This is a genomic window from Caulobacter sp. DMC95 (assembly GCF_056313785.1).
This window is the reverse complement of sequence record NZ_JBQUZP010000002.1, coordinates 616,735-670,891: the sequence shown is the minus strand read 5'-3', so window position 1 is coordinate 670,891 and position 54,157 is coordinate 616,735. Positions and strand designations below refer to the sequence as shown.

Genomic DNA, 54,157 nt, shown 5'->3' with positions numbered 1-54,157 from the left:
TCGTTTTTAAGCTTCGCTAGAATTCGCCGCGTACCAGGCCACCCCGTCGCCCTCCAATTCGCGACGGACCCGGCCTCGGCCGATCAGGCAGTTGAGGTGCGCCAGGGCCTCGCCGGTCGCCATCCCCAGAAGGTCCGGCCCGATCGGACGGGCGAACAGCGCGCCGAAGGTGTCGACCACGCGCTTGCGCTCGGAGAGCTTCTTCTCCAGCCGCGCCAGGCCTCGCTCGTGACCCGAGATCAGGGCGTCAATGCGGGTGTGCAGGCCCTCGAACGGATCATTATGCGCCGGCAACACGATCACATCGTCGGGCACGGTCGCCTTGACCTTGGCCAGCGAGCGCAGCCAGTCCGACAGCGGGTCGGCGTCCGGTTCGGTCGGGAACACCGAGACGTTCGACGAGATGCGCGGCAGCACCTGGTCGCCCGAGATCAGGAGCTTGAGTTCTGGACACCACAGGCAGGCGTGGTCGGGCGAATGGCCCTGGCCGGTGACCACGCGCCAGATCCGGCCGCCGATGTCGAAATCCTCACCGTCGGTCAGGCGGCGATAGCTGTCAGGCAGGGCGTAGATCGCCTTGCCGAAGCCGCCGAAACGGGCCTTGTAGTTCTCGATCGCGTCCTCGTCCCAACCGGCGGCGCGGAAGAATCGCACGCCGTCCTCCGGCGCCTCGCGGCCGGTGTCGGCCACCAGCATGCGGCACTGGAAGTATTCCAGCCGCGTCATCCATAACCGGCAGTCGAACTTGCGCGTCATCCAGCCGGCGAGGCCGATGTGGTCGGGGTGCAGGTGAGTGACGATCACCCGGGTGATCGGCTTGCCGCCCAGCGCCTCGGCGAAGGCCGCGCGCCAGGCCTGGCTGGTCTCGCGGGTCTGGATGCCGGTATCGACCACCGCCCAGCCCTCGCCGTCCGCAATGGCCCAGACGTTGATGAACTGCAGCGAGCCGCCCAGCGGCATGCGGAGCCACAACACGCCCGGCGCGACCTCGACCGCCTGGCCCGAGCCCTGCTCCGGCGCCGTCTCGAACGGATAGACGAGTCGCCCCGCCCTCTTCGGCTCCGACGCCGCTTCCGTCGTCTCGTCCTCGAACCCGTCGCGCATTTCACTCTCCCCACGCGCCAGTGGACCGACGCTTGTTCCGGATCTTACCCATTTTTTGCCCGTAAGGGCGGTCACGATCACGCCTAGGTCGGACGGTATCTTGACCCCCGATGCAAGCACGCGCTTATGTCCGCGCGAGGAATCCACCCAGGAGATGTATCCCATGAGGCCTTTCGCGATCGGCCTGACGGCCGCCCTCGCGGTCGCCGTACTCGTTCCGTCCGCCGTTATTTCGGCGCAGAAGGAACAGAAGGGCAAGCCCGCCATCGACGCCAAGGCGCGTGAAGCAGGCATGAAGGAAGCGCCGGCGATCATGCAGGCCAGCGGCGCCAGCTGCACCGTTTCTGACGCTCGCTACATCGGCGAGGACAAGAAGGCGGGCGCCAAGTACTTCGAAGTCGCGTGTAACGAAGGCATGGGCTTCGCGCTCGTCGCCAAGAAGGACACCGCGCCGCAAGTCTACAGCTGCCTTGAGTCGAGCCAACCGGGCCCGGACGGCAAGGTCGGCGGTCTGGCCTGTATCCTGCCCGGCAACGCCAACCCCGGCGCGGGCCTCGACGCCTACGTCAAGAAGGGCGGCGCCAACTGCGAGATCGAGAACACCCGCGCCATCGGTTCGGGCGCCAAGAACTCGTACTTCGAAGTCGCCTGTAAGGGCGGCGCGGGCTACATCGTCCAGACCACCGCGCCGATGAACATCGGTGGCGAAGTCGCGGTCAACAGCTGCCTGCTGTACGAAGAAGGCGGCAATGTCAGCTGCAAGCTGACCAACCGCCAGACCCAGCTCCAGGTCGTCGACACGCTCAACACGGCCGCTGCGGCTGCGGGCACCAAGTGCGCGATCAAGGACAAGCGCTACGTCCTCAGCACCAAGGCCGACAACTACTTCGAAGTCGCCTGCGACGACGGCAAGGGCTACATCTACCAGCAGACCTCGGCCACCGGCGCTTTCAACCGCGCGATCCCTTGCGCCCAAGCCGGCTTCGTCGGCGGCGGCTGCACCATGACCGACGCGGTGGCCGCTCAGACCGAGCAGGCCGGCTTCTACAGCAAGCTCGCCGGCAAGGCTGGTTTCACTTGCGACGTCGAGAAGTACGGCATGCTGCCGACCAACGACCCGAAGAAGGAAATCGTCGAGCTGAAGTGCAAGGGCAGCGACGTCGGCGGCATCGCCGTGTTCACCGCCACCGACGGCAAGGTCTTTGACTGCCTGACCGCCGAGATGAACGGCTACCGCTGCTCCTTCACCAAGAAGGACACGCAGTACGCCCGCCTGACCAAGGATCTGGTCGGCTTCAATAAGGCCTCTTGCCAGGTCTCGGACGCCCGCATCATCGGCTCGACCGACAGCGAGGGCTTCGTCGAAGTCGCCTGCTCGGACGGCCTGCCGGGCTGGGTGCTGGGCTATCCGATCGGCGTCGCCAAGCCGGCGGCCAAGGAGTTCCTCTCCTGCGCCCAGGCCAAGGGCATCGGCGGCGGCTGCAAGCTGCCGACCAACAAGCCGAAGGCCTGATCCCGGTCACAGCCTGACAAAAAAGAGCCCGCCCGGAGCGATCCGGGCGGGCTTTTTCTTTGGGCGGAAAGGGACGAAGCCGCTCTACATCGCCGCTTCGATCAGGCGCGGCCCGCGGGTGGCCATGGCGCGGGCGAACGCGTCGTCAAAGGCCTCGGCGGTCGCGACCCGCTCGGCGGCCATGCCCATGCCTTCGGCCAGCTTGACCCAGTCGATGCGCGGATCGCCCAGGTCCAGCAGCTTCGAGGCGGCGGGACCCGGATTGCCGGCGCCGGTGCGACCCAGTTCAATGCCGAGAATGCGGTAGGCGTGGTTGGCGAAAACGACGACCGTTACGTCCAGCTTCTCGCGCACCACCGTCCAGAGCCCCTGAACCGTGTACATACCCGCGCCGTCGCCGGTCAGGGCCAGGACCTTGCGGTCCGGACAGGCCACCGCTGCGCCGATCGCCAGCGGAATCCCTTGGCCGATGGCGCCGCCTGTCAGCGACAGCCAGTCATGCGCGCGCGCCGCCTTGGTCTGGGTGAAAATCGGCAGGCCCGCCGTCACGGCGTCATCGGAGATGATGGTGTCCGAGGGCATATGCCGCGCGATCGCGGCGCCGATCGCCCAGGCGTCCAGGCGTCCGGCCGGCGCGTCCGGGGCGGCGTAGGTCTCGACCGGACCCGCAGCCGGCGCGCCCAGCGCATCGGCCAGGGCGTTGAGCGCCGCCGCCGCGTCGACCTCGCGACCGCAAAGCGCCTCGATCGTACAGCCCTCCGGAACCAGCACGCTCGGGCGGTCGGGATAGGCGAAGAAGGCCACTGGAGTCTGGGTGGCGACCAGCACCATCAGATCGACGCCATCGAGGTCCTTTAGCGCCAGCTCGCCGAAATAGGGCAGCTTGTCGGGACGGAACCGACCCTCGCCGCGCGCCTGGCGGGCGGTGAAGGTGTCGGTCAGCACGCGCACGCCGTGGGCGGCCAATCGCCCGGCGGCGGTCAGCGCCTCCTGGCCGCAGGCGCCCGAGCCGAGCAACAGCACGGGCCTTGTCGCGCCGCCCAGGGCCTTGGCGACGGCCTCAACCGCCGCCGCATCGGGCGCGGCGAAGGCGGGCGGCGTCACGACCGGTCCCTTCGTGGTCGCTTCGTTCCAAGCGGCGTCGGCCGGCAGGACGAGACAGGCGTTGCCGCCAGGGGTCCCGTAGCTGGCGATGATAGCCTCGGCGGCCAAGGGTCCGACACTGTCGGCGGTCTCGGCCGACTTGACCCAGAGCGAGTTCGGCGCGGCCAGGGCGGCGATGTCGCTGTTCAGCGGCGCGTCGAAGTCGCGGTGATAGGTGGCGTGGTCGCCGATGACATTGACCACCGGCGTGAAGGCCCGGCGAGCGTTGTGCAGATTGGCCGCGCCGTTGGCGTAGCCGGGCCCCAGGTGCAGCAGGGTGCAGGCGGGCTTGCCGGCCATGCGGCCATAGCCGTCGGCCGCGCCGGTGGCCACGCCCTCGAACAGGCAGAGCACGCTGCGCATGCGCGGCTCGCGATCCAGGGCCGAGACGAACTGCATCTCGCTGGTGCCGGGATTGGCGAAACAGGCGGTCACGCCGTTGTCGGCCAGGGTGATGATCAGGGCGTCCGCGCCGTTCATGGTCTTCTCCGTACCTATGCCCCTTCCTTCCGACATTTCGCCGGCCGCGCCAACCCGGGGGCGCATCAAGCCGATTGCGCGAGGCGGTCGGGGCAGCGCAGTCTGCAAAAAAAGCGGGGGAAGAGACCATGCAAGGAATGAGCGCGGCAGCGCGGTGGACTCTGATCGCCTCGGTGATCGCAGGGGTCAGCTATGTGGCCAGCTGGGGACTGGCCCTGCCGCCGGGCGTCGAGACGGCCTGGAAAGGCGCGGGCGTAGCCCTTCTGGCGATCCACGCTGCGCTCCGGGCCCGATCGCTGGACGGCTGGCTGCTGGCCGCCGTCATGGCGCTGGGGACCGGCGGCGACGTGCTGCTGGAGACTCACGGCCTGACGGTCGGCGCGATCTCGTTCCTGCTGGGACATGTGGTGGCCAGCAGCCTTTATCTTCGCCACCGCAAGGCCGGGAAGCTGGCGCCGCTGGCGCTGATCCCGGTTGTCGTCGCGGTGTCGTTCCTGCTGCCCGCTGACCGCGCCGCAGCGCCGGGGATCGCCCTCTACAGCCTGTTCCTGGCGGTGATGGCCGCCACGGCGTTGATGAGCAGGTTCCCCTTCAAGACCGTCGGCCTGGGCGCGCTGATGTTCGTGGTCTCGGACCTGCTGATCTTCGGCCGCCTGGGCCCGCTGCCCGACAACCTGGCCACGGGCCTGGGCGTCTGGGGACTGTACTATTTCGGGCAGTTGCTGATCTGCCTGGGCGTGGCGGGGGCGTTGGTCGCAGAGCGCGCCGAGGCGGCGTGACTCCTGACGTCGTTTGCGCAGATCAGAACGCTCGACACCGCAAACACAGATCTACCGTCATCCCGGAAGCCTCGCAGAGGCTATCCGGGACCCAGGGGCCAAGCGCAGTGCGGTGACCCCTGGGTCCCGGCTCTCCGCTTCGCTGCGGCCGGGATGACGAGAGAAAATGTCTCGGCGGAGGCGTAGCCCCTCTAGAACACCATCACCCCTTCGTCCGGCGCCTCAGCGAACAACCGCGCTAGCTCCCTCGGACGCCGATCCCGCGCCAGGGCCTGGTTGATATAGCCCTTGTCGGTCAGCTCGCCGCTGGCCGCGTCGGGCGCGCCGTCCAGGATCAGGGCGCGGGCGATCCGGCCGCCGCCGCCCTTGGCCGCTGCGTTCATCCGCGCCAGGCCCTCGACGATGGCCGCGCGCACCGCCTCGGCGTCGCCGAGGCGTTCGGCCGCCTTGGCGTCGACAAAGAGCATAAGGCCCACCCCCTCCTGGCCCTCGCCGCAGACCACCGCATCGGAGACCACGCCGCCGATCGCCGACACCGCCGCCACCCGCAGGGCGCCGGCCGCGACGAAGGTGCCGCTGGCCAGCTTGAAGTTCTCCACGAGGCGCCCGTCGAACACGAGCCCCGCCGCCGGATCCTCCGGATCGGCCAGCCGCGCCGCGTCGCCCAGGCGGTAGAAGCCCTCCTCGTCAAAGGCCTGGGCCGTGGCCTCGGGCTGGTCGAGATAGCCCGGCGAGACCTGCGGCCCCTTCACGCGGATCTCGAACTTGCCGCCGTCGCCGGCTGGGAGGAGCTTCACCGCCGTCCCAGGCGTGGGCAGGCCCACCATGCCCGAGCGGGCGTTCAGCCAGTGGATGTTGCAGGCCGTCGGGCCGGTCTCGGTCGCCCCATAGCCGGCCGCGAAGGTGATCCGCTCGCCAACCGTGCGGACCGCCACGGCCTGGACGCGATCGAGAATCGACTGGGCCATCGAGGCCCCGCCGTATTGCAGCACCCGCACCTTTTCAAAGAACTTCGCCGCCAGGGTCTCGTCACGCTCCAGCTCGCCGACGAACATCGCCCAGCCGGCCGGGACCATGTTGTGATAGGTCGTGGCCACCTCGGACAGGTTGCGCACCGTCTCGCCAAAGCGCCCGGGCACGGGTTGGCCGGCGTCGATATAGAGCGTCCCGCCCCGGTGCAGCACCATGTGCAGGATGGCGTTGGCGCCCAGGCTGTGGCTCCACGGCGCGGAATTGACCAGCACCGGCGGCTCGGGATCGGCGTAGCAGGCCTCGATCTGGGCGGCGTTCAGGGCGATGTTGGCATGGGTGCAGACCACCGCCTTGGGGCGTCCGGTCGAGCCGGAGGTCAAGAGCAGCTTGGCCACGTCGTCCGGCTGGGCTGTCGGCGCCAGCGGCGGGCTCTTCAGTAAGGCTTCGAAGGCGACGTCGCCGGGCCGCGCGTTGCGGCTGACCACCACCGGCAGTCCCGCTAGGAACGGCGCGGCCAGGGCGTCGCCGAACGCCTCGGCGTCATCAGCGTAGACGGCGGCGGGCTTCAGTCGTTCGACGGCGTGCTGCAGCCTCGTGAGGTCCGCGCCCTTCAGGCCATACTGCGGCGACACCGGTGCGGCCGGCGCGCCCAGGCTCATGGCGGCGTAGGCGATCAGGGCGTGGTCGATCCCGTTGCGCGCCAGGATCAGCAGGGGCTGGCCTCGGTGAAGTCCCAGACCTTGCAGTCCGCCCGTCAGGGCTTCGACCTGCGTCTTGGCGTCCGCGTAGGTCACCTTGCGCCAGCCCTCGCCATCGCGCTCGGCCAGCCAGACCCGGTCCGGCGCTTCCTCAGCCCAGCAGGCCAGCGGCGCGGTCGTCGTTCGCACGGCGTCCGAATAGGGCATGGGGTTGCGCAGGATCAGCGTCTCACCCTGTCGCTCGACCTCCAACGCGCGGTGCGCGTAGCGAGCGTCGCGGAAGGGAGCTGTGTTCAGGGTCGATCCGTCCATGACCTGTTATGTCGCGGGACATAGCGCTGTTCAATCGGCGCGGCGCCATCGCGCCCCTCTCGACATTTTTTTGTGTCCGCTGTCGAATCCGCGTGACCCGGCGCGTCTCTGGGGTCGAGGCGCTGCGATGGTCGCGCGCCGATGGGAGAAGACCATGCAATACGCCCTGCTGCTGTACGAGAACGAAACGGTCTACGCCGAAGAGGGCGCCATGAGCCTGGAGGCGATCATCGCAGCTCACGGGGCGCTGGCGGCGGAGCTGGCCGAACAGGGCGTGCTGCGCGGCGGCCAGGGCCTCAAATCGTCGGACACCGCCACCACCCTGCGCAAGGCGCGCGGCGTCGACACCCTGCACGACGGCCCCTACGCCGAGGCGCGCGAACAGCTGGGCGGCTTCTACGTGATCGACGTCCCGGACCTCGACGCCGCCCTGGCCATCGCCAAGCGCATCCCCTTCGCCGGCGACGGCGCGGTCGAGGTGCGCCCGATCATCGACGAAGATTGAGCCTTCTGGATCAATCCGCGCGGCGGGACGGCGGCCGGATCGTCGCCGCGCTCGCCGCCGCCTTCCGCGACCTCGATCTGGCCGAAGAGGCCTATGCCGAGGCCTGTGCGCGGGCGGCGGCGGTGTGGCCTGACGCGCCACCGCTGGACGCGTCGGCCTGGCTCTACGCCACCGCCCGCCGCTGCGCCTTGGATATGATCCGCAGGCGGAACGTTCGACGCCGACACGTCGCCGAGCCGCCGGAACCTTCGCCGTCGGCCGAGGAGATCCTGACCGCCGACGAGCGCGTGATCCCCGATGAGCGGCTTCGACTGATTTTCGTCTGCTGCCACCCGGCGGTCGCGCCCGAGGCCCGCGCGGCCCTGACGCTGCGCCTGGTCTGTGGCCTTTCGGTCGCCGAGATCGCCCGCGCCTTTCTCGTCGCCGAACCGGCCATGTTCCAGCGCCTGACCCGCGCCAAGAAGAAGATCGCGGAGGCCGGCGTGTCGTTCGAGGTCCCGGGGCACGAGGCCTGGCCTGGGCGGATGGCGGCGGTGCTCTCGACCCTGGAGGTGGCCTACGCCCGCGCTCACGAGGACGCCGCCGGCTCCGGGCCTCATGCCGGCTACGCGCGCGAGATGCTGGATCTTACCGCCGTGCTTGCGGACCTGACGCCCAACGAGCCCGAGGCGCTGGCCTTCGCCGCCTTGGTGCGCTTCGCCGAGGCGCGGCGGCCGGCGCGACTGGACGCCGATGGCGCGATGGTTCCCCTCGCCGAGCAGGACCCGACGCGATGGAACCGCGCGCTGATCGCCGAGGCCGACGCCCTGTTGCGTCAAGCCGCGCGGCTGAACCGTCCGGGACCTCGCCAGCTACGCGCGGCGCTGCACGGGGCTTGGGCGTTGCGACGATCTCTAGCGGAACCGCCGCCCTGGGCGACCCTGCTGGCGCTGTATGACCTGCTGCTGGACGCAGGAAATGACCCGTTCGTCCGCCTCAACCGCGCGGTCGTGCTGGCGGAGGTCGCAGGTCCGGCGGCGGCCTTGGCGGAGGTCGAGTCGCTGAACGCCGAGCGGCTCGACGGCTTCCAGCCCTATCATGCGGTGCAGGCGGATCTTCTGGCGCGGCTGGGTCGCGTCGAGGCGGCGTCGGAGGCCTATGACCGGGCGATCGCGATGGCGCCGGGCGAGGCGGAGCGGCGGTGGTTGGTTCGGAGGCGGACGGACATGCTCCGCACGCACAAAACATCCGACCTCCCCGGCGAACGCCGGGGTCCAGATGGAGAGCGCTGAGCCTGCTCACGCTGGCGGAGCGCCCCTTCCCGTCAGCCCCAAAGCCATACGATCTGGGCCCCGGCGTTCGCCGGGGCGGTCGGAGGTTATTGCGCCAGCGTCTCGAGGAACCGCACCGGCTCCCCCTTGCCTTCGGCGATAATCTCATCGTCGCGCATCACCACGGTTCCGCGCACGATCGTCGCCACCGGCCAGGCCTTGGCCTCGAAGCCGTCGAACGGCGTCCAGCCCGAGCGGGTAGCCATCCAGTCGTGAGTAATGATGCGGCGAGCCTTCATGTCGACGATGGTGAAGTCGGCGTCGAAGCCCTCGGCGATGCGGCCCTTGTCGGCCAAGCCGAAGATGCGGTTGACGCCGTGGCTGGTCAAATCAACGAAGCGCTCCAGGGTCAGCCGCCCGTCGACCACGTGGGTCAGCATGATCGGCACCAAGGTCTGGACGCCCGGCATGCCCGAGGGCGAGGCCGGATAGGGACGCGCCTTCTCCTCGCGGGTGTGCGGCGCATGGTCGGAACCCAGCACGTCGGCGATGCCGGCGTCGATCCCGCGCCAGACGCCCGCCACATGGTACGCGTCACGGATCGGCGGGTTCATCTGGGCGAAGCCCTTCAGCCGCTCATAGGCCTCCGGCGCCACCAGGGTCAGGTGCTGCGGCGTGACTTCGACCGAGGCGACATCCTTGTTCTCGGCCAGGAAGTCGATCTCTTCCTTGGTCGTCACGTGCAGCACGTGGATGCGCTTGCCCAGCTTCTTGGCGATCCGCACAAGACGGTGGGTCGACTGCAGGGCGGCCTGGGCGTCGCGCACTTCCGGGTGGCTGGTCCAGTCGCCGGGACGGGCGAGGCTGCGGCGCTCGGCCAGGCGGTACTCGTCCTCGGAGTGGAAGGCCGCGCGGCGGTTGACGTGGCGCAGCACGTTCTCGACGCCCTCGTCGTCCTGCACCAGCAGCGAGCCGGTCGAGGCGCCCATGAACACCTTGATCCCGCAGCAGCCCGGGAGGCGCTCCAGCTCGCCTAGGAAGGTCGCGTTCTCGTGGGTGCCGCCCACATAGAAGGCGTGGTCGGTGTGCATCCGGTTCTTGGCCCTGGCCAGCTTATCGGCCAGGGCGTCGGGGTCGGTGGTCGTCGGCTCGGTGTTGGGCATCTCGAACACGGCCGTGACGCCGCCCAGGGCCGCGCCGCGTGAGCCGCTCTCGAGGTCTTCCTTCCACTCCAGGCCCGGCTCGCGGAAGTGGACCTGGCTGTCGATGACGCCCGGCAAGACCGTCAGGCCGGTGGCGTCGAACACCTCGCCGGCGCTGGCCTGCGAGAGGTCGCCGATCGCGACGATCTTGCCGCCGCGCACGCCGATGTCGGTGAAGCCCCGCCCGGCGTGGTTCACCACCTCGCCGCCACGCACGATCAGGTCAAAGGTCTGGGTCATGGGACGGCTCCGGAAGGTTTCCGGCGATCTAGGACGATCGACCGGATCAGGCAACCATTTGGTCCCGCCCTCAGGGCTTTGACGGCGCCGGCTTGCTCAGATCGAAGGCCACGCGGAACAGCCGGTTCGGGCGCGAAAGCTCATAGGTAAACTGGCTGTCGGTGAGCCCCAGCGCCCAGACATTGGTGTTGGACACTGTCCGGTTCAGCCGCGTGAACAGGGCCTTGGACTCGTCATCGACCGGGAAGCGCTGCAGTTCAGCCGACCCTGGGTCCAGCGTGTCGCCGCCATAGCGTGACAGCTCGTCCTCGACGCCGTCGGCGTGGCGGTGATCGTGCTTGAGACGCAGTCGCCCGTCATCGAGCCGGGTGATGATCCAGGTGCGCGAGCGGTCCTCGCCCACCCGGAACGGAATGCGGATTTGCCGGGCGTCGCAGTGCGCCACGGTCATTACCAGCTCGGCCTTGCGGAACGACTCGTCAGCCGCGTCGCCTTCCACGACCTGGCCCGCGAAGGTCTTGCCGCACAGCGTGCTCAGGCGGTCGAAGAACTGCTCGCCTGGCGTTCCGGCGAAGGCCGCAGCCGGCGCCAGCATGATCACCGCGCAAAGCGCAAGAACGGACTTCATCAGGCTTTCCTCGGCCGCGCCGCGCGTCGTTTCGTCGTGACCGCCGGAGCAAGCTCTTCGGGCGAGTCGGCGGGCGCGTTCTCAACCCAGTCGGTCGCCGCCTCGGCGTCGAGGCCAGATTCGGGCACGGGGGCCACGGCCTCGGCCTCGGCCTCTTCGGCTGCGGCAGGCGCCGACGGGACATCGCCGCCCACCTTGGCCAGCAGTTCCTTGGCCGCCTTGAACACCGTGGCCACCGGCAGGTCGCTCATGTGGCGGATGGCCTGGGAGAGCTCGGGATCGATGGCCAGAAACTGGTCGAACGAGCGCGGGCCGCGCACCGCCACAGCGTGCTCGCCCCAGGGCGCATAGCGGCGCTCGTCAGAGGGACCAAACAGCCCGATGGTCGGCGTACCGGCGGCGGCGGCGATGTGCATCAGACCGGAGTCGTTGCCGATGAACAGGCTTGCGCGCTTGAGGCAGGCATAGGCGGTGAGCAAATCAACCTTGCCGGTCAGGTCGATGGTGCGGCCGCGGGCGGAGGCCATGCGCAGCTCCTCGACCATGCGGGTGTCTTCCGGACCGCCCAGGATCAGCAGCCGCCCGCCGGCCATCGGGCCGTCCTTGTCCAGCAGCTGAGCGGCGGTCTGGGTGAAGCGCTCGATCGGCCAGACCTTGCCGATCCAGTTGGCGGCTGGGCCCACGGCCAGGATCGGCCCGGTCTCGCCGCCCTCATGCAGGCCCAGTAGCTCGTCCGCCAGCGCCTGCACCTCGGGCGTAATGTAGAGGTAGGGGGGCGGCGGATCGCCTTCGAGCTTCAGCGTGCGAGCCGCGTCGACCACCTTGTGGACGACCTCGCCGGGGATCTTCTTCCAGATGGCGCGCTTGTCGCGACGCAGGAACAGAGCCGTGGCCGAGCCGCGCAGATCGACGATCAGCCCCCACTTCTTGTGGCGAACCTGGCGCCAGAGCTTGAACCAGTGGCCTTTGCCCTTGGCCTTCTCCATGACGATCACGCGGTCGAGGCCGGGGACATGGGCGAAGAGCGGCGCGGCCAGGGGGCCGGCGACGATCGTGAAGCGCGCGTTGGGGATCTGGTCGGCCAGCATCTTGATCAGGCCGGACGACAGCACCGCGTCACCGATACGCGTCGCCGTGATGAAAAGGATCGGGAAGGCCCTCTGTGTCATCGGTCCACCTATAGGCCGGTCGGTGAGTCGGCGCACCCCACGTTAACACTTGAGTTACCTCAAGGACTGGCGTCGCCCGCGACACGGCGCCACATGTGCCCTCATGACCGCACCTCGCCTCGCCCGCCTCGCCTCTCGCGCCATCATCGCCGTGTCCGGTCCGGACTGGCGAAGCTTTCTGCAGGGTCTCCTGACCCAGGATGTCGAGACCCTGGCCGTCGGCGAGCTGCGCTTCGCCGGCCTGCTGACCCCGCAGGGCAAGCTGCTCTACGACCTGTTTGTGGCCGGAACCGAGGACGGCGTCCTGCTGGACGTTGCGGCGACGCACCGCGACGCCATCCTGACGCGCCTGACGATGTATCGCCTCCGGGCCAAGGTGGAGCTGGCGGCCAGCGACCGCCCGGTGATCGCGGTGTTTGGCGGCGAAGCGGCGGGCGAGGGCCTCTACGCCGATCCCCGCCTGCCCGCCCTGGGCGCGCGCGTCTACGACAACCGCGCGACCAATGCCGACGAGGACGCTTACGAAGCCTACCGTCTGGCCCTTGGTGTTCCCGGACCGGCCGACTGGGGGAGCGAGACGACCTACCCCATCGACGCCAATTTCGACCTGCTGGCGGGCATCGACTTCAAGAAGGGCTGCTTTGTCGGCCAGGAGACCACTAGCCGCATGAAGCGGCGCGGCACGATCAAGAACCGCATGCTGCCGGTCACCTTCGAGGGCCCGCCGCTCCCCTTCGGCGCCGAGGTCCTGGCCGGCGAACTGCGCGCCGGCGAGGTGCTGAGCGGTCGGGACGGCCGAGCCATGGCCCTGTTGCGGCTGGACCGGATCGAGGGCGCCGCGCTCAGCGTCGACGGGCGGCCGATCCACGTCGAGCGACCTGATTGGATCCCCTGAGACCTCCAGTTGCGGGCGTCCCCATTTCGGGGCAGAGATCGCCAAACGACGGTCGCCAGCTCCTGCGGCCGCGAGGTGTTGGGGGAAAGTCATTATGAATCGTCGCAAAGTTCTTGGCGCAGGCGCGCTGCTGGTCGCCGCCGCCCTGGCGGGTCCCGTCCTGGCCGCCGACACCGCTCGCTTCACCGTCAAGGTGCGCGGCAAGGGTCCCGACGTCATCCTGATCCCGGGCCTGTCGTCGTCGCCGGAAATCTGGGAATCGACCGCCCAGGCGCTGGAGGGCCGCTATCGCGTGCACCTCGTCCATGTCGCCGGCTTCGCGGGCGCGCCGACGGCGGGCAACGCCGAGGGCAAGGTCGCCGCAGGCGTGGCCGAAGGTCTGGCGGGCTATATCCAGGCCCAGGGCCTGAAGTCGCCGGCGGTGATGGGCCACTCGATGGGCGGCACGATCGGCATGATGCTGGCCGCGCGCAGCCCCGGCCTGGTGGGCAAGCTGATGGTCGTCGACATGTTCCCGAACCTGGCGGTGGCCTATTTCGGACCCGGCCAGTCGCCGGAATCGGTCGCCCAGCGCGCCGCCGGCTTCCGCGCCCAGATCGCCAATTCCCCCGCCGACGCCTTCAAGGCCATGCAGGAGCAGGTGATCGGCGGCATGGTTCGCACCGAGTCCGCTCGGCCCGCCATCGTCAAGCACTCGCTGGATAGCGACCGGCAGGTTTCCGGCCGCGCGATGGAAGAGCTGCTGACCACCGACCTGACGCCAGAGCTCGCCAAGATCACCGCGCCCACCACGGTGGTCTTTGCCTGGAACAGCAGCGTTCCGGTCCCGGCCGCGACCTTCGGCGGCTGGTACCAGGCCGCCTATGCGCCGCTGAAGGGCGCCAAGGTGATGCGGATCGACGACAGCGCCCACTTCATCATGATCGATCAGCCGGCCAAGTTCATGGCCGAGGTCGAGACCTTCCTGGCCAGCTGATCTGGCGTCGACCTTATCGGCAGCGACCGTAGCGGTCCGGGGACGCTCCCGGGCCGCCGCGCCAGCCAGGCGGGTTCTCCCAGTTCGTGCCGGGACCACCGCGCGGACCAGGCGGATTGCGGTCGTTGTCGAACCAGCACTTGCCGGCCTGGTTCCACCAGCCAAAGCGCGGGTGATAGTAGCCGTAGGCGCGGTTGTAGTAGTAGCCGTCGCGATAGCGGAACTCGACCCGCTGGCCGTTCCAGCGATAGTAGCGCCGGTCGGGCGAGGCTCCAGGTCCGCCCCGCCAGCCCGGCGGATTCTCCCAGTTGGTTCCTGGCCCGCCGCGCGGCCCCGGCGGGTTATGGTCGCGGTCCCTGTGCTGGGCCAAGGCCGGTGTGGCGGCCACGGCGGTCGTGGCCAGAGCAAACATGGCAAAGGTCTTCAGGCGCTTCATCGGCGCACCTTTCGTGTGTCTGGGTCCCTCGCGAGGCTGAACGCGCAAGATCCGGAAATCCGTCGCGCGACACCTGATGTTCCCGAAAAGTTCTAGGCAGGACGCGAAGTTTCTGCCAGCTTCGCCGCATGAACGACATCACCCGCTGCACCTGGAAAGGCATGAACGGAGACCCGTTCTACGAGGCCTATCACGACCACGAGTGGGGCGTGCCCGAGTGGGACAGCCGTGCGCTGTGGGAGAAGCTCGTGCTGGACGGTTTCCAGGCGGGCCTGTCCTGGATCACCATCCTGCGCAAGCGCGAAGCCTTCCGCGCCGCCTTCGCCAATTTCGACCCCGAGAAGGTCGCCCGCTTCGATGAGGCCGATCGCGCCCGGCTGATGGCGGACGCCGGCATCATCCGCTCGAACGGCAAGATCGACGCCACCATCGCCGGCGCGCGCCTCTATCTCGACATGCGCGAGCGGGGCGAGGACTTCGGCCAGTTCCTGTGGGACATGGTCGGCGGCGCGCCGATCCAGAACCAGTGGGAAGCGGGTCAGGTCCCGGCCCAGACGCCGCTAGCCGTCGAGATGTCCAAGGCGCTGAAGGCCAAGGGCTTCAAGTTCTGCGGCCCAGTAATCGTCTACGCCTTCATGCAGGCCACGGGGCTGGTCAACGACCACCTGGTGACCTGCTTCCGACATGAAGAGTGCAAGGCGCTAAGCCATCGCCCCTAGGCGGCCGCAGGAGCAGGTTCGCCCTCGGCATAGACCGCCGACAGGCGCCGGTAGGCCTTGGAGCCGAAGGCCAGCAGAGTGACGACCACCCCGACGACACCCGCAACCGTGAACACCAGCGCCATACCCCGGTCCGGGCCCCGGCCGAACCAGTCGCCGATGGCGGCCGCGCCGGCGCCGTTGGTCATGAACGGAATGACGATGAACTGGGTCAGCGGTCCGATCAGGAACGCCGTCAGGGGTGAGGCGGCCTGCTCCATCGACTGGGCGAAGCCGAAGACCCGGCCCTGGCGCTCAAACGGCACGACCTTTTGCAGGGTCGTCTGCTCGGCGGCCTCGGCGTAGGGCCCCAGCAGCATCCAGACGAAGCACCCCATCGCCAGCATCACGATCGACGACTTCAGCGGAAAGACGCAGCAGACCGCCCACGAAATCAGGTTGACCAGCAGCAGGGTACGCAGCGGATTGGATCCCAGGCCCGTCCTGTGGATCGCCAAACCGCTGATAATAAAGGCCACCGACAGGAAGCCGAACAGCAGGCCCCAGGCCTGCACCGACACCATCGACAGGCCATAGGCGTCCAGCAGGGCCATGAAGATCCCGCCCAGGAAGTTGTTGAAGGTCGCAAACAGGATCAGGGCGAAAAGACCCGGCACGGCGGCCACCACCTTGATCGTACCGGCCAGATCGATCGTCCTGGGTTCGACCGGCGCCCCATGCTCGGGCTCGACGCGCGGCTCATGGACCGGAACGGTGACCAGGTGGACCAACGCGGCGAGCGTGAAAGCCAGGGCGAAGATAAGGGCGGCGAGCATGCCGCCCCACGCCACCAGGAAGCCGCTGATCACCGAGGTGGTCAGGAAGCCGACACCGCTGACCATGCCGACTAGGCCATTGGCCTTGTCGCGGCGCTCCTCGGGGATCAGCAGCGTCACCAGGGTGGGCAGGGCGATGGTGCGGATATTGCCGGCGATCACGCCCAGCATCGACAGTCCGATCAGCGCCCACAGCCAGGGCTGGCCGACATCAGCGATCGCCCCCTTCGGCGCCATCAGCAGGACGCCAAGCGCCAGGGCGTAAAGCGACAGGGACGCAACGCTCGAGCCCGCCATCGCGACCTTCTTGCGGTGGTGGTCGACAAGGCTGCCGAACCAGATGCCGCAGGCCGCCGTCAGCACCAGATAGACGCCGGCGATCATGCCGGTGGCGAAGACCGACTTGGTCTCCAGATAGACGTAGAAGGTCAGGGCGAACCAGATCGTGAAGTTGGTGATGTTCGCGACCAGATTGTTGACCAGCAGGTGATGGAACGGGGTCACGAGGCAGGTCTCCACGGCGAGGTCAGGACCCTGCCAGCCGCTGGCGCCGGAGGCAACGCGCGCTCTGTCCAAGCGCACCGAACAACAGCGTTGGCGACACCGCGTGGGGAAACTAAGCTCCGCCGCGCAGGGGCAGTGGGGCGTCGCATGGCAAGCAAGATCATTCTGGGCGTGGCGGCGGCGATCGCCTTCGGGATCAGCGGCGCGCAGGCGCAAGTCATCCAGGGCATTCCGGTCGTGGAGGCGATGAACGCCTATGTCGAACCGACCGGCATGGTCGAGGTCGAGGCCGGACGTCGGATTCACCTTCACTGCCTGGGATCGGGCTCACCGACCGTGGTCTTCACCGCCGGCCTTGGCGGATGGTCGGGCAGCTGGGCGCTGGTCCAGCCCGAAGTCGCCAAGACGACCCGCACCTGCGCCTGGGACCGGGCGGGCTTTGGCCTCAGCGACGGCGACGTCAAGAACGCCCAGACCTCAGACCAGACCACACGGGATCTGGCCAAGGTACTGGCGGCGGCGGGCGAGCGCGGCCCCTATGTTCTGGTCGGCCATTCGGCCGGCGCCTTCGAAACTTTGACCTTCGTCGACCGCCATCGCGATCAGGCGGCGGGCGTGGTCTTTGTCGATCCGACCCGGCCGCGCGACATGGCCCGCCAGACCAAGGCGGGCCCCAAGGCCGCCGCCGCCGACCGCGCCTATTTCGCTTCCGAGGCCAAGCGCCTGCGCGACTGCGCGGCGGGAATCGAGGCCGGGACCGTGAAGACCGGCGCACCGGCGGCGCCGTGCTTCCAGTACTATCCAGAGATCCCCGCCACCGCCCAGGCGGTGCTGGCCCGCCGCGACGCCGAGCCCGCCCGCCTACGCGCCCAGGCCTCGCTCTACGAAGAATACGAACCGAACGGCGAGCGGGTGGCGCGTGACGGACGCGACTGGGGCGACTTGCCGCTGATCGTGATCACCGCTGGCGCGGCCGTCCAGGGCGGCCTCTGGGGCCCAGACGCCAACGGCGAGCACGCGGCCCTCTTCGCCGACTGGGTCGACAGCCACGAAACCCTGGCCAAGCTGTCTCGCCGAGGCGAGCGTCGTATCGCGGCGGGCTCCGGGCACCTGGTTCAACTGCAGCAGCCGCAGACGGTGATCGATGCGGTGCTGGACGTCGTCAAGGCGGCGCGGACCCGGTGAGCGCCACGATCAGTCAGCGTCCTTCTGGCTCACCCGCACCCAGTCCACTTCCAGCGTCGCAGGCAGAGCGGCCTCGTCGATCCCCTTGGCGTTGACGCTCTCGGGCCAGCGGCCGCCGAAGGCCAGGTTGAGGATCAGATGGAACGGCTGGTCGAACGGCGCGGCGCTGACCGGCTGGTCGTCCCGCTTCCAGTCCTGCGGCGTGGCGCGGGCGTATTCCCGGCCGTCCAGGAACCAGACGATCGCCTCGGGCGACCACTCCACCGCATAGACGTGGAAGCCGTCGGGCGAGGCCGTAAGGGGCGTGCTGGCGCTGACCTGCTTGTGCGTCCCGGCCGCGTCGCCCGCAAAGTGAATCGTGCCGAACACCCGGTTCTCGCGTCCGCCCGCGCAGGCCTCCCCTACCGGCGGGCACGGCGCGCCGAGGTTCACCGTCTCCAGGATGTCGATCTCGCCGGAGCGCGGCCAACCGCCATAGGTCGACAACTCAGGCATCATCCAGATCGCCGGCCAGACGCCCTGACCGCCGGGAACCCGAGCGCGCGCCTCGAAGCGGCCGTAGCGCCAGCTGAACTTGCCCTGGGTGACGATCTTGCCCGACGCGTAGTCGCCAGTCTTCATCGGCCCCGTCGGTCCGGCCCACGGATTGGCCAGGCCTCGAGTCTTGCGCTTGATCGCCGTCAGGCGAAGCGTCCCGTCCTTGACCGACAGGGTCTCGGGACTGACGACATAGCATTGGCGCTCGTCATTGCCGCCGCCGCCGCAGTCGGCGGCCGGCGTCCATTTGGTGTCATCCAGCGCGGCGCCGTTGAACTCGTCGGACCAGACCAGCTTCCAGTCGTCCTGAGCCTGGACGGGTCCGCTGGCCAGCACGGCCGAGCAGAGGATGAGGGCGGCGAGGGGGCGTGACATGGGAGGACCCTAGCGGCATCGGCCGAGCTGCTCCAGTCGCGCCCTTGCCGATTCCCAATCGCGGCGAAGCGGCCTAAACAGCCGCCATGCCGACCGGACCCGACATGATGCTGGAGCTGGCCTGCGGACCAGGGCCGGTCTGCGGGGTGGACGAGGCCGGACGCGGGCCCTGGGCAGGGCCGGTCAGCGCCGGCGCGGTGATCCTGGACCCCGACCGCATCCCCAAGGGCCTCAACGACTCCAAGAAGCTCTCGGCCAAGGCCCGCGCGGCCCTGGAGGAGGAGATCAAGGACGTCGCCATCGCCTGGTGCGTGGGCCTGGCCTCGATCGAGGAGATCGCCCAGCTCAACATCCTGCACGCAGCGGGCCTCGCCATGCGGCGCGCGGTCGAAGGTCTGGCGGTGACGCCCGCCTTCGCCCTGGTCGACGGCAACTACAGGTTCGAGCTGCCTTGCCCGGTCAAGACCGTGGTCAAGGGCGACTCGCTGTCGTGCTCGATCGCGGCCGCCTCGATCCTGGCCAAGGAGGCCCGCGACCGGATCATGATCGAGATGGACGCGCTCTATCCCGGCTACGGCTTCGCCGGCCACAAGGGTTACCACGCGCCGATCCATGTCGAGGGCCTGCGACGCCTCGGCCCTTCCCCAATTCACCGTCTGGGCTGGGCGCCGGTGAAGGCGGCGCTGGCCGAGTTGGCCGTCAATGGCGAGCTAGATCTTTGATCGCTCACAGGTTTTGAGTCTGACCAGACTCAAAGGCGCCTGAAAGGCCTTGGTTAACAGCCCGCTAACCACGTCTTTCAACACCGGATTTACCAGAAAGACTCATGATTCCGCTCTCTTTCTTGAGGACGCGGGACCATGAAGTTCGGGCCGGAAACCATCATCCACGGCGATTGCATCGAGCAGATGAACGCCCTGCCCGAGAAGTCGGTCGACCTGATCTTCGCCGATCCGCCCTACAATCTGCAACTGGGCGGCGACCTGCTGCGGCCCGACAATTCCAAGGTCGACGCGGTCGACGACCACTGGGACCAGTTCGAGAGCTTCGCGGCCTATGACAAGTTCACGCGCGAGTGGCTGAAGGCCGCCCGCCGCGTCCTGAAGGACGACGGCGCGATCTGGGTGATCGGCAGCTATCACAACATCTTCCGCGTCGGCGTGGCCGTGCAGGACCTGGGCTTCTGGATCCTCAACGACATCGTCTGGCGCAAGTCCAACCCGATGCCCAACTTCAAGGGCACCCGCTTCGCCAACGCCCACGAGACCCTGATCTGGGCCTCGAAGAGCCAGAACGCCAAGCGCTACACCTTCAACTACGACGCCCTGAAGATGGCCAATGACGAGGTGCAGATGCGCTCGGACTGGACCATCCCGCTGTGCACCGGCGAGGAACGCATCAAGGGCGCCGACGGCCAAAAGGCGCACCCGACCCAGAAGCCCGAAGCCCTGCTGTACCGCGTCATCATGTCGACGACGAAGCCGGGCGACGTGATCCTGGACCCCTTTTTCGGCGTCGGCACCACCGGCGCGGCCGCCAAGCGCCTGGGCCGCAAGTTCATCGGCATCGAGCGGGAGGCCGAATACCTGGAACACGCTAAGGCCCGCATCGCCAAGGTGGTCCCGATCGCCCCCGAAGACCTGGAAGTCATGGGCTCCAAGCGCGCCGAGCCGCGCGTGCCTTTCGGCACGATCGTCGAGGCCGGTCTGCTGTCGCCGGGCGACACGCTCTACTGCTCCAAGGGCACCCACGTGGCCAAGGTGCGCCCCGACGGCTCGATCACCGTCGGCGACCTGTCAGGCTCGATCCACAAGATCGGCGCCCTGGTGCAGAGCGCCCCGGCGTGCAACGGTTGGACCTACTGGCACTTCAAGACCGACGCGGGCCTGGCCCCGATCGACGTGCTGCGAGCCCAGGTCCGCGCGGGGATGAACTGAGATTCGGCGGGTCCGCCCTCGCCCTTCGACAGGCTCAGGGTGAGGGCCAATCTCAACGCAGTGACTACTAGAAACCTCACCCTGAGCTTGTCAAAGGGCGAGGTTTCCGCACGTCAGAGCAGCCGCTGCGCCGCCTTCAGGAACACGCTCGGCAAGGCGCTCAACCCCTCGCGGGATGTCCAGACGAAATCGCCGTCATTGGCCCCGTCAGCGGCGAATACCCGCAAGGTCAGCGAGAAGTGCGTGAACACGTGCTCCACCGCACCGAGGTCCCGCCACACGCCGGCGACCGGCGCGGCCGAGATGGCTTCGGCGTCGTCATAGGGCGTCGCGCGCCAGTCCGACGTCGGCAATCCCAGCATCCCGCCCAGCAGGCCCTTCGGCGGCCGGCGAACCAGGGCGACCTCGTCGCCGCGCGAAAGCACATAGGCCACGCCGTGGCGGCGGGGGCGATCGGCCTTCTTGGTCTTTCGCGGATAGGTCTCGGGCGCGCCGCCACGATAGGCGTCGCACCAGGCAGACACCGGACAGCGGTCGCATAGCGGCCCCTTCGGCTTGCAGACCGTCGCGCCCAGGTCCATCAGCGCCTGGGCCCAGTCGCCGGGTCGGTCGTCGGTGACAAGCTCGCCCGCCAGGGCCTTCAGTTCGGGCTTGCTGTCAGGCAGTGGCGCCTCAACGGCGAACAGCCTCGACATCACCCGCTCGACATTGCCGTCGACGACATTGGCGGCGCGGTCGAAGGCGATCGCGGCTACGGCGGCGGCGGTGTAGGCGCCGACACCCGGCAGGGCCCGCAGACCCTCTTCGGTGTCGGGAAAGACGCCGCCGTGATCGTTGGCCACCGCCCGCGCGCAGGCCAAGAGGTTGCGGGCGCGGGCGTAGTAGCCAAGGCCCGCCCAGGCCGCCATCAGGTCGCCGTCCTCCACCGCCGCCAGATCCGAGACCGTCGGCCAGCGCTGGGTGAAGCTCAGGAAATAGGGCGTGGCGTGCGGCACAGTGGTCTGCTGCAGCATCACCTCCGACAGCCAGACGCGGTAGGGATCGCTGCGCACGCCGGCGCGGCGCTCAGCGGGCCCGACGCGCCACGCCAGATCACGCGCCTGGGCGTCGTACCAGGCCAGCAAGGCCGAGCGGAGAGCATCGCGGTCTTTCATGGTCCCTCGCCTACCCCGAACCGCCGGCTCCATGCTAGTTTCTTCCCATGCGTCGCCCCCTGCCCACGCCGGAAGAAGCCATCGCGATCCTGCGTAGCAAGCGGACCAAGCCCCAGCGCCGTCCGCCGCCGCCGGCCGGCAAGAACCTCGCGCCGCTTCTCAAGGACCTGGAAGACCGCTTCGGCAAAGGGCCCGCCGCCCTGCAGGCCCGCTGGAAAGAAATCGTCGGCGACACCCTGGCGCGCCGCACCGAACCGGTCCGCATCATCAGGGGGCGCAACGGCGAGGGCGGCGCTCTCGAACTGCGCGTCGACGGGCCGGTCGCCTCGCTGATCCAGCACCAGGCGCCGCAGATCACCGCCCGGCTCGACATGCTGCTGGGCAAGGGCGTGGTCACCCGGCTGCGGATCGTGCAGGGCCCGGTCAAGGCGCCCGCCGCCGCGCCGTCCACGCGCCTGCGCCGCAAGCCGCCTCTGGACGCCGCGCTGGAAAAGCAGCTCGCCGACAGCCTGTCCGAACAGCCCGACGGAGGGCTCAAGCAGGCTCTGCTGAAGCTGGGTCGCGGGGTCCTGTCCTCCGAGCGCTAGAGGCGGGATCGGACCATTGACAAGGCGGGCTGGCTCACGCTCATGACGCTGGTCACGGTTGCGCCTTTTTCGCTGCATAACGAGAATCGCGTTTAATCTCTCATTCGACCGCCAAGGGGCCATTTCATGCGTTCGCTGATCAGCCGAGTCACCATCGTCGCCGCCGTCGCGGCCAGCCTCGCGGCCTGTTCGCCGAAGAGCACGGCGGTCACGGCCGAGGACATGGTCCTGGGCGATCCGAACGCCAAGGTCACGGTCATCGAGTACGCCTCGGTCGCCTGCCCGCACTGCGCTGATTGGAACGCCGAAGTCTTCCCGGCTTTCAAGGCCAAGTACATCGACACAGGCAAGGTCAAGTACGTCCATCGCGACGCCCTGACCGGCGAACCGCGCCTGGCCAACGCCGGCGCCATGCTGGCCCGTTGCGCCGGCAAGGATAAGTACTTCCAGGTCACCGAGGCCCTGTACCGCGCTCAGACCAGCATCTTCACCAGCGGCGACATCCGCGGCGAACTGCTGACCATCGCCCAGGCCGCCGGCATGAACGAAGCTCAGTTCAACGCCTGCCTCAGCGACGAGAACGCCGCCAAGTCGGCCGAGCGTATCGAAAAGATGATGTCGGATAACAACATCCGCGGCACCCCGACCTTCGAGGTCAACGGCAAGCGCCTGGGCGGCGAAGAAGGCGGCGAGCAGACGCTGGCCCAGCTGGACGCCGCGATCGCGGAAGCCTCCAAGTAATGACCCTGGACCGGCGCATCCTGATCGCCAGCGGCCTCGCCCTCACGGCGGGGCCCTCGGTCGCGCGCGCCCGGTCGCTGCCGCCGGCGCCCGGTGACATGGTCCTGGGCGCAGCCACCGCGCCCGTCCAGTTCGTGGTCTACGCCTCGGCCAGCTGCAATCACTGCGCCCACTGGTGGACCACCGAGCAGCCGCAGATCCGCAAGACGTTCATCGACACCGGCAAGGTGCGCCTGGTCTTCCGCGAGTTCCTGACGCCGCCCAACGAGTTCGCCGCCGCCGGCTTCCTGCTGGCCCGGCGTGTGCCAGGCAAGTATTTCGAGGTTCTGACCACCGTCTTCCAGAAGCAGGCGGCGATCTTCGAAAGCGGGCGCCTGTGGGAAGGCCTGCTGGCGATCGGTCAGCAATACGGCCTGACCGAAGCCCAGTTCACCGCCGCCATGAACGACACCAAGGCGCTGGACGGGGTCAATACGCGCTTCCGCCGGGCGATCGGCGAGGATCAGGTCGAGGTGACCCCCACCTTCTTCGTCAATGGCGCGCCCTATGAGGGCGAGGCCGATGCCGCTGCGCTGTCCAAGATCTTCGCCCTGGCGGCGAAGGGCTAGGGACCGGAAGGGACCGCCTCCGTGCAGTTCCAGCGCCTCCGCCTCTCGGGCTTCAAGTCCTTTGTCGAGCCGACCGAGTTCCGGATCGAGCCGGGGCTGACCGGAATCGTCGGTCCGAACGGCTGCGGCAAGTCCAACCTCCTGGAAGCCCTGCGCTGGGTGATGGGAGCCAACTCCGCCAAGGCCATGCGGGCCGGCGGCATGGACGACGTGATCTTCGCGGGCAGCGGCGCACGCCCGGCCCGAAACCATGCCGATGTGACGCTCACCATCGACAACGCCGACCGCACCGCGCCGGCCCAGTTCAATGACGATCCCGTGCTGGAGGTGGTCCGCCGTATCGATCGCGGCGAGGGCTCGACCTACAAGATCAACGGCCGCGAGGTGCGGGCGCGCGACGTCCAGCTCCTGTTCGCCGACGCCTCGACCGGGGCCAACTCGCCGGCCTTGGTCCGCCAGGGCCAGATCAGCGAGCTGATCGGCGCCAAGCCTCAGAACCGTCGCCGCATCCTGGAAGAGGCCGCTGGGGTCTCGGGCCTGCACACCCGCCGCCACGAGGCCGAACTGCGCCTGCGGGCGGCCGAAACCAATCTCTCGCGTCTGGAGGACGTGGCCCGGGAACTGGAGACCGCGCTGAACCGCCTACGTCGCGAGGCGCGTCAGGCCGAGAAGTACAAGCGCCTGTCGGCCGAGATCCGCGCCGTGCAGGGCGCGGTGCTCTACGCCCGTTGGACCGAGGCCCGCGACCACCTGGAGCGCACCACCAGCGAGGCGACGGCCGCCGCGCGCCTGGTCGAGGAGACCGCTCGCGCCAGCGCCGCCGCCCAGGTGACGATCACCGAAGCCGAAGCCGCCATGCCGCCGTTGCGCGAAGAGGCCACCATCGCCCAGGCGATCCTCGGCCAGCTGGCGATCCAGAAAGACCGCGCCGAGCGTGAGGCCGAGGCCGCCGCCGCCGAGTTCGAGCGTCTGTCCAACGACCTGGCCCGCATCGACGCCGACCGCGCCCGCGAGGCGCAGGCCAAGGACGACGCCGCAGCCGCTCTCGCGCGGATCGAGCCTGAGCTGGAGGAGGTCCGCAGCCTTGTCGCCGCCGCGCCCGAGCGCGGTCCGGAGCTGGCCGCCGCCGCCAAGGCCGCTGAGGAGATCCGCGCCGCCGCCGAGGCCGCTGTCGAGCAACTGGCCGCCCGGGTCGCCGCCGAGGAGGCGCAGGGCCGCGCCGCCGCCGCGCGCCTGTCCGAGGCCGAGGCCCGCGCCAACCGCACCAACCGCGCCCTGGACCAGGCCCGCGCCGAGCGCGCAGCCGTCGGTCCCGAGGTCGATCCGGCCGCCGCCGACGCCCGCCAGCGCTTCGCCAACGCCGAGGCCGCCCTCGCCGCGGCCCGCACGGCGCTAGAAGAGGCCGAGACCGCGCGCGTGAAGGCCGCCGAACAGGAAGCCCAGGCCCGTCAGTTGGCGCGCAGCGTCGAGGACCAGCTGGGTCGCCTGCGCACCGAGGCCCGAGGCCTTGCGCAACTGACCGCGCCGCGCACCAAGAGCGGCCATGCTCCCGCGCTGGACAGCGTCTCGCCCGACAAGGGCTATGGCGCGGCCCTGGCCGCCGCCCTGGGCGATGACCTGGACGCCGCGCTCGACGCCAAGGCCCCCTCCTACTGGGGCGGCGCGGACGCGCCCGCGCCAGTCTGGCCCGAAGGCGCCGAGCCGCTGGCGCCGCTGGTCAAGGCCCCGCCAGCCCTGGCCGCCCGCCTCTCGCACGTGGCCGTGGTCACCCGCGCCAATGGCGATCGTCTGCAAAAAGAGCTGAAGCCGGGCATGCGCCTGGTCTCGAAAGACGGCGACCTGTGGCGCTGGGACGGCTTCGTCGCCCGCGCCGACGCGCCACGCCCCGCCGCCGTGCGACTGGAGCAGCGCACCCGCTTGGCCGAGGTCGAGGCCGAGATCGACGTGATGGCGCCGCGCGCCGAGGCCACCGCCATCGCCCTGAAGGCCGCCGCTGATCGCCTGCGCGCAGCCGAGGACCTGCTGCGCGACAAACGGCGCGGCCCGCCCGACGCCGAGCGCCTCTTGACCCAGGCGCGCGAGCAGGTCGCCAGGTTCGAACGCGAGCAGGCGCTTCGTGCGGCGCGCGCTCAATCGCTGGACGACACCATCGGCCGCTTCGAGGCCGAGAAGGTCGAGGCCGACACCGCTCTCGCCCAGGCCCAAGAGGCCCACGCCGCCGCCCAGACCTCAGGCGACCTGCAGCCGCAACTCGCCGAAGCCCGTCAGGCCGCCGCCCAGGCCCGCGAGGCCGCCGGCGCGGCGCGCACCGCCTTCGACGTCGAGACCCGCGAACGCGCCGGCCGCCAGCGACGGCTGGAAAGCCTGGAACGCGATCGCGCGGACTGGAGCAAGCGCGCCGAGGCCGCCGCCAAGCGGGCCGAGGCTCTTGACGGCGACCGGGTGAAGGCCTCCGCCGCCCTGGAAGCCGCCCGTGAGGCGCCGGCCGCGTTGCAGGAAAAGCTAGTGGCGCTGCTCGACGAGTTCGCCGCCGCCGAGGCGCGCCGCGCCAAGGCCAGCGACGCCCTCGAAACCGCTGAGACCATGCGCCTGAACGCCGACCGCTCCGCCCGCGCCGCCGAGCAGGCCGCCGGCGAAGCGCGTGAGAAGCGCGCGGCCCTCGTCGCGCACCTGGACGGCGCCCGCCAGCGCTTCACCGAGGTCGCCTCGGCCATCCGCGAGCAGGCCCGGATGGAGCCCGAGGAACTGGGTCGCCATGTCGCCGGCGAGGCCGTGGCTGTCCCGAAGGACGCCGCCGGGGTCGAGGCGCACCTCTTCGCCCTGGAACGGGAGCGGGACTCGATCGGTCCAGTGAACCTGCGCGCCGAGGAAGAGGCGCAGGAATATGCCGGCCGCCTGGAGACCATGCGCAGCGAGCGGGCCGATCTGTCGGGCGCCGTGACCAAACTGCGGGCCGGCATTGAGGAGCTGAACGCCGAGGGCCGCGAGCGCCTGCTGGCGGCCTTCGACGTCATCAACGCCAATTTCCAGACCCTCTTCCAGGCGCTGTTCGGCGGCGGTCAGGCCGAGCTGAAGCTGATCGAAAGCGATGATCCGCTTGAGGCTGGCCTGGAGATTTTCGCCTGCCCGCCGGGCAAGCGCATGGCCAGCATGAGCCTGATGAGCGGCGGCGAGCAGGCCCTCACGGCCAGCGCCCTGATCTTTGGCGTCTTCCTGGCCAATCCGGCCCCGATCTGCGTGCTGGACGAAGTTGACGCCCCGCTCGATGACGCCAATGTCGACCGCTACTGCAACATGCTGGACGAGATGCGCCGCCGCACCCAGACGCGCTTCATCGCCATCACCCACAATCCGGTGACCATGAGCCGCATGGACCGCCTGTTCGGCGTGACCATGGCCGAGCGCGGGGTGAGCCAGCTGGTCAGCGTGGATCTGAGCACGGCGGAGAAGCTGGTGGCGGCTTAGGCCAGCCACTTGCCCCCTCCGCGCTTCGCGCTCCTCCCCCGGAGGGGGAAGAAGGATCACCTTCCGCCCGCCTTTGGGGGCGGACGACCCGCGAAGCGGGTCAGGTGGGGGGAGTCTCAGCCGGCGATAAGGTGCGTCACCGCCATCCGCAGCGGATTGGCCGGATCGGCCAGCAGCTTTGCCGCCATGGCGCACGCAATCACCACCAGAAGCGGTCGGATCAGCTTGGGCCCAAAGCGCATGGCCAGGCGCGAACCCACCTGCGCGCCGAGGAACGCGCCGGCGGCCATGGCCAGGCCCACGGGCCAGACAACAGCGCCCTTCAGCGTGAACAGGACAAGGCTGCCCAGATTGCTGGCGGCGTTGGCCAGCTTGGTGTGCGCGGTGGCCTTCAGCGCGCCGTAGCCGAGCAGCGTCACGATGGCGACCATGTAGAAGGCGCCGGCCCCGGGTCCGAAGATCCCGTCATAGAAGCCGATCAGCGGCGCCACGAAACAGGCGAAGGGAACGAGCGCCATGCGCGGAGCGACGTCCTCGCCCTTGATGGCGCGGGAGAAGCCGAAATAGAGCGCGATGGCGATCAGCAGCAGCGGCACGACCGCGCGCAACAGCTCGGGCGACAGCAGGCTGGCGCACAGCGCGCCGGCAAGACCCGACAAGGCGGCCGCGCCGGCGACCGGCAGCGCCGTCTTCCAGTCGATCAGGCCACGGCGGGCGAAGGCGCTGGTCGAGGACAGGGCGCTGATCGCGCCTTGCAGCTTGTTTGTGCCCAGCGCCTGGACCGGCGAGAGTCCGGCCAGCAGCAAGGCGGGCAGAGTCACAAGACCGCCGCCGCCGGCGATGGCGTCGAGCGCGCCCGCGAGGGCGGCGACCACGAACAGGCTGGCGAGGACGTCGAGCGAAACCATCAGCGGCTCATGGTCTCGTTTCGCTACGGGCGCAAAGAAAAAGGGGCCCCGAAGGACCCCTGATCATCTTTAGCCCAGCAGGCTGGCCCACTGGTGGGCGCGAGACGCCTTGCTGTTGGTCGTCTTGCCCAGGGCGCGCAGTTCGTCGCGCTCCTTGGCCTTTTCTTCCTTGCGGACGCGCATCTCGGCGGCTTCGAGAGCCTTGCGCTCCTTACGCTCGGCGCGCTTGACGGCCATCAGCTCTTCCTGGCGCGCCAGGGCTTCGAGACGGGCCTTTTCCTTGGCTTCGGCGCGGGCGGCGCGGACGGCCTCGAGTTCGGCGGCGCGTTGCTCTTCGCGCTTGTCGAAATCGGGATCCTGGACCGTCGGCTTGGCCTTGAACTTGGCCAGCATGGCCTTTTTGGCTTCCTGCTGGGCAGAAATACGATCGGCGAATCCGGTGTTCTTCAGGTGCGACATGAATCTTCGTGTTGTTTGGAGGCGGCGGCTCTTAAGCCCAGATTGACGAAAAAATCAATGCGTCATCAGGCTCCGCCGCTCCTCGCGTAGGGGAAGCGACGTATAAAAGGCACACGTGAGATAGGGGCGGCGTGTGACATTTGATAGGGCCCCCGTCGAAATGACGCAGTTGAACGCGCCGCCGGGGGTTCAGGAGGGGGACTTCCGCAGAACGCGCCGCGCTTGACGAGCGCGATCAGGGGATGGTTTTGCCCCTCCCTGACCGAGGCGACGAAATCCTTAAGCATTACCGTCACTTGCCGGGAAAATCGCTCACCTTGACGCACCGCAGCGAGGTCTATAGGTTCCGCGCCGATCAAGCCGGCCGGAAAGCGCCTCGTTTTGGCGCGTCCTCGGCGTTTTCGGACCTGCCGCTTCCCATGCCCAAGGCCGACGAACCGAACGACAAGGCTCTCGAAAGCCTGGACGCTCGGCTCGACGCATTTGAGGCGCGGAAGGCGGCGGAAAAGCCCGCCAAGGCGACGTCCGAACAGGCCACACAGGACGGCTACCGTCTGCTGGCGGACTTGATCGGGGGCGTATTGGTGGGGGTCGGCTTTGGCTGGCTTCTCGATCGCTACGTTCACACGAGCCCCTGGGGCATGGTCGGCGGTCTGCTGATCGGTCTCGGGCTCGCGATTTTCTCCATCGTCCGCAAGGCGATGAAACTGAGCGCGCAGGCGTCGGCGCCGTCCCCCACCGGGAACGCCGACGAAGACACGGGAGGCGGGTCTACCGCCCCCAAGCAGAAGAGAGACTAGGGCCGATGGCCGATCCGATGCACCAGTTCCAGATCCAGAAGATCGTGGAACTGCCCACCGTGACCGTTCCTGGCCTCGGCGCCATTGACCTGTCGATCACGAACTCCGTGGCCGCCATGATGTCGGCCGCGCTGCTGATCATCGGCTTCTACGCCCTGTCGGCGAAGAAGGCCGTGGTCCCAGGCCGCCTGCAGGCGGTGGGCGAGATGCTCTATGGGCTGGTCGATGGACTCGCCGAGTCGATCATCGGTCACGACGGCAAGAAGTTCCTGCCCTTCATCTTCACGCTCTTCGCGTTCGTGCTGTTCATGAACGTCCAGGGCATGTTCCTAGTGTTCACCGCCACCTCGCAGCTGGCCGTGACCCTGACGCTGGGCCTGATGGTCATCCTGACTGTTGTCGCGGTCGGCTTCGCCAAGAACGGCATCAAGTTCTTCAAGCTGTTCGCCCCGTCGGGCGTGCCGTGGCCGCTGTATTTCCTGCTCGTGCCGATCGAGATCCTGTCGTTCCTGATCCGCCCGATCACCCTGGGCCTGCGTCTGTTCGGCAACATGCTGGGCGGTCACGTGGTGCTGAAGATCTTCGCCGGTTTCGTGGTCGCCCTCGGCGGTCTCGGCGTGCTGGGCTGGGCCGGTGCGGCCCTGGCCCTGACCTCGGTCGTCGCCCTGACGGCCCTCGAGTTCATGGTGGCCTTCCTGCAGGCCTTCGTGTTCGCGGTGCTTGCCTGCGTCTACATCAACGACGTCGTGCACCTCGACAGCCACTGATCAACCTTTAGTCTTTCAACCTACATACCCTTCCTAAGGAGTCTCAATCATGGACGCTGCTGCTGCTAAGTACATCGGCGCTGGTCTGGCGATGCTGGGCATGATCGGCGCGGGCGTTGGCCTGGGCGTGATGTTCGGTAACTACTTCCAAGGCGCTCTGCGTAACCCGACCGCCGCTGCTCAAGAGCGCCCGATGCTCTTCCTGGGCATGGCTCTGACGGAAGCCCTGGGCATCTTCGCCCTGGTTATCGCCTTCCTGATCCTGTTCTCGTAATCCGATCCCTGGGGCGCGGCGCTTCATCGGAAGCGACGCGCTCCATGCTTTTGTTTTCTCGCGCTTCCTGGAGCGGGTCGGAACACGGCCCGCTCCAAGCGCACTAGCTGAGAGGCGCCCTCGCCCATGGCGACGGAACATCACGGCACGACCGAGACGACGGAAGCCCCCCAGAAGCACGAAAGCGGCGGCCTTCCGCAGCTGCAGTTCGAGCACTGGGGTGGTCAGATCGTCTGGCTGCTCATCATCTTCGCCGTTCTCTATGCGGTGCTGTCCAAGGGCCTGCTGCCCCGGGTCAGCGGCGCGATCGACGAGCGCGGCGCCAAGATCGCCGGCGACATCGCCGACGCCCGTCGCATGAAGGACGAGGCTGAAGCCCAGGCTCGCGCCGCAGCGGCGGAAGTCGCCGAGGCCCGCGCCAAGGCCCAGAAGACCGCTGCGGACGCCAAGGCCAAGGCTTCGGCCGAAGCCGCCGAGCGTCAGGCCAAGGAAGAGGCCGCTCTGGCTGAGAAGCTGGCCGCGGCCGAGGCTTCGATCCAGACCGCTCGCGACCAGGCCATGAGCCAGGTCCGCGTGGTGGCCGAAGAGACGGCTGGCGCGATCGTCGAGAAGCTGACGGGCAAGGCGGCTACGGCCGCCGAGCTGAAGTCGGCTCTGGCCTAAGGAGCGAACGATGGAACACCAATCCCTGTTCAGCTTCTCGAACCCGGAGTTCTGGGTTCTGGCCGCCCTGGTGATCTTCTTCGGCCTGCTGGTCGTTCTGAAGGTCCTGCCCGGCGCGCTGTTCGGCGCTCTCGACGGCTACGCCGCCAAGATCAAGGCCGAGCTCGACGAGGCCCAGCAACTGCGTGAGGAGGCTCAAGGCCTGCTCGCGGAGGTGAAGGCCCAGCGCGAGGACGCCGAGCGTCAGGCCGCCAGCATGCTGGAAGCCGCCAAGGCCGACGCCAAGCGTCTGGCCGAGGAAGCCAAGGAAAAGCTCGAAGAGCAGATCAGGCGCCGCGCCGAAATGGCTGAGCGCAAGATCGCCCAGGCCGAAGCTCAAGCCGCCGCCGACGTGAAGGCCGCTGCGGTGGATCTCGCCGCCCAGGCCGCTGAAACCGTCCTGGCCGCCCGTCTGGCGGGCGCCAAGGGCGACGCCCTGGTGGACGCCGCGATCAGCCAGATGGGCGCCAAGCTGCAATAGCAGCGGGTCTCATCGGGTAGACAAGACAAGAGGCGCGGATCGCAAGGTCCGCGCCTTTTTTTCTTGGGCGGTGGGGGGGCTAGCGATAGCTGCCTGAAGGCGGACATCGCTAACGTCGGCGATGGGTGGGGAGCGGACATTGCGCCCTCTCCCATCGGGAGAGGGTCGGGGTGAGGGGGTACGGCGTCCGACGGAGTGCCGGCACGCCGTCAAACCTCGTAACCCCTCACCCTCCCACCGCTTCGCGGCGGGCCCCTCCCTCTCCCTTTGGAAGAGGGATTCTGTTTCGCCTGCAGTCCGCAACGGGTCGACAGCCGCCTCTAACCTAGCGTCAGAACCCGCTCCTTCGAGCGCGACGTCAATGCGGCGTCCGGATGGGGCCGCCACCTACCCCTCTTGGCCGTCCTTCTTGCGCTTGCCGGGCTTGAGGATGACCTTGTCGATCCGCGAGCCGTCCATGTCGACGATCTCGAGGTCGAAGCCGCCGATCGTGACATGCTCGCCCTCGGTCGGCAGGCGGCCCAGGCGGTCGAGGATCAGGCCGGCGACGGTGTGATAGCCGCCCTCGGCCTCGAAGTTTTCGCCCAGGTGGTCGTTGAGCTCCTGGATGTCGAGGCGCGCGTCGATCAGCCAACCGCCGTCTTCGCGGCGGATGATGCGCTTTTCGTCGTCGTCGTGATCTTCCGGGAAGTCGCCGGCGATCATTTCCAGCAGGTCCAGCGGCGTGATCGCCCCCTGCAGCGAGCCGAACTCGTCGACCACCAGGGCCATGTGCAGGCTGGTCGACTTGAAGAGCTGCAGCGCTTTCAGCAGCGACATGGTCTCGGGGATGGCCAGCGGCTGCTGGACGTGGGCCTTCAGGTCCAGCGGTTCGCCCGAGAGGCAGGCGTCCAGCAGGTCCTTCTTGAGCAGCACGCCGACATCGCCGTCGAGGTCGCCCTCGGTGGCGACCACGATGCGCGAATGGGCGCTGGCGCGGATCTCGGTGAGCACCGTCTCGGTGTCGTCGGCCAGCGAGACCCAGAAGAGGTCGCGGCGCGGGGTCATGGCCACGCGCACGGGACGATCGCCCAGGCGCAGCACCTCCTGGATCATCGAGCGCTCCTCGGGCTCGATCAGGCCGGCGTCGGCGCCTTCAGCCAGCACGGCCTCGACCTCTTCGGAGGTGACGCTGGTGTTGCGCTCATCGCGCACGCCCATCAGGCGCAGGACGGCGGCGGTCGAGACGGTGAGCAGGGTCACGAAGGGCCGCAGCACCGTGGCCACCACGGCCAAGAACGGCGCCATGCGGCGGGCGATGGCGTCCGGGAAGATCAGCGCCAAACGCTTGGGCACCAGTTCGCCGAGAATCACCGAGACATAGGTCAGGCCGATGACGACGATCGTCGTGGCGATGGCCTCGGAGTATTGGGCCAGGGCTGGGACGCTGGTCTCCAGCCAGGCGTCCAGCGCAGCGGCGATGGTGGCCTGGCCGTAGGCGCCGGCGAAGATGCCGATCAGCGTGATGCCGACCTGAACGGCCGAAAGGAACCGAGTCGGATGTTCCGACATCTCCAGCGCCAGCTTGGCCCCGCGATCGCCTCGCTCGGCGAAGCCCTGCAGGCGCGCCTTGCGCGCCGAGACAACGGCCAGTTCGGACATGGAAAAGACCCCGTTCAGCAGAACGAGGAAAAGAACGACGACGAGCGCGACGAGGATCATGGCCCTTCAGGGTCAGGGGCGCGTCGCCGGACGGCGACTGCGACCGGCGCATGGGGAGGTCCGGCGCGCCACTATACAAACAAAAACGCCGCGGCCCATAGAGCCGCGGCGTGATTGCCGAAACGTCGCTCTCTTACGAGGCGGGGCGCGTCATGGTCACCTTCTTGGCGACCACGTCCTTCTGGGCGTTGTGCTGGCCCGGGGGCAGCGGGATCAGGCCACGCCCCTGCAGGTAGCCGCCACGGCCCGACGCCGCATCCGAGGTGAACTCGCGCAGGAACTCGTCCAGGCCCGGGGTCACGCCGATGTTGGCCTTCTTGACGTAGATGTACAGCGAACGGGCCAGCGGGTAGCTGCCGTCCGAGATCGTCTGGGCCGAGGGACGCACGCCATTCACAGAGGCGCCCTTGATCTTGTCCATGTTCTCTTCGAGGTACGACCAGCCGAACACGCCCAGGGCGCCCGGGGTCTTGGTCAAGGTGCCAACGATGGCGTTGTCATTCTCACCCGCGTCGATCCAGCCGTCGCCGCGCAGCGGGTCGACCAGGGCCTTGAACTTCTTTTCGTTGTCCGAGCGGATCGCGTCGACCGTCGGATACTTGCGGGCGCCGGCCTCGATGGCCAGCTCGACGAAGGCGTCGCGGGTGCCCGAGGTCGGCGGCGGGCCGTAGACCTGAATGCGGTTGCCCGGCAGGCCGCCGGCGACGTCGTCCCAGGTATTGTGCGGGTTGGGAACGAACTTGCCGCCCTTCAGGACCTGCTTAGACAGGCCCTGATACAGGTGCTCGAGCTTGAAGTTGTAGTCGGCGCCGTCCTTGTCGGTGGCGACCACGATGCCGTCGAAGCCGATCTTGATCTGGATGATGTCCTTCACGCCCTTGGCGGCGCACTGGTCGAACTCGGACTTCTTCATCGGACGCGAAGCGTTGGCGATGTCGGGGAAGCCTTCGCCCGTACCCGAGCAGAACAGCTTGATGCCGCCGCCGGTGCCGAGGCTTTCAACCTTCGGAGCCTTCTTGCCGCTCTTCTTAGCGAAGTTTTCGGCAGTGCGGGTGGCGAACGGGAACACGGTCGAGGAGCCGGCGGCCCAGACATAGTCACGGGCGGCGTGGGCGGGGGCGGCGGCGAGGCCCGACAGGGCGACGGCGGCGGCCGCGCAGGACAGAAGCTTCTTCATGACGAACTCCGGAGGAGACGGATGTGAGGGTGCGGGCGGATCGGTCGACCCGCCCGGATCAGATCGAGATTAGAAGTCGAGCTGGGCGCGCAGCTGGAATTGCTTCACGTCGTAGTCGACGTTCGCGCCGTAATTGTCGGCCTTGCCGTCGGTGTAGTTCGCCTGGAAGCGGACATACGAGGTCGGATAGTAATTCACGCCCAGGGTCCAGCCGGTGTACTTGCCGGCCTGCGAGGTCGCCGGCTTCACCTTCAGGGTGTCGTAGGCGTCGGTCAGATCGGCGAAGTCGTAGCGAACGGCCAGTTCCAGGCCGCCCATGCCGCCGGCCGTGACCGGGTTGAGGATCTTCGGACGCTTGAACTCGCCAGCCATCGGATCGTAATTGCGCATCTCGCCGGTTGGCCAGAACGACACGAACGCATAGCCGACCTTCACCTTCGGATCCGCGCCGACGACGGCGGGGTTCTGACGGGTCACGTCGATGTTCGAGTACTCGGCCTGGACCGAGAACGGGCCGTGGACGTAGGCGCCTTCGAAGGCCAGCGTCTTGTCGCGGTTGCCGATGGCGCCCGTCTGGTACAGCGTCTGGGTGCTGTAGGCCGAGGTGGTGCGGCCGGTATAGTTGAAGGCCGCTTCGTCACCGCGGTTGCGGTACCGGTACGACGCCGCCAGGTGCAGCTTGTCAGTGTCGGTGTTGATCAGCGCATAGTGACCGCGCGCCGTGATCCCGAAGCGCTCCTTGGAGTCGGCCCCGGCATTGGCGACGTCGGCGCTGTTGATGCTGTTGCCCTGCACCGCCACCGTGGCCGAATAGTTGTAGCCCGTGTACTTGGCGACCGCGCTCAGCAGGTAGCTGTCAACGCCGAAGTCGCCGTAAGGACCACGATCCATGAACGTGGTGAAGCGGGTCGAGGTCAGGTTCTCAAGACCGGCGGCCTTGATGTTGCCGAACAGGACCGAGACCTGTTCATTCGGCTTGTACTCGATGACCACGTCATCCCACGAGGCCGCGCCACCGTTCACCCAGCCGCCTTCGGCCTTATACGCGAAGTAGTTGTTGAGCTTGCCTTCGACGCCCAGAAACACTTGGCGACCGCGCATGTTGCTGGTCTTGAAGTCACCGGCCGGACCCGCGCGCTCGACGTCCTGGTTGACGTAGTCGACCAGGATGCGACCGCGGAACTTGAACGAGGTGTCGTCATTGCTGAACTGCGGAGCGCCGCTCCACTTGTAAGCCATGTCTTGAGCTTGGGCGGCGACGCCCATGGTCAGAGCGAGCGCGACGCCCAGCGCCGAACCGGCGACCAGCGAGGTCTTGGTGCTCATGGTGAGAAATCCCCTTCTGCGCCCCTGTTCTCTCGCCCGTTCGTCGAGCGGAGCAGGAATGCTTGGGGGCTTACCGGTGGGACATGACGCTTCCGCCACAGCTTTGTGACGACCAGGCGACAAGCGTTTCCAGGGCGTTAAGCTGTGGCAAAGGGGCCACAAATCGCCGTTGAATCGGCGCGAGATTCTCCGTTCACCGATGACTTGGTCCCCAATGCGGGAACGCTGCTAACAAAGCCGCCTCCCCGGTGGACCGGAGAGGCGGCGATCTGTTGGCGATGTCGCTCGATCAGAGCAGGCGCGTACGGATGATCTGCGAGAGCAAGTCGATCATCGAGACGGCCACCACAATGACCAGCACGATGCAGCCGGTCTGGTCGAACTGGAACGCATTGATCGAGTCGTAGAGGATCTGGCCGATACCGCCCGCGCCGATGATGCCCAGCACCGTGGCGGCGCGGCTCGACGACTCGAAGCGATAGAGGGCGTAGCTGGTCCACAGCGGGGCCACCTGCGGGATTACGCCCCAGACGATCTCCTGCAGCTTGACCGCGCCGGTGGCGCGCACGCCCTCGACGGGACCCTTGTCGATCGACTCGACCGCCTCGGCGAACAGCTTGGCCAGGACGCCGCCGGTGTTGAACATGATCGACATGACCCCCGCGAAGGGCCCCAGGCCCACGGCGGTGATGAAGATCAGGGCCACGACGAGGTCAGGGATCGAGCGGATCAGGTCCAGCACCCGCCGAACCGGCTGCTGCACCCACACCGGCGCGATATTGCGCGCGCCCAAGAGACCCAGCGGGATGGCGACGATGATCGCCAGGGCCGTCCCCCACATGGCCATCTGGATGGTCTGCCACATCTTGCCGATGAACAGGCTCCAATCCATCGACATGAACAGCTCTGGATCGCCGAACGGCTTGAAGAACAGCTGGGCGAAGCCCTGCGTCTTCTCCGTGTCGGTGAACAGCTGCGGAAACTTGTCGATCTCGGCCGGCTTGAAGCTGATGATCAGCAGCAGGATCACCCCGCCCCAGAGCAGGGTGTCGAAGGCCAGGGCCGACGTCGAGCGCTTCGGCGGGGGCGGGATCGCCCCGTCCATCTTTGCGGCTTGGCTCATCGAGGACCTCAGTTGGTCGGCTGAGCGACGACGCCCGCCTTGCCCTCGGCGGCCACGCGCTCGGCCTTGACGCCGTCGAGGGTCTTCTGAGCGGCCGCAATCTTGGCCTGGTCGCCCGCCTCGCGGGCAAGACCGAGCTGCTCGGTCGCTTCCATCTCACGAACCACCAGCAGGTGGGTGTCATCGGCCGGCTTGAAGCCGCCGATCGACAGCTTCTTCAGATAGCCGCGCTGCTGCTCCGCCTCGGGCGTGTCGCCCTGCGCATAGGTCAGGAAGAACTGACGCAGCTTCTCCTTCACGACCGGGTCGATGTCCTTGCGCCAGACGATCGGGTCCTCCGGCAGCGTCGGAGATTCCCAGATAATCCGGATCTTGTCGGTGACGCCCTCGCCGCGCGCCTTGGACAGGTTGATGGCGGTGGAGTTGTTGGTCGAGGCGTCCAGCTTGCCGTTGGCCACCGCAAACAGGTTGGCCTGGTGGTTGGCGCTGATCACCGTCTTGAAGCACTCTTCGGGCTTCTTGTTGGCCGGGATGAACACATAGGTCATCGGTGCGAGGGTGCCCGAGGTCGACTTCTTGTCGCCAATCCCGAAGTCCAGGCTCTTGTCGCACTTGAGCAGGTCCTGGACCGACTGGATCTTGCTGTCGGCCGGAACGATGATCACCGACTTGTAGCCGTCCGTGCCCGACGGATCGAACGTGCGGGCGAACACTTCGCCATTCGCGCGGCGGACCGCTTCCAGGCCCGACTGGTTCGAGAACCAGCCCAGATCCGTCTGCTTGGCGCCCATGGCCACGATCAGCGACGAATAGTTGGACGAGAAGAAGGGCTTCACCTTGAGGCCCGTCTGCTTCTCCATGTCCTTCAGGATCGGCGTCCAGTAGCTCTCCATGTTCTGGGCCGACTCGGTCGACAGGATGGAGAAGGTCACCTCGTTGTTGGCCGCAGGCGCGTCGGACTTGCCCGAGCACGAGGCGAGCGCCAGGGCCGAGAGACCCACAAGCGAACAACGGGCGGCGATGACGAGAGCCGAACGACGGCTGATCATTGGGGAGCTCCTTCCCAGAACACGTCTTCGAATTCCGGGCCGTAGATATCGATGAGTTTTTCGCGCTTCAGTTCGGAGGCCGGGCCGTCATAGACCTTCTGGCCGGCTTTCAGGGCCACGACCCGGTCGCAGTAGCGCAGGGCGTAGTCCACTTGGTGCAAGGTGACGACGACCGTAAGGCCGTCGCTTTGATTCAGGTCACGAAGGATCTCCATGACCTTGCGCGCGGAAACGGGATCCAGCGAAGCGACCGGCTCATCGGCGAGGATGATCTTGGCCTTCTGCACCAACGCGCGAGCGATGGCGCCGCGCTGCTGCTGACCGCCTGACAGGGTGTTCGCGCGTTGAGCCGCATATTCGGAGACGCCAACACGATGTAGCGCCACCATGGCCGCCTCTCGCGTCTCTTTGGGCCACCAGCCCATGAGCCCCTGGAGCAGGGGGATCCGCCCCAGCGACCCGAGGGCGACGTTGCTGAACAGCGACAGGCGGCCGACCAGATTGAACTGCTGGGCGATGAAGCCGATGCGGACCCGCGCCTTGCGCACTTGGTCCGAGACCTTGCCCCGCGCTTGCACGGGACCGCCGAACGCGGTGATGACGCCGTCCCCTTCATCGATGGTCTGCAGACCGTCGATGGAGCGAAGGAGCGTGGATTTGCCCGACCCGGAAGGGCCAATGAGCGCGATCATCTCGCCCCGATTTACATCGAGCGAGACGGTGTCCAGCGCGCGGCGAGACCCGAAGGTCTTCGAGGCGGCGCGGATCGAAAGAACAGGGTCCGACGTCATGGTCGGGGCGAATCCTTAACGTGGTTTCACAGGTTGGGAAATGCGTTCTCCGGTTTGCGGGACGGACGCAACGGATTTGTGACAGTCGCCCGCGTTTTCTGAGCTCGTAAGGGACCGTCACCCACCCAGCAAAGCCCCTGTATTTTCAACCGTGGCGGGGCCTAAAACGGCGAAAACAGTCGCCCCAGACCCTGCGACCCGCGCCTTGATCAATTCGCCCCGAAACGGGGCCGCAAAAGGGTCTTTACATCCCGGATCAATGCCCCTATTTCGCACGGCTCCGGCGGACCCGAAGTCCTCTAAACGCTGCTAACGCCGGCCTGGGTTTAACTTCCAACAGGGGGTTACGTGAATTGCGCACGTACCATTCGCCCCTGGACCTGGTCCGTGAGCGGTCACCGGAACGTCCCGTCGCACTCGTGCGGCCTGACGCGGTTGCCGTAGCTGCGCGCTGGTTCCAGTCCGAATTTAAAGGCGACGTCTTCTACGCGGTGAAGGCCAATCCTTCGCCGTGGGTGATCCGCGAGCTGGCGCAGGCCGGCGTGCGATCCTTTGACGTCGCGTCGTTGAACGAAGTCGAGCTCGTGGCCAACGAGGCCCCGGGGTCGCGCATGGCCTTCATGCACCCCGTCAAGAGCCGGGCGGCGATCTCCGCCGCCTACTTCGACCACGGCGTGAAGACCTTCTCGTTCGACACCCATGAAGAGCTGGCCAAGATCCTCGACGCCACCGGCCAGGCCAAGGACCTCAACCTGATCGTCCGTATGGGCGTGCAGGCCGAGGGCGCGGCCTACAGCCTGTCGGGCAAGTTCGGGGTCGAGATGCACAACGCCCCAGACCTGTTGCTGGCCGCGCGCCGCGCGACCCAGGACCTGATGGGCGTCAGCTTCCACGTCGGCAGCCAGTGCATGCGCCCCACCGCTTTCCAGGCGGCGATGGCCCAGGCCTCGCGCGCGCTGGTGCGCGCCGGCGTTCTGGCCGACGTCGTCGACGTCGGCGGCGGCTTCCCGTCGATCTATCCGGGCATGGTCCCGCCGGATCTCTCCGAGTATCTGGCCGCCATCGACCGCGGCTTCGCCGAGATGATGGTCCATGAGACCACCGAGCTCTGGTGCGAGCCGGGCCGCGCCCTGGTGGCCGAAGCCTCCTCGCTCCTGGTCAAGGTCGAGCTGAAGAAGGGCGACGCGCTCTATCTGAACGACGGGTCGTACGGCTCGCTGTTCGACGCCGCGCACATGAAGTGGCCGTTCCCGGTCAAGCTGTACCGCAAGAGCGGCGAAGTGGTGGAAGAAGGCCTCAAGCCCTTCCGCTTCTACGGCCCGACCTGCGACAGCGTCGACCACATGCCCGGCCCCTTCTATCTGCCGGAGAGCGTGGACGAAGGCGACTACATCGAGATCGGCATGCTCGGCGCCTATGGCGTCGCCATGAACACCCGCTTCAACGGCTTCGGCGAAACCGACGCCGCAGAGGTGCAGGACGCGCCGATGGCCTCGATGTATGGCCTCGCCAAGCGCTCGATCCCGGTCGTTCGTCAGGAGACGGAAGAACGCAAGATCGTCCGCTTCTCGCGTCCGAAGGGCGCAGCCGGCAAGCGCAAGCGCCGTCGCTGATCCGACACGGTTCGTCAGTAGACCGTTTTTGAGTTAAACCGCGCGCCGCGCTCGACGTTTTGAGACGTCGAGCGCGGTTCGTATTTTCCGCTCCCGCCGGTCGCTCCGTCCCGGTGAAGAGCTTGCTTCCACGACGGGCGTCCAAAGTCAGGGAAACCGAAGCGATGAACGCTCCCGTTCCGAACAACCAAAAAGCCGAACTTCTGCAGAAGGTCGTCGAGCACGTCGACATCACGTCGTACGACGCTCGCCCGATCATCGACTCGATGCGCAAGATGTCGTTCAGCTCGCGCGACACCGCCCGCGCAGCCGACATCTTCAACATGGCGCTCGCCGACAAGGGCTGCTCGACCTGGCTGATCCTGGCTGGTTCGACCTCGGCCGGCGGCTGCATGCACGTCTACCGTGACATGGTGAAGAACGGCATGATCGACGCCGTGGTCGCCACCGGCGCCAGCATCGTCGACATGGATTTCTTCGAAGCCCTGGGCTTCAAGCACTATCAGGCCGCCGGCCCAGTCGACGACAATGTCCTGCGCGACAACTACATCGACCGCATCTACGACACCTATATCGACGAAGAAGAGCTGCAGGCCTGCGATCACACGATCCTGGAAATCTGCAACAAGCTGGAGCCGCGCGGCTATTCCTCGCGCGAGTTCATCTGGGAAATGGGCAAGTGGCTGGCGGAAGGCAACGCCAAGAAGGAAGGCTCGCTGATCCAGACCTGCTACGACGAAGGCGTGCCGATCTTCTGCCCGGCCTTCGTCGACAGCTCGGCCGGTTTTGGCCTGGTCAAGCACCAGAAGGAAAAGATCGCCGAGAAGAAGCCCTACCTGATGATCGACGCGGTCGCCGACTTCCGTGAACTGACGGACGTCAAGATCGCGGCCGGCACCACGGGCCTGTTCATGGTCGGCGGCGGCGTTCCGAAGAACTTCGCCCAGGACACCGTCGTCTGCGCCGAGATCCTCGGCGTCGAGGCCGACATGCACAAGTACGCCATCCAGATCACCGTCGCCGACGTGCGCGACGGCGCCTGCTCGTCGTCGACGCTGAAGGAAGCCGCCTCGTGGGGCAAGGTCTCGACCACCTACGAACAGATGGTGTTCGCCGAAGCCACCACCGTGGTCCCGCTGATCGCCTCGGACGCCTACTGGCGCAAGGCCTGGGAAGGCCGCGAGAAGCCGCGCTGGAACAAGCTGTTCGGCAAGTAAGGCTGACGGTCCGGCAGGCTTGATCGGCCGGACTTGAAAATGCAGGGTCTCCGAAAGCGATTTCGGGGACCCTTTTTCATGCGCGTTGTCTGGCTCGTCACCACCACCGCCCTGATGCTGACGGGCTGCGCCACCTTGGGCGGCGACGCGCCCTCCAACCGCTATCTGGCCAAGGGCGCCTTCGACGCGCGCGACCACCTGCCGCCGCCGCCGGCCAAGGGCTCAACGGCCGAGCAGCGAGACCGCGAGATTTTCCGCGCCACCCGCGCGATGAAGGACACGCCGCGCTGGTCTTTGGCCCAGGCCGACAACGTCGAGGAGAACGTGCTGGACGGCTACGCCTGCGCGCTGGGCGTCAGCCCGTCGTTCGAGCGCAATCCCAAGCTCGCCGCGACGCTGCTCCGCATGAGCCGCGACGTCCGCTCCGCGGTGGCCGGCCCCAAGCTGAAGTACCGTCGCCCCCGCCCCTATTTCAGCGAGGAAGGCCCCATCTGCATCAAGCGCAGCCTGGGTCTGGCGCTTTCGCCCGACTATCCTTCAGGCCACTCGACTTGGGGCTGGAGCGTCGGTCTCGTCCTGGCCGAACTGGCCCCCGACCGGCGCGAGGCGATCCTGGCCCGGGCCAAGGCCTACGGCGAAAGCCGCGTGGTCTGCGGCGTGCACAACATGAGCTCGGTCGAGGCGGGTCAGATGAATGCGGAAAATTTGCTGGCGGCGCTGAAATCGTCCGACACGTTCAAGGCTGATCTCGCCGCCGCCCGGGCCGAGCTCGACGCGGCGCGCGCGGCAGGTCCTGCTCCGGACGCCAAACGCTGCGAGGCCGAGGCAGCCGCCCTGTCCAAACCGCTGCTGTAGCCCCAAAGTCCGATTTCCCCGGCGAATGCCGGGGTCCAGATCGAACCCGTGAGCGTATGCCAGGAAACACCGGGCGATGGCGCGTTCACGCCACCCTCTCCGGATGAATCTGGGCCCCGGCATTCGCCGGGGAAATCGGGTCATTCGGCGCGCGCCAGCAAGGTTGCGCCCAGCTCTCAGGCCCTCTACCTCTTGATCATGGCCAACGCCCCTTCCTGCGGACACGACCACCACAATCACGGCGTCCTCGGCGCCGCTCTGGCGGCTGAACTCGATGCGGCCGAAGCGCGCTGCACGGCGGCCGACCAGCGCCTGACGGCGCCCCGCCGACGCGTGCTTGAACTGTTGCTGCAGGCTGGCCAACCGGTGAAGGCCTATGATCTGATCTCCACCTTCGGGGGCGATGGTCCGCCAGCCAAGCCGCCGACCGTCTATCGGGCGCTCGACTTCCTGGAAAAGCAGGGCTTCGCCCACCGGATCGAGAGCCTCAACGCCTACGTCGCCTGCCGCAAGGAAGCAGACGGCCACGCCGCAGCCTTCCTGATCTGCGACTGCTGCGGGGCCACCCGCGAGATCGAGCCCAAGGCCAGCGCCGAGATCATCGCCGCCGGCGAGGCCGCAGGCTATGCGCTGACGGGCGTGACGATCGAGGCCCACGGCCTCTGCGCCGATTGCAGAAGCTGACGAAAGCCCGCTAGACTCGAACAACCGTTCAATCGCGTTTGAGCATCTCCATGACCGCCCAGCCCTTCCCCGGCGTCGAAATCTGGCGCGGCGGGGTCAACACCTGGGACTGCGACGAGATGGGGCACATGAACGTGCGCCACTATGTGGTGCGCGCCCAGGAGGGCCTGATCGGCATGGCCGCCGAGCTTGGCTTGCCGCACGCCTTCTCGCCCCACGCCAATGCGACCCTGCTGGTCAAGGAGCAGCACATCCGCTTCCTGCGCGAGGCCCATGCCGGCGCGCCGCTCTATATGCTGGGCGGCGTGATCGAGATGAGCGAGTGCGAGGCGCGGATCCTACAGTTGCTGATCCATCCGGCCTCTGGAGAATTGGCGGCCACATTCCAGACCACGGTCGTTCACGCCACGCCGCGCGATGGCCAGCCCTTCCCCTGGCCCAAGGTCGCCCGCGAACGCGCTGAGGCCTTGAAGGTCGAGGTTCCGGAACGCGCTCAGGCCCGCAGCATCGACATCTCGCCGTTCACGCCCACCGCCAGCCTCGCCCGCGCTGACGCCTTGGGCTTGGCTCGGATCGGCCTTGGCGGCCTCTTGCCCTCCGATTGCGACGTGTTCGGACGGATGCGGACCGAGCAGTTCATCGGCCGGGTGTCGGACGGCATCGGCACATTCATCCATCCGTTCCGCGACGTCGTGGTCGAGCACGCCGAGCACAAGCCTCAACGGATGGGCGGCGCGGTGCTGGAGTACCGGATCGTCCATCTGGCCTGGCCCCGCGCCGGCGATCGCATCGAGATCCGCTCAGGCCTGCTCGGGACCGACGCCCGGACGATGCGCGTCGTCCACTGGATGCTGGACCCGGCCACTGGCGAGCCCTGGGGGACCTCCGAGGCGGTGGCGATCACCTTCGACCTCGACGCCCGCAAGGTGGTGCCGGTCACCGACGCGGCCCGGGCCGCGCTGTCCGCCCACGAGTTGAAGGGACTGGCGCTTTAAGCCGTCGCCATCTCGAACAGGGCGTCGCGCACCAGGTCGGGGCGCTCCATGGGCAGGAAGTGGCTCGTGCGCTCAACCGTCTCGATCCGCACGTCGCGGCCCCGCCGCGCGAAGCTGTCGCCGGCGCGGCAGGTCGAGTGCTTCTGAGCCTTCAGGATTCTCACCGGCGCCGTCACGCGCCGAACCGCGCGCCAGGGATCGTGCGCCTGGGCGGCGTAGTTCGAGGCTTCCCAGGCCGGCGCGCAGGCCAGGCGCACCTTGCCCTCGGGCGCATCGACCACACCCCCGGCGACATAGTCGGCCAGCATGGTCTCGGGCCAGGTCTTGAAGGCGCCGCGCCCCTTGTAGCCGGCGAAAACCGCCTCGCGATTGTCGAACACCTCGCGCCGCTTCAGCGCCGCCTGGGCGATCGGCAGTTGCATAAAACCCCGCCCCGAGGTCCAGGGCGCCTTGGCGTAGAGATTGGCCAGCCAGGGCATGATCACAGGGTCGAGGAGCAGCAGGCCCTTGACCCGGTCCGGGCGCTCGGCGGCGGCCAGCAGGCTGACGGTTCCCCCCATCGAGTGGCCGGCCAGCACGACCGGCGGTCCGTCCAAGGCGTCCAGTAGACCGACCAAGTCGTCGCGCAGATCCCGCCACGACCGGCGCCCCTTCGGGTCGGCCGGCAAGGTCGTGGCGCCGTGGCCGCGCTGGTCGATCGCCAGGATGCGCAGACCCGCCGCCAGCGGCGAAAGGAGCGTGCGGTAGGTCTGGGCGTTGAAACCGTTGGCGTGCACGAAGACGATGTCGATCGGCCGGTCCTCGGGACCGAACTCCAGGGCGGCGATTTCGCCGCCGGGCACGGCCACCACACGTCGGCGAGGTTCGCGAAAAACGGCCGCGTCCATGGCGTGGCTCCCTTCAAGTGATCGCGCGTAAGGTAGGCCGGTCGCCCCGCCGCGTCCATGGAGCTTGGCCCAAAGGCGGTGATTGGCGGATCGGCCTGGCCTCTCAGGGGCGCCCACCCGAATAAAAAAGGATCGCCCTTCCCGGCGAGAAGGGCGATCCGATTACAAACGGCTGGCTCCCGAAAGGATCCGCCCTTAGGCCTGGGTCAGCTGCCACTCGCCGCGATTGTCGCGGCAGGCGCTGTAGCGCTGGGTCGAGGTCGCCTGTCCGCCGCCCGAGACCGCCGCGTCGATGACCCGGCAGCTGGCCGCCATCTGGCCGGTGGGACGAACCAGCGAGGCGGCCGCATAGCCGACGCCGAAGCCGCTGCGGCCCACCAGCACCCAGCCGCCCGTCGTGGCCTGACCGAGGGCGTCGAACGTCTCGCCCGCCGCCAGCTTGCCAACCACGGCGGTCTTGGTCGACGGGCCCGCGCGCAGGTTCACCGTCGAGGCGGCCGTGTAGGCGCCGGCCGTGGCCGCCAGTGTGGGCAGGCTCTGGACGCCTTGGGCGTAGCGAATGTTGCGACCGTCGATCGGCGGGCCGTAGCTGGACGAGACCACGTTGATGCGGCCCGAGTTGCCCGTGCGGCTGTTGCTCCAGGTCTGGGCGACGCCCGTCTCGAGCGCCTTCTTGGTCGCCTGCTCGGCCAGGGCGGCGTCAGTCGACTGCATGCGGCAGCCGATGTAGGCGCCGGCGGCCGCGCCGGCCGCCGCGCCGACCAGCGCGCCCAGGGTCTTTTCGTTCTTGGAGACCTTGCTGCCCAGCAGGGCACCGGCGGCCGCGCCGATCAGGGCGCCGCCTTCCTGCTTCTTGCCCGAGCCTTCGCACCCGAAGATGCCACCGAGCGGCTTGGATTGTTGGGCCAGCAGGGGCGCGGGCGCGGCCGCCAGGCTGGCGCCCAGGACGGCGGCGATGGCCAGGGCGGTGGCGGGGGTCTTGCGCGTCGTCATGTCGTTTCCATTTTCCGTAGGGTCAGTGTTGTCGCCGCCCTCCCCCCGTTCGATAGTCACGAACAACACAAGGGAGGCCAGCATGAGCAACCAGGATCAGGCGAACTATAGCTGTTTCAAGGTCGAGATCGAGGCTGGCGTCGCGCACATCCAGTTGAAGCGCCCCGAAGCCATGAACACCATGACACGGCCGTTCTGGAACGAGCTTCCCGCGATTGTAAAAGATATTGATGACAATGCGCGGGCGCGCTGCATCGTCATCTCCTCGACCGGCAAGCATTTCTGCGCCGGCATGGACCTGTCGGTGTTCACCGACGACGAGGGCGTCACCGCCCGCCAGGACGCCGACCGCTGGGTGGCGGCCGAGAGCTTCCGCCGCTTCGTGCATCACCTGCAGGACACCTTCAGCTGCCTGGACAAGGCGCGGATGCCGGTCCTCGTCGCCATCCAGGGCGGCTGCATCGGCGGGGCGGTCGATTTCGTCAGCGCCTGCGACATCCGCTACGCCACGACCGACGCCTTCTTCTCGATCCAGGAGATCAATATCGGCATGACCGCCGACGTCGGCACCTTCCCACGCCTGTGCAAGCTGATCCCCGAGGGCTGGGTGCGGGAGCTGGCCTATACCGGCCGCCGCCTGCCCGCCCAGCGCGCGCGTGACATCGGTCTCGTCAACGAGGTGTTCGACACCCACGAGGAAGTGGTCGCCCACGCCCTGGCCACCGCCCGCGAGATCGCCGAGAAGTCGCCGCTGGCCGTGGCCGGCAGCAAGGTGATGATCAACTACGCCCGCGACCACACCATCGCCGACGGCCTGGACTACATCGCCACCTGGCAGACCGGCATGTTCTCCGGTCCCCACATGGCCGAAGCCTTCGCCGCCAAGGCCCAGAAGCGCGACGCGGTCTATCCGGATCTCTTGCCGCTGAAGAAAAAGATGTAGAGCCTATCGGGATCGGCGCTTCCCAGAAGCGCCGATCTGCTCATTCAGCGCCTGAAAGGATCGGACGAGGTCGTCGCAGGCGTGCTTCGACGCTTCGCAGAGCACCTGCATCCGCACATAGACCTTGCCGTCTGGCCCGGTGACGACCTCGCGTCGGACGGCGGCTGGATAGGCAGGATGCCGAGCGTCAGGAAAAGACCAGAGCGCTCGCGGCTGCTGCTGGACAATGATCGTCCAGCCCCCTTGGGCGGAGATCTGGACATCTGGCCGCCCCTTCAGGTCGGCCAGCGCGGCCGCCACTGAGGGATAGTCGATCGGGGACTCGCTAACCTCTGGCGCCGGCCCGCTATTCTGAGCTACGGCGGGGGCTACCGATCCCGCCGCCAGAGCGGCCGCCAACATGATCGCCTGCATCGCACGCCCCTTTACTCAACCAAAGGAGGCGTCATCGATCTGCTGACGTCAAGCCGCTCTTTGCGTTCAGTAGACGAACGTCATCGGCGCATCCGCCGCTGGCAGGCAGCTGCGGTCCACCGGTTTGGTCGGATCCTGGAAGAAGGCTCGGATCATCTTGCGGGCGCACGGATGACGGCTGACGCCGTGGGTGGCGTTGGTGACGATCACCACCTGCGAGCCCTGATAGCCCTTGGCGGCGGCGCGGGTCAGTTCCGGTGGGCAGCCCGGGTCTATCTCTGCGGCCAGGAACAGGGTCGGGATGGCGGTCTTGACCGGCTGCTGCTCGAGCTTGGAGATCGGCCCGAAATCCAGCGCGGCGCAGACGTCATGGATGCGCTGCATCGAGGCGACCATCAGGCGGGCGACGGGGTCCTTCTGCGTCCCGTCGGCCACGGCCGCGCGGCTCTCGAAGGGGATTTCCTCCTTGCACAGGTGGGTCATGAACTGACCCTCGCTGTAGTAGTCACGGCTCTCGACAAACTCGGCCACCGGCGAAACGTCCCCCTCGATGATCTTCCAGAGGTCACGCGGCAGGACGCTGGCGGTGAAGTAGCTGGCGTCCATCAGGTAGCCGCCGAGGTCATCAGCCGTATAGGTCTTGCCATTGATCGTCTGGGGCCCCGCCAGCCAGCGCTCGGCCACCACGGCGAGCTTGGCCTTCAGGTCGGGGTAGCGCTTGGCGCACTCGGCGACCTTCGCGCACTTGGCCATGACGATATCGATCGAGTTCGAGACCATGGCGGGCCCGCCGACCGTCCAGTCGGCCTCCGGCGGCCACGGCGAATCCTGCACCACCGCGCGGACGCCCTGCGGCGCATGAGCCTGGATCGCCGCCTCGATGCGGGTGCCGTAAGAGCCGCCATAGAGGTCGATCAACGGCAGCTTCAGAAGCTTGCGCAGGTCCTGGACGTCCTTGGCGACCTCGACGGCGTTGTAGCGCGACAGGTTCACGCCCTTGGCCTGGAAGGCCTTCATGCAGGCGATGATGGCCTTGGCGTCCTTCTCGGTAGGCGGCCCGGCGTCGGTGAGGTTCGCGCCCGGGCAATCCAGGTTCGGATTGGACTGTCCGCCGCCGCGCTGGTCGATGAAGATCCAGTCCTGGTCGACCGCGACGTACTCCAGCGCCGCCTTGCTCTTAAGCATGCGCGGCAGGCCGCTAACGGCCGAACCGCCCGGGCCGCCGTGCAAGTAGACGACCGGCGGCTGGCCGGCCTTGGGCTCGCTGGCCTTGACGATGGCCACGGCGACTTCGATCCGGCGACTCTTCGGGTCGCCGCGGGTCTCGTCGACGACCAGGGTCGCGCACCGCACCTGCCGCGCCGCGTCCTTGTAGTCGCCCTTGCAAGCCGACGGCTTGAACTGCGGCGCTGCGGCGTGAGCGGCTCCGCTGAGGCCGGCCAGCGCCAAGGCGCCGGCGGCGATCATCCAGGACAAACGCGACATCAAAGACTCCTACGGTTCGCGTGCATCAACACCAAGGTTAATGCGCACCGCAAGGCTCAGCGCGAAATTATGCCCGGATCACCCGCCGTTCGGGGCCAACGCGCCCAACAGCCTGTCTGGTTCAGATGGAACCATCTAAACCAGATAAACCGGCTCTGATTCATATACTTAGAGCGCGTTCGAGCGGTTTAACCGCCTACACTTAAACCCAACGCGCTCTAGCATGGGACTAGAAGCGATAGGCCACCGAGAGCACCGCCGAGGGCTGAGTGGCCTTCACGACGATCGGGCTCTGGCGCGCATCGCCGGTCAGACGGCTGAGGCTGGTGGTCGCGCCTAGGCTGACCTTGTCGTTCAAGCGGTAGTTGGCGCTGAGCGACATGGAGACGTCCTTGACGCCGCCGCCGGGGCGATAGACCGGCAGCTTCGAGGCTGCGGCCTGGGCGGCGCTGATCCCGAAATAGGCCCGGTTGTACTGGCTGTCAGCCCAAGTCGCCGAAACGCTGGGCGTCAGGCTCAGGCGATCAGAGACCCGGATCGGATAGGCCAGGCTGGCGTCCACCAGCGCCCCGTCAACATCGCCGGAGACCACCTTGGTCGCGCTCACCGTGGCCAGCACGTCGCCCAGCCGCATATCCGCCGCGACACGCAACCCGGCGCCGCCATCCAGACGTCCAACGCCGGTCGGCGCGTCGCGTCGGCGATAGCCCGGCACGTAGGTCGCGCCCGCGCTGACCTTCACCGGCGATCCGTCGATCACGGTGTAGCCGACGCCCTTGCGGCCGCTGGCGAAGAAGCGGCCATAGGTGACGTCGATCACCGGGAACGGCATCAGCCGATAGTCGTCCGCGCCCTGATAGGCGGGCGCGTAGACCGCCGCGATCCCGATCACAGCGCGATCCGGGGCGCGCGACTGCGCGGCGGCGTCGGTCGCGATCACCAAGGCGCCCAAGGCCATCAGGCCGCCCGCGGCGAACGTGGAAAGGGAAGTCATGGTGGGCGGACTCCTTGAGAACTACCCCGTGTATACGCGAACGCCGCCGACGCGGATGTGACGATAAAATTAAAAGTTGAGAGCCGGTCGCCAACAGCCGTCGCTAAAGCGAGGCGCCGACGGGCATCTCGGCGCCGCTCAGGTCGGCCCCATCGAGCCGCGCGCCGGAGAGATCAGCCTCGATGAACCTGGCGCGCTGCGCGCTGGCCCCGCGAAGATTGGCGCCGCGCAGCGCCGCACGGGTCAGGTCGGTGCGGACCACGCGATCCTCCGCGATCTTCAGGGGGCCAAGCTTGGCGTCCGTCAGGTCGGCTCTGGAAAGCTGGGCCCCCACCAGCCGAGCGCCGCGCAGGTCGGCGCCGCGCAACTTCACCCCGCGAAGATCCGCCCCAGTGAGATTGGCGCCCTGCAGTTGCGCGCCCTCAAGGTCCATGCCGAAAAAGACCGCTTTGGGGGCCGACAGACCGCTGAGGCGACGGTTTTTCAAGCGGCGCAGCGGACGAAAATCGACGTCAGCGACGCGGGCGATCGCACCCTCACGGCCGTCGGTCTTACAGAACAGCTCGTGCGCTTCCAGCACCTCGTTCAAGGGCAGATCATCGACATAGATGATCGGCGGCGGCGCGCGCAGCACCTCGGTCAGATCCGCGCCGGTGAAGTCCGCGCCGCTCAAGTCGGCGCCCGTCAGAACCGCCCGGCGAAGCGACACCCTGGACAGGTCTGCGTTGTGCAGTATGGCGCCGGTCAAGTTCGCCCCATCCATCACAGCGTTTGTCAGCCGGGATCCTTGCAGGGTGACGTTCGAGAGGTCGGCGTCGGTGAAGTCGGCCTGGCGCGCGAACGCGCCGGACATCTGGGCGCCGTTCAAGTTGGCGCCTTGCAGCATGGCGTAGTCCAGCTCGCCCGGGCGCTTGGAATGTTCGAGGATCCGAAGGCCCTTCTCGTCGTCCTGCACCGCAGTGACGCCTTCGCGCAGATCGCAGTTGGACAGGTTGGCCCCGCCAAGATTGGCGCCCCGCAGGCATGCGCCGCGCATGTCGCAGCGCGAGAGGTCCGCGTCGCGCAGATCGCAATCCCGAAGATCCGTTCCAAAGAGCGTGGCGCGGCTCAGCTTGGCGCCGCGCAACGACGCCCCGCCCAGCAAGGCGCCGGTAAGGTCGGCCTCGGAAAGATCAGCCCCGTCGAGCTCGTAGTTGTTGAGGTTCACGTACTGCAGCGCCGCGCGCCGGCCCTTGGGAACCCCCTTCAGATACCGGGCGTGCGCCTCCAGAACCTCGCGCACCACCGACGGATGCACGTTGCGGATGAGGCTCGGTCGTGACGGTGCGGCGGAAGGCATCGTGCGGGACGGACGCTCAAGGAGGGCGGAATGACGCGGAAACAGCCCCGAGCTTCCCACGACAGCCTTAAGCAACGGTTCAAATCGCGACAGAAAGTCGCATCGCCTCCATCGTCCTGTCTCTGGTGAGACGACGACAGGGACGCATGTTCAGAGGCGCTGGGCGCGAGGCGGACGACTTGATGGACGTAGCCCGAAATCCAGGCCTTAGCGCGGCGCGTTCGGCCTGTTGCTGGTGTCACTCGGCGGTGAACCACCCCCGGTGGCAGCCTCGATCAGGGCCGCGATGCGGTCGGTCGAGTCGGCGGCCTGGTTGATGATGTCCAGCGGCGAGGCGCGAACCGAGGCGGCCACCTGATTGGCGGCGGACTTGGCGGCCGAGACCACGGCGTTCTGAGCCATGGCGATCTTGCTGGTGGCCATGGCGATCTTCATCGCCTGTGCGTCCTGGTAGATGAAGCCGTTGGTCGGATAGACCGTGGTGCCCAGATCGCGGATCGGGTCGTACCAGACCTTGACCTGCGTCCAGTCGCCGTTGGGCGAAACGTCCACGACGGTCACGTCCTTCTCGATCTGGCCGCGGTCACCTTCGATGACCGACCAGTTCGCGTGGGTAACCTGAATGACGCGGTCGGTCAGCACCTGGCTGACGAACGCCACATGGCCAAGGTTCATACGGGCGGTGGGCTTGAAGGAAAGGACCGAACCGATTTTCGGTGCCGAGCCCGTATCGTACTTGCCGGCCGCCTGGCTCCACCAGGTGCGGGCGTCGCCGAAGATCTGGATGCCCGACATCAGACGCGCAAACGGAACGCACTGCCAGTAGCCGTCAGCGTTCGCGCCAGACACCGGCACAAGGCTGATCATGGCGGCAGCGGCCAGGGAACCCAGGAGGGTCCTCGTCCGTTTCGTCATGCTGTGGGTACTCCCCGCGTCACTGGGTGAAGGGATAACCCTACAGGCGATTGGTGAAAAGAGTATTTATCAGGCGCCCGCCTCCGCGAGGCGGCGGTTCCTCCACGTCGACGCCCAAGCTTTCATCCGCTCCCGGAATGGATTCTCAATGACGTGGTAGGAAATCGCGGACAGGGGGACCAGCGCTGAGACAATCAAGATCCAGACCAGCAGCGGCAACTTGTCGCTATCGGTATTCAGGATCTTCGTCGCGACGTTGATCGCCACGATCTTCCAGGGAATGCAGATCATATAGGTCGAGTAGCTGATCTCACCGAGATAGACGAAAATCTTCTGGCCAGCGAAGGCGGATCCCGCCGACGCCAGGCTGGCCAGCATGAAGATCAGCCCGCCCAAAAGCATGACAATGCCCAAATCCGGGGCGCCGGTCTGGATGGCGGCGAGGATCAGCAACGCCATAAGGCCCAGTCCGGGCAAAGTGAGTCGGCTTGGGAACCTTCCCGAGCGCCATAGGGCGTGCAGCGCGCACCCAAGGGCGAAGCACGGCACGATCCGCAGCGCGCCCCACCGGATCGTGGCTTCAGTCAGGGGAAAGCCCGCCAAGGTCTGGAACAGGGGATAGATCACGGCGATCAGCGCCAGGGCGGCCAGAACCGCAGTGATCGGCCGCTCCCGCAAACGCCATGCGAGGAAGGCGAAGCCCGGGAAGGTCAGATAGGCGAACCACTCGGCGGAGATCGACCACGAGGCGTGGTTCCAGCCCGCAACGGGCGCAAAGCCCCAAGCGTGAACCAACAAGAGGTTCGCCGGCAACGACGCCCAGGAGAGGATGTTCGGATCGACCGCCATCCCCGCGAGGGTTCCGACAATCGCCATGCCGCCGACGCCGATCAGCGTCGCCAGATGCAGCGGATAGACCCGCGCCAGTCGGTTCCACAGGAACTCGCCGTAGCGGAACCGCCCCTCGCCAAACCCGGCGAGATAGACGTGGCAAAGAATGAACCCCGACAATACGAAGAACGCCTCGACGCCCAGATAGCCCTTGGCCGCGACCGCCGGCGTGAAGCTCACATCGAGGTTGGGCCAATAGTGGTAGAGCACCACCCAGAACGCGGCAAAGAATCGCAGCGCCGTGAGCGGCTTGATGTGGGATGCTTCGGGCATAAAACGTCCTCCGGCGTCGCTTTTCGATACGCGAGGTCTCGACAAGCAGGGCGCTCGTCCCCCATTTGGTCGCTCTCACGGTTCCGTGCGGGGAGGCGCGGCGCCAGAACCCTATTGGGGACCCATGAACGAAATCCTTAGCCTTGCTGTTGATCCGGCCGCCTGGGCCGCTCTTGTCACGCTCGTCGTGATGGAGGTGGTGCTGGGCATCGACAACCTGATCTTCATCTCGATCCTGTCGAACAAGCTCCCTGAGGAGCATCGGCAGAAGGTCCGCCGGATCGGTATCTCGCTGGCGCTGATCATGCGTCTGGTGCTGTTGTCGACCATCGCCTTCATCGTCGGTCTCACCGCGCCCGTCTTCGATCTCGGGATCAGCGGTCCGGTCGGATCACACGGCGAACCTGGCTTCGAGACCGCCTTCTCCTGGCGCGATCTCATCCTGATCGCCGGCGGCGTCTTCCTGATCTGGAAGGCGACCAAGGAAATCCACCACGCGGTGGATCCCGGCAAGAGCGACGACGTGCTCGAAAAGGACAAGGCCACCGTTGTGATCAACAATGTCGGTTCGGCTATCTTCCAGATCATCCTGCTGGACCTGGTGTTCTCGATCGACTCGATCCTGACCGCCGTGGGCATGACCGAGCACCTGCCGATCATGGTCATCGCCGTGCTGGTGGCCGTGACCGTGATGCTGCTGGCCGCCGACCCGCTGGCCAACTTCATCAACGCCAACCCGACCGTGGTCATGTTGGCCCTGGGCTTCCTGCTGATGATCGGCACCGTACTGATCGCCGAGGGCTTCGGCGCCCACGTGCCTAAGGGCTACATCTATACGGCCATGGCCTTCTCGGCTGGGGTCGAAGGCCTGAACATGCTGTCTCGCAGACGCGACGCCAAGAAGTCGTCATAGCGGCGGCGCGTCTTCAGGAGACGGTCAAACAACAAACCCCCGGGGCGACGCCCCGGGGGTTTTCGTTTGCCGCGCCGCCTCGCAGACGCTCAGAGGAAGCTATAGGGATCGACGTCGATCACCACGCGCACCGAGTTCGGAACCTTGGCCCGCGCCCGCCAGGCGGCCATGAAGCCCTGCAGGTCGACATTGCGCGCGGCGCGCACCAGGAACCGCTTGCGGCGACGGCCGCGCACGAGGGCCAGCGGCGCATCGGCGG

The 54,157-nt window shown here is 67.5% G+C and carries 54 protein-coding genes and 2 pseudogenes (1 of these 56 cut by a window edge); 28 read left to right on the top strand and 28 right to left on the bottom strand.

The genetic code is table 11. The features are described 5' to 3' along the window. Positions 1-6 precede the first annotated feature (6 nt). Entirely contained in the window at positions 7-1,104 is a 1,098-nt protein-coding gene (locus ACT53N_RS07170; RefSeq protein ID WP_476063250.1) for an MBL fold metallo-hydrolase, read from the bottom strand. Positions 1,105-1,258: 154 nt separating this feature from the next. On the opposite strand from ACT53N_RS07170, the gene ACT53N_RS07165 reads away from it, so the two are divergent. Further along, on the top strand, positions 1,259-2,617 hold the full coding sequence (locus tag ACT53N_RS07165) for a hypothetical protein (RefSeq protein ID WP_476063249.1): 1,359 nt from the start codon (positions 1,259-1,261) through the stop codon (positions 2,615-2,617). A gap of 84 nt (positions 2,618-2,701) precedes the next feature. Here the strand turns inward: ACT53N_RS07165 and ACT53N_RS07160 are convergent, their stop codons facing one another. Further along, positions 2,702-4,240 carry an acetolactate synthase large subunit gene (locus ACT53N_RS07160; RefSeq protein ID WP_476063248.1) on the bottom strand — a complete coding sequence of 513 codons (1,539 nt, stop codon included), beginning with the start codon at positions 4,238-4,240 and terminating at the stop codon, positions 2,702-2,704. A 128-nt stretch (positions 4,241-4,368) separates the two neighbouring features. Here ACT53N_RS07160 and ACT53N_RS07155 point away from each other — a divergent pair, with 128 nt between their 5' ends. Further along, positions 4,369-5,019, top strand: a complete 651-nt coding sequence (locus tag ACT53N_RS07155; RefSeq protein WP_476063247.1) for a lysoplasmalogenase family protein — start codon at positions 4,369-4,371, stop codon at positions 5,017-5,019. 21 nt (positions 5,020-5,040) lie between these two features. After that, positions 5,041-5,181 (top strand): annotated as a pseudogene (locus ACT53N_RS07150) (hypothetical protein); the annotation flags it as partial. A 29-nt stretch (positions 5,182-5,210) separates the two neighbouring features. Here the strand turns inward: ACT53N_RS07150 and ACT53N_RS07145 are convergent. Further along, positions 5,211-7,001 (bottom strand): feruloyl-CoA synthase, encoded by a 1,791-nt coding sequence (locus ACT53N_RS07145; protein ID WP_476063246.1) that lies wholly within the window; start codon positions 6,999-7,001, stop codon positions 5,211-5,213. A gap of 154 nt (positions 7,002-7,155) precedes the next feature. On the opposite strand from ACT53N_RS07145, the gene ACT53N_RS07140 reads away from it, so the two are divergent. Continuing rightward, positions 7,156-7,506 (top strand): YciI family protein, encoded by a 351-nt coding sequence (locus ACT53N_RS07140; RefSeq protein ID WP_476063245.1) that lies wholly within the window; start codon positions 7,156-7,158, stop codon positions 7,504-7,506. Beyond that, the gene (locus tag ACT53N_RS07135; RefSeq protein ID WP_476063244.1) at positions 7,503-8,777 is read left to right on the top strand and encodes an RNA polymerase sigma factor; all 1,275 of its coding nucleotides are present in this window, start codon (positions 7,503-7,505) and stop codon (positions 8,775-8,777) included. Before ACT53N_RS07140 ends, ACT53N_RS07135 begins: the two co-directional genes overlap by 4 nt. An 86-nt stretch (positions 8,778-8,863) precedes the next feature. Here ACT53N_RS07135 and ACT53N_RS07130 read toward each other — a convergent pair whose 3' ends face one another. The 3 genes from ACT53N_RS07130 to ACT53N_RS07120 form a co-directional block, all read right to left on the bottom strand. Then, positions 8,864-10,198, bottom strand: coding sequence for a dihydroorotase (locus ACT53N_RS07130; RefSeq protein WP_476063243.1), 1,335 nt, complete (start codon positions 10,196-10,198; stop codon positions 8,864-8,866). 70 nt (positions 10,199-10,268) lie between these two features. Then, the gene (locus ACT53N_RS07125; RefSeq protein WP_476063242.1) at positions 10,269-10,826 is read right to left on the bottom strand and encodes a hypothetical protein; all 558 of its coding nucleotides are present in this window, start codon (positions 10,824-10,826) and stop codon (positions 10,269-10,271) included. Beyond that, positions 10,826-11,995 (bottom strand): glycosyltransferase family 9 protein, encoded by a 1,170-nt coding sequence (locus tag ACT53N_RS07120; protein ID WP_476063241.1) that lies wholly within the window; start codon positions 11,993-11,995, stop codon positions 10,826-10,828. Before ACT53N_RS07120 ends, ACT53N_RS07125 begins: the two co-directional genes overlap by 1 nt. 103 nt (positions 11,996-12,098) lie before the next feature. On the opposite strand from ACT53N_RS07120, the gene ygfZ reads away from it, so the two are divergent. Both ygfZ and ACT53N_RS07110 read left to right on the top strand, forming a co-directional pair. After that, positions 12,099-12,890 carry a CAF17-like 4Fe-4S cluster assembly/insertion protein YgfZ gene (gene ygfZ, locus ACT53N_RS07115; protein ID WP_476063240.1) on the top strand — a complete coding sequence of 264 codons (792 nt, stop codon included), beginning with the start codon at positions 12,099-12,101 and terminating at the stop codon, positions 12,888-12,890. 94 nt (positions 12,891-12,984) lie between these two features. Beyond that, entirely contained in the window at positions 12,985-13,866 is an 882-nt protein-coding gene (locus ACT53N_RS07110; protein WP_476063239.1) for an alpha/beta fold hydrolase, read from the top strand. Between the two features lie 13 nt (positions 13,867-13,879). On the opposite strand, the gene ACT53N_RS07105 is transcribed toward ACT53N_RS07110, so the two are convergent. After that, the gene (locus tag ACT53N_RS07105; protein WP_476063238.1) at positions 13,880-14,302 is read right to left on the bottom strand and encodes a hypothetical protein; all 423 of its coding nucleotides are present in this window, start codon (positions 14,300-14,302) and stop codon (positions 13,880-13,882) included. A 128-nt stretch (positions 14,303-14,430) separates the two neighbouring features. Here ACT53N_RS07105 and ACT53N_RS07100 point away from each other — a divergent pair, with 128 nt between their 5' ends. Beyond that, a complete protein-coding gene (locus ACT53N_RS07100; protein WP_476063237.1) occupies positions 14,431-15,021 on the top strand; it encodes a DNA-3-methyladenine glycosylase I in 591 nt (196 codons plus the stop codon). Here ACT53N_RS07100 and ACT53N_RS07095 read toward each other — a convergent pair. Next, positions 15,018-16,355 carry an MFS transporter gene (locus ACT53N_RS07095; RefSeq protein ID WP_476063236.1) on the bottom strand — a complete coding sequence of 446 codons (1,338 nt, stop codon included), beginning with the start codon at positions 16,353-16,355 and terminating at the stop codon, positions 15,018-15,020. The two genes, ACT53N_RS07100 and ACT53N_RS07095, sit on opposite strands and share 4 nt — an antisense overlap. 132 nt (positions 16,356-16,487) lie before the next feature. Here ACT53N_RS07095 and ACT53N_RS07090 point away from each other — a divergent pair, with 132 nt between their 5' ends. Further along, the gene (locus ACT53N_RS07090; protein WP_476063235.1) at positions 16,488-17,525 is read left to right on the top strand and encodes an alpha/beta fold hydrolase; all 1,038 of its coding nucleotides are present in this window, start codon (positions 16,488-16,490) and stop codon (positions 17,523-17,525) included. Positions 17,526-17,534: 9 nt separating this feature from the next. On the opposite strand, the gene ACT53N_RS07085 is transcribed toward ACT53N_RS07090, so the two are convergent. After that, on the bottom strand, positions 17,535-18,437 hold the full coding sequence (locus ACT53N_RS07085; protein ID WP_476063234.1) for a glycoside hydrolase family 16 protein: 903 nt from the start codon (positions 18,435-18,437) through the stop codon (positions 17,535-17,537). Positions 18,438-18,523: 86 nt separating this feature from the next. Between ACT53N_RS07085 and ACT53N_RS07080 the strand changes: the two genes are divergently transcribed. Both ACT53N_RS07080 and ACT53N_RS07075 read left to right on the top strand, forming a co-directional pair. Next, positions 18,524-19,159 (top strand): ribonuclease HII, encoded by a 636-nt coding sequence (locus ACT53N_RS07080; RefSeq protein ID WP_476063233.1) that lies wholly within the window; start codon positions 18,524-18,526, stop codon positions 19,157-19,159. 138 nt (positions 19,160-19,297) lie between these two features. Beyond that, on the top strand, positions 19,298-20,374 hold the full coding sequence (locus tag ACT53N_RS07075) for a DNA methyltransferase (protein ID WP_476063232.1): 1,077 nt from the start codon (positions 19,298-19,300) through the stop codon (positions 20,372-20,374). Positions 20,375-20,487: 113 nt separating this feature from the next. On the opposite strand, the gene mutY is transcribed toward ACT53N_RS07075, so the two are convergent. Further along, positions 20,488-21,528, bottom strand: a complete 1,041-nt coding sequence (gene mutY / locus ACT53N_RS07070) for an A/G-specific adenine glycosylase (protein ID WP_476063231.1) — start codon at positions 21,526-21,528, stop codon at positions 20,488-20,490. A gap of 47 nt (positions 21,529-21,575) precedes the next feature. On the opposite strand from mutY, the gene ACT53N_RS07065 reads away from it, so the two are divergent. The 4 genes from ACT53N_RS07065 to smc all read left to right on the top strand — a co-directional run bounded on the left by ACT53N_RS07065 (position 21,576) and on the right by smc (position 26,929). Continuing rightward, positions 21,576-22,115: a DUF721 domain-containing protein gene (locus ACT53N_RS07065; RefSeq protein WP_476063230.1), complete on the top strand. Its 540-nt coding sequence runs from the start codon at positions 21,576-21,578 to the stop codon at positions 22,113-22,115. A gap of 126 nt (positions 22,116-22,241) precedes the next feature. Then, on the top strand, positions 22,242-22,856 hold the full coding sequence (locus tag ACT53N_RS07060) for a DsbA family protein (protein WP_476063229.1): 615 nt from the start codon (positions 22,242-22,244) through the stop codon (positions 22,854-22,856). Next, positions 22,856-23,464, top strand: coding sequence for a thioredoxin domain-containing protein (locus tag ACT53N_RS07055; protein ID WP_476063228.1), 609 nt, complete (start codon positions 22,856-22,858; stop codon positions 23,462-23,464). The genes ACT53N_RS07060 and ACT53N_RS07055 overlap by 1 nt, the downstream gene beginning before the upstream one ends. A 21-nt stretch (positions 23,465-23,485) precedes the next feature. Next, the gene (gene smc / locus ACT53N_RS07050) at positions 23,486-26,929 is read left to right on the top strand and encodes a chromosome segregation protein SMC (RefSeq protein WP_476063227.1); all 3,444 of its coding nucleotides are present in this window, start codon (positions 23,486-23,488) and stop codon (positions 26,927-26,929) included. 12 nt (positions 26,930-26,941) lie between these two features. Here the strand turns inward: smc and ACT53N_RS07045 are convergent. The 3 genes and pseudogenes from ACT53N_RS07045 to ACT53N_RS07035 form a co-directional block, all read right to left on the bottom strand. Next, positions 26,942-27,029: pseudogene (locus ACT53N_RS07045) on the bottom strand (hypothetical protein); the annotation flags it as partial. Positions 27,030-27,045: 16 nt separating this feature from the next. Then, entirely contained in the window at positions 27,046-27,837 is a 792-nt protein-coding gene (locus ACT53N_RS07040; protein ID WP_476063226.1) for a TSUP family transporter, read from the bottom strand. A 69-nt stretch (positions 27,838-27,906) separates the two neighbouring features. Next, a complete protein-coding gene (locus ACT53N_RS07035; RefSeq protein ID WP_476063225.1) occupies positions 27,907-28,296 on the bottom strand; it encodes a DUF6481 family protein in 390 nt (129 codons plus the stop codon). 419 nt (positions 28,297-28,715) lie between these two features. Here ACT53N_RS07035 and ACT53N_RS07030 point away from each other — a divergent pair, with 419 nt between their 5' ends. The 6 genes from ACT53N_RS07030 (at position 28,716) to ACT53N_RS07005 (ending at position 31,649) form a co-directional block, all read left to right on the top strand. Further along, the gene (locus tag ACT53N_RS07030) at positions 28,716-29,096 is read left to right on the top strand and encodes an AtpZ/AtpI family protein (RefSeq protein WP_476063404.1); all 381 of its coding nucleotides are present in this window, start codon (positions 28,716-28,718) and stop codon (positions 29,094-29,096) included. Positions 29,097-29,101: 5 nt separating this feature from the next. Then, positions 29,102-29,863, top strand: a complete 762-nt coding sequence (locus ACT53N_RS07025) for a F0F1 ATP synthase subunit A (RefSeq protein WP_268066431.1) — start codon at positions 29,102-29,104, stop codon at positions 29,861-29,863. Positions 29,864-29,912: 49 nt separating this feature from the next. After that, positions 29,913-30,137 (top strand): F0F1 ATP synthase subunit C, encoded by a 225-nt coding sequence (locus ACT53N_RS07020; RefSeq protein ID WP_004615714.1) that lies wholly within the window; start codon positions 29,913-29,915, stop codon positions 30,135-30,137. Between the two features lie 126 nt (positions 30,138-30,263). Then, entirely contained in the window at positions 30,264-30,800 is a 537-nt protein-coding gene (locus ACT53N_RS07015; RefSeq protein ID WP_476063224.1) for a F0F1 ATP synthase subunit B family protein, read from the top strand. Between the two features lie 10 nt (positions 30,801-30,810). Further along, the gene (locus ACT53N_RS07010; protein ID WP_476063223.1) at positions 30,811-31,320 is read left to right on the top strand and encodes a F0F1 ATP synthase subunit B; all 510 of its coding nucleotides are present in this window, start codon (positions 30,811-30,813) and stop codon (positions 31,318-31,320) included. A 125-nt stretch (positions 31,321-31,445) separates the two neighbouring features. After that, entirely contained in the window at positions 31,446-31,649 is a 204-nt protein-coding gene (locus ACT53N_RS07005; RefSeq protein WP_476063222.1) for a hypothetical protein, read from the top strand. A gap of 58 nt (positions 31,650-31,707) precedes the next feature. On the opposite strand, the gene ACT53N_RS07000 is transcribed toward ACT53N_RS07005, so the two are convergent. The 6 genes from ACT53N_RS07000 to phnC all read right to left on the bottom strand — a co-directional run bounded on the left by ACT53N_RS07000 (position 31,708) and on the right by phnC (position 38,487). Beyond that, a complete protein-coding gene (locus ACT53N_RS07000) occupies positions 31,708-33,021 on the bottom strand; it encodes a hemolysin family protein (RefSeq protein WP_476063221.1) in 1,314 nt (437 codons plus the stop codon). A gap of 133 nt (positions 33,022-33,154) precedes the next feature. Further along, entirely contained in the window at positions 33,155-34,198 is a 1,044-nt protein-coding gene (locus tag ACT53N_RS06995; protein ID WP_476063220.1) for a substrate-binding domain-containing protein, read from the bottom strand. 69 nt (positions 34,199-34,267) lie between these two features. Beyond that, on the bottom strand, positions 34,268-35,524 hold the full coding sequence (locus ACT53N_RS06990; protein WP_476063219.1) for an OprO/OprP family phosphate-selective porin: 1,257 nt from the start codon (positions 35,522-35,524) through the stop codon (positions 34,268-34,270). A 289-nt stretch (positions 35,525-35,813) separates the two neighbouring features. Beyond that, positions 35,814-36,647, bottom strand: a complete 834-nt coding sequence (phnE, locus tag ACT53N_RS06985; RefSeq protein ID WP_476063218.1) for a phosphonate ABC transporter, permease protein PhnE — start codon at positions 36,645-36,647, stop codon at positions 35,814-35,816. 8 nt (positions 36,648-36,655) lie between these two features. Then, entirely contained in the window at positions 36,656-37,696 is a 1,041-nt protein-coding gene (gene phnD / locus ACT53N_RS06980; protein WP_476063217.1) for a phosphate/phosphite/phosphonate ABC transporter substrate-binding protein, read from the bottom strand. Beyond that, a complete protein-coding gene (gene phnC, locus ACT53N_RS06975; RefSeq protein WP_476063216.1) occupies positions 37,693-38,487 on the bottom strand; it encodes a phosphonate ABC transporter ATP-binding protein in 795 nt (264 codons plus the stop codon). Before phnC ends, phnD begins: the two co-directional genes overlap by 4 nt. Before the next feature lie 353 nt (positions 38,488-38,840). On the opposite strand from phnC, the gene ACT53N_RS06970 reads away from it, so the two are divergent. From ACT53N_RS06970 to ACT53N_RS06950, 5 genes are all read left to right on the top strand, one after another. After that, positions 38,841-40,100 (top strand): type III PLP-dependent enzyme, encoded by a 1,260-nt coding sequence (locus ACT53N_RS06970; protein WP_476063215.1) that lies wholly within the window; start codon positions 38,841-38,843, stop codon positions 40,098-40,100. Between the two features lie 164 nt (positions 40,101-40,264). Then, entirely contained in the window at positions 40,265-41,317 is a 1,053-nt protein-coding gene (locus tag ACT53N_RS06965) for a 1,9-bis(guanidino)-5-aza-nonane synthase (RefSeq protein ID WP_476063214.1), read from the top strand. Between the two features lie 78 nt (positions 41,318-41,395). Continuing rightward, on the top strand, positions 41,396-42,172 hold the full coding sequence (locus ACT53N_RS06960; protein WP_476063213.1) for an acid phosphatase: 777 nt from the start codon (positions 41,396-41,398) through the stop codon (positions 42,170-42,172). 198 nt (positions 42,173-42,370) lie between these two features. Continuing rightward, positions 42,371-42,856 (top strand): Fur family transcriptional regulator, encoded by a 486-nt coding sequence (locus ACT53N_RS06955; RefSeq protein ID WP_476063212.1) that lies wholly within the window; start codon positions 42,371-42,373, stop codon positions 42,854-42,856. Positions 42,857-42,906: 50 nt separating this feature from the next. Beyond that, positions 42,907-43,851: a thioesterase family protein gene (locus ACT53N_RS06950; protein ID WP_476063211.1), complete on the top strand. Its 945-nt coding sequence runs from the start codon at positions 42,907-42,909 to the stop codon at positions 43,849-43,851. Here ACT53N_RS06950 and ACT53N_RS06945 read toward each other — a convergent pair. Together ACT53N_RS06945 and ACT53N_RS06940 are read right to left on the bottom strand one after the other, a co-directional pair. Beyond that, positions 43,848-44,738, bottom strand: a complete 891-nt coding sequence (locus ACT53N_RS06945; protein WP_476063210.1) for an alpha/beta fold hydrolase — start codon at positions 44,736-44,738, stop codon at positions 43,848-43,850. The two genes, ACT53N_RS06950 and ACT53N_RS06945, sit on opposite strands and share 4 nt — an antisense overlap. A 195-nt stretch (positions 44,739-44,933) precedes the next feature. Continuing rightward, complete coding sequence (locus ACT53N_RS06940; protein WP_476063209.1) at positions 44,934-45,731, bottom strand: SH3 domain-containing protein; 798 nt, start codon at positions 45,729-45,731, stop codon at positions 44,934-44,936. 82 nt (positions 45,732-45,813) lie between these two features. Between ACT53N_RS06940 and ACT53N_RS06935 the strand changes: the two genes are divergently transcribed. After that, on the top strand, positions 45,814-46,674 hold the full coding sequence (locus ACT53N_RS06935; protein ID WP_476063208.1) for a crotonase/enoyl-CoA hydratase family protein: 861 nt from the start codon (positions 45,814-45,816) through the stop codon (positions 46,672-46,674). A 3-nt stretch (positions 46,675-46,677) separates the two neighbouring features. Here the strand turns inward: ACT53N_RS06935 and ACT53N_RS06930 are convergent, their stop codons facing one another. The 6 genes from ACT53N_RS06930 to ACT53N_RS06905 form a co-directional block, all read right to left on the bottom strand. After that, positions 46,678-47,088 carry a hypothetical protein gene (locus ACT53N_RS06930; protein ID WP_476063207.1) on the bottom strand — a complete coding sequence of 137 codons (411 nt, stop codon included), beginning with the start codon at positions 47,086-47,088 and terminating at the stop codon, positions 46,678-46,680. A 66-nt stretch (positions 47,089-47,154) separates the two neighbouring features. Next, positions 47,155-48,576 (bottom strand): alpha/beta hydrolase, encoded by a 1,422-nt coding sequence (locus tag ACT53N_RS06925; protein ID WP_476063206.1) that lies wholly within the window; start codon positions 48,574-48,576, stop codon positions 47,155-47,157. 226 nt (positions 48,577-48,802) lie between these two features. Continuing rightward, on the bottom strand, positions 48,803-49,567 hold the full coding sequence (locus ACT53N_RS06920; protein ID WP_476063205.1) for a MipA/OmpV family protein: 765 nt from the start codon (positions 49,565-49,567) through the stop codon (positions 48,803-48,805). 103 nt (positions 49,568-49,670) lie between these two features. Continuing rightward, entirely contained in the window at positions 49,671-50,906 is a 1,236-nt protein-coding gene (locus tag ACT53N_RS06915; protein WP_476063204.1) for a pentapeptide repeat-containing protein, read from the bottom strand. Between the two features lie 207 nt (positions 50,907-51,113). Further along, the gene (locus ACT53N_RS06910) at positions 51,114-51,821 is read right to left on the bottom strand and encodes a CHAP domain-containing protein (RefSeq protein ID WP_476063203.1); all 708 of its coding nucleotides are present in this window, start codon (positions 51,819-51,821) and stop codon (positions 51,114-51,116) included. Between the two features lie 69 nt (positions 51,822-51,890). Continuing rightward, positions 51,891-52,985: an acyltransferase family protein gene (locus ACT53N_RS06905; RefSeq protein ID WP_476063202.1), complete on the bottom strand. Its 1,095-nt coding sequence runs from the start codon at positions 52,983-52,985 to the stop codon at positions 51,891-51,893. A 124-nt stretch (positions 52,986-53,109) separates the two neighbouring features. On the opposite strand from ACT53N_RS06905, the gene ACT53N_RS06900 reads away from it, so the two are divergent. Beyond that, complete coding sequence (locus tag ACT53N_RS06900) at positions 53,110-53,898, top strand: TerC family protein (protein WP_476063201.1); 789 nt, start codon at positions 53,110-53,112, stop codon at positions 53,896-53,898. A gap of 89 nt (positions 53,899-53,987) precedes the next feature. Here ACT53N_RS06900 and ACT53N_RS06895 read toward each other — a convergent pair whose 3' ends face one another. Further along, positions 53,988-54,157, bottom strand: partial view of a primosomal protein N' gene (locus tag ACT53N_RS06895; RefSeq protein WP_476063200.1) — the 3' end only. The gene runs 1,990 nt beyond the window's last position; the window shows 170 of its 2,160 coding nt (coding positions 1,991-2,160); its start codon lies beyond the right edge, outside the window; it ends in the stop codon at positions 53,988-53,990.

Excerpts from the sequence above, each read along its gene's own strand:
- ACT53N_RS07170 (WP_476063250.1), bottom strand. The coding sequence starts at position 1,104 with ATGCGCGACGGGTTCGAGGACGAGACGACGGAAGCGGCGTCGGAGCCG.
- ACT53N_RS07165 (WP_476063249.1), top strand. The coding sequence starts at position 1,259 with ATGTATCCCATGAGGCCTTTCGCGATCGGCCTGACGGCCGCCCTCGCG.
- ACT53N_RS07160 (WP_476063248.1), bottom strand. The coding sequence starts at position 4,240 with ATGAACGGCGCGGACGCCCTGATCATCACCCTGGCCGACAACGGCGTG.
- ACT53N_RS07155 (WP_476063247.1), top strand. The coding sequence starts at position 4,369 with ATGCAAGGAATGAGCGCGGCAGCGCGGTGGACTCTGATCGCCTCGGTG.
- ACT53N_RS07145 (WP_476063246.1), bottom strand. The coding sequence starts at position 7,001 with ATGGACGGATCGACCCTGAACACAGCTCCCTTCCGCGACGCTCGCTAC.
- ACT53N_RS07140 (WP_476063245.1), top strand. The coding sequence starts at position 7,156 with ATGCAATACGCCCTGCTGCTGTACGAGAACGAAACGGTCTACGCCGAA.
- ACT53N_RS07130 (WP_476063243.1), bottom strand. The coding sequence starts at position 10,198 with ATGACCCAGACCTTTGACCTGATCGTGCGTGGCGGCGAGGTGGTGAAC.
- ACT53N_RS07125 (WP_476063242.1), bottom strand. The coding sequence starts at position 10,826 with ATGAAGTCCGTTCTTGCGCTTTGCGCGGTGATCATGCTGGCGCCGGCT.
- ACT53N_RS07120 (WP_476063241.1), bottom strand. The coding sequence starts at position 11,995 with ATGACACAGAGGGCCTTCCCGATCCTTTTCATCACGGCGACGCGTATC.
- ygfZ (WP_476063240.1), top strand. The coding sequence starts at position 12,099 with ATGACCGCACCTCGCCTCGCCCGCCTCGCCTCTCGCGCCATCATCGCC.
- ACT53N_RS07110 (WP_476063239.1), top strand. The coding sequence starts at position 12,985 with ATGAATCGTCGCAAAGTTCTTGGCGCAGGCGCGCTGCTGGTCGCCGCC.
- ACT53N_RS07105 (WP_476063238.1), bottom strand. The coding sequence starts at position 14,302 with ATGAAGCGCCTGAAGACCTTTGCCATGTTTGCTCTGGCCACGACCGCC.
- ACT53N_RS07100 (WP_476063237.1), top strand. The coding sequence starts at position 14,431 with ATGAACGACATCACCCGCTGCACCTGGAAAGGCATGAACGGAGACCCG.
- ACT53N_RS07090 (WP_476063235.1), top strand. The coding sequence starts at position 16,488 with ATGGCAAGCAAGATCATTCTGGGCGTGGCGGCGGCGATCGCCTTCGGG.
- ACT53N_RS07085 (WP_476063234.1), bottom strand. The coding sequence starts at position 18,437 with ATGTCACGCCCCCTCGCCGCCCTCATCCTCTGCTCGGCCGTGCTGGCC.
- ACT53N_RS07080 (WP_476063233.1), top strand. The coding sequence starts at position 18,524 with ATGCCGACCGGACCCGACATGATGCTGGAGCTGGCCTGCGGACCAGGG.
- ACT53N_RS07075 (WP_476063232.1), top strand. The coding sequence starts at position 19,298 with ATGAAGTTCGGGCCGGAAACCATCATCCACGGCGATTGCATCGAGCAG.
- mutY (WP_476063231.1), bottom strand. The coding sequence starts at position 21,528 with ATGAAAGACCGCGATGCTCTCCGCTCGGCCTTGCTGGCCTGGTACGAC.
- ACT53N_RS07065 (WP_476063230.1), top strand. The coding sequence starts at position 21,576 with ATGCGTCGCCCCCTGCCCACGCCGGAAGAAGCCATCGCGATCCTGCGT.
- ACT53N_RS07060 (WP_476063229.1), top strand. The coding sequence starts at position 22,242 with ATGCGTTCGCTGATCAGCCGAGTCACCATCGTCGCCGCCGTCGCGGCC.
- ACT53N_RS07055 (WP_476063228.1), top strand. The coding sequence starts at position 22,856 with ATGACCCTGGACCGGCGCATCCTGATCGCCAGCGGCCTCGCCCTCACG.
- ACT53N_RS07040 (WP_476063226.1), bottom strand. The coding sequence starts at position 27,837 with ATGGTTTCGCTCGACGTCCTCGCCAGCCTGTTCGTGGTCGCCGCCCTC.
- ACT53N_RS07035 (WP_476063225.1), bottom strand. The coding sequence starts at position 28,296 with ATGTCGCACCTGAAGAACACCGGATTCGCCGATCGTATTTCTGCCCAG.
- ACT53N_RS07030 (WP_476063404.1), top strand. The coding sequence starts at position 28,716 with ATGCCCAAGGCCGACGAACCGAACGACAAGGCTCTCGAAAGCCTGGAC.
- ACT53N_RS07025 (WP_268066431.1), top strand. The coding sequence starts at position 29,102 with ATGGCCGATCCGATGCACCAGTTCCAGATCCAGAAGATCGTGGAACTG.
- ACT53N_RS07020 (WP_004615714.1), top strand. The coding sequence starts at position 29,913 with ATGGACGCTGCTGCTGCTAAGTACATCGGCGCTGGTCTGGCGATGCTG.
- ACT53N_RS07015 (WP_476063224.1), top strand. The coding sequence starts at position 30,264 with ATGGCGACGGAACATCACGGCACGACCGAGACGACGGAAGCCCCCCAG.
- ACT53N_RS07010 (WP_476063223.1), top strand. The coding sequence starts at position 30,811 with ATGGAACACCAATCCCTGTTCAGCTTCTCGAACCCGGAGTTCTGGGTT.
- ACT53N_RS07000 (WP_476063221.1), bottom strand. The coding sequence starts at position 33,021 with ATGATCCTCGTCGCGCTCGTCGTCGTTCTTTTCCTCGTTCTGCTGAAC.
- ACT53N_RS06995 (WP_476063220.1), bottom strand. The coding sequence starts at position 34,198 with ATGAAGAAGCTTCTGTCCTGCGCGGCCGCCGCCGTCGCCCTGTCGGGC.
- ACT53N_RS06990 (WP_476063219.1), bottom strand. The coding sequence starts at position 35,524 with ATGAGCACCAAGACCTCGCTGGTCGCCGGTTCGGCGCTGGGCGTCGCG.
- phnE (WP_476063218.1), bottom strand. The coding sequence starts at position 36,647 with ATGAGCCAAGCCGCAAAGATGGACGGGGCGATCCCGCCCCCGCCGAAG.
- phnD (WP_476063217.1), bottom strand. The coding sequence starts at position 37,696 with ATGATCAGCCGTCGTTCGGCTCTCGTCATCGCCGCCCGTTGTTCGCTT.
- phnC (WP_476063216.1), bottom strand. The coding sequence starts at position 38,487 with ATGACGTCGGACCCTGTTCTTTCGATCCGCGCCGCCTCGAAGACCTTC.
- ACT53N_RS06965 (WP_476063214.1), top strand. The coding sequence starts at position 40,265 with ATGAACGCTCCCGTTCCGAACAACCAAAAAGCCGAACTTCTGCAGAAG.
- ACT53N_RS06960 (WP_476063213.1), top strand. The coding sequence starts at position 41,396 with ATGCGCGTTGTCTGGCTCGTCACCACCACCGCCCTGATGCTGACGGGC.
- ACT53N_RS06955 (WP_476063212.1), top strand. The coding sequence starts at position 42,371 with ATGGCCAACGCCCCTTCCTGCGGACACGACCACCACAATCACGGCGTC.
- ACT53N_RS06950 (WP_476063211.1), top strand. The coding sequence starts at position 42,907 with ATGACCGCCCAGCCCTTCCCCGGCGTCGAAATCTGGCGCGGCGGGGTC.
- ACT53N_RS06945 (WP_476063210.1), bottom strand. The coding sequence starts at position 44,738 with ATGGACGCGGCCGTTTTTCGCGAACCTCGCCGACGTGTGGTGGCCGTG.
- ACT53N_RS06940 (WP_476063209.1), bottom strand. The coding sequence starts at position 45,731 with ATGACGACGCGCAAGACCCCCGCCACCGCCCTGGCCATCGCCGCCGTC.
- ACT53N_RS06935 (WP_476063208.1), top strand. The coding sequence starts at position 45,814 with ATGAGCAACCAGGATCAGGCGAACTATAGCTGTTTCAAGGTCGAGATC.
- ACT53N_RS06930 (WP_476063207.1), bottom strand. The coding sequence starts at position 47,088 with ATGCAGGCGATCATGTTGGCGGCCGCTCTGGCGGCGGGATCGGTAGCC.
- ACT53N_RS06920 (WP_476063205.1), bottom strand. The coding sequence starts at position 49,567 with ATGACTTCCCTTTCCACGTTCGCCGCGGGCGGCCTGATGGCCTTGGGC.
- ACT53N_RS06915 (WP_476063204.1), bottom strand. The coding sequence starts at position 50,906 with ATGCCTTCCGCCGCACCGTCACGACCGAGCCTCATCCGCAACGTGCAT.
- ACT53N_RS06910 (WP_476063203.1), bottom strand. The coding sequence starts at position 51,821 with ATGACGAAACGGACGAGGACCCTCCTGGGTTCCCTGGCCGCTGCCGCC.
- ACT53N_RS06905 (WP_476063202.1), bottom strand. The coding sequence starts at position 52,985 with ATGCCCGAAGCATCCCACATCAAGCCGCTCACGGCGCTGCGATTCTTT.
- ACT53N_RS06900 (WP_476063201.1), top strand. The coding sequence starts at position 53,110 with ATGAACGAAATCCTTAGCCTTGCTGTTGATCCGGCCGCCTGGGCCGCT.